At 50.0% G+C, this 45,303-nt stretch carries 54 protein-coding genes; 43 read left to right on the forward strand and 11 right to left on the reverse strand.

Going from position 1 to position 45,303, the window contains the following annotated elements:
* The first annotated feature begins 431 nt into the window (after nt 1-431).
* The 7 genes from OMP95_RS09120 to OMP95_RS12505 all read left to right on the forward strand — a co-directional run bounded on the left by OMP95_RS09120 (nt 432) and on the right by OMP95_RS12505 (nt 7,201).
* Nucleotides 432-1,283, forward strand: a complete 852-nt coding sequence (locus OMP95_RS09120; RefSeq protein ID WP_266328039.1) for a GNAT family N-acetyltransferase — start codon at nt 432-434, stop codon at nt 1,281-1,283.
* Nucleotides 1,284-1,340: 57 nt separating this feature from the next.
* Nucleotides 1,341-2,150 carry an aldo/keto reductase family protein gene (locus OMP95_RS09125; protein WP_266328141.1) on the forward strand — a complete coding sequence of 270 codons (810 nt, stop codon included), beginning with the start codon at nt 1,341-1,343 and terminating at the stop codon, nt 2,148-2,150.
* A gap of 118 nt (nt 2,151-2,268) precedes the next feature.
* On the forward strand, nt 2,269-2,847 hold the full coding sequence (locus OMP95_RS09130; RefSeq protein ID WP_266328041.1) for a DUF5610 domain-containing protein: 579 nt from the start codon (nt 2,269-2,271) through the stop codon (nt 2,845-2,847).
* 182 nt (nt 2,848-3,029) lie between these two features.
* Nucleotides 3,030-4,340 carry an extracellular solute-binding protein gene (locus tag OMP95_RS09135; protein WP_266328043.1) on the forward strand — a complete coding sequence of 437 codons (1,311 nt, stop codon included), beginning with the start codon at nt 3,030-3,032 and terminating at the stop codon, nt 4,338-4,340.
* On the forward strand, nt 4,337-5,233 hold the full coding sequence (locus tag OMP95_RS09140; protein WP_266328045.1) for a carbohydrate ABC transporter permease: 897 nt from the start codon (nt 4,337-4,339) through the stop codon (nt 5,231-5,233). The genes OMP95_RS09135 and OMP95_RS09140 overlap by 4 nt, the downstream gene beginning before the upstream one ends.
* On the forward strand, nt 5,230-6,060 hold the full coding sequence (locus OMP95_RS09145; RefSeq protein ID WP_266328047.1) for a carbohydrate ABC transporter permease: 831 nt from the start codon (nt 5,230-5,232) through the stop codon (nt 6,058-6,060). Before OMP95_RS09140 ends, OMP95_RS09145 begins: the two co-directional genes overlap by 4 nt.
* Before the next feature lie 4 nt (nt 6,061-6,064).
* Nucleotides 6,065-7,201: an ABC transporter ATP-binding protein gene (locus tag OMP95_RS12505; RefSeq protein WP_323135123.1), complete on the forward strand. Its 1,137-nt coding sequence runs from the start codon at nt 6,065-6,067 to the stop codon at nt 7,199-7,201.
* A 315-nt stretch (nt 7,202-7,516) separates the two neighbouring features.
* On the opposite strand, the gene OMP95_RS09160 is transcribed toward OMP95_RS12505, so the two are convergent.
* From OMP95_RS09160 to OMP95_RS09180, 5 genes are all read right to left on the reverse strand, one after another.
* A complete protein-coding gene (locus OMP95_RS09160; protein ID WP_266328049.1) occupies nt 7,517-9,202 on the reverse strand; it encodes an ATP-binding protein in 1,686 nt (561 codons plus the stop codon).
* A gap of 92 nt (nt 9,203-9,294) precedes the next feature.
* Complete coding sequence (arsB, locus tag OMP95_RS09165; RefSeq protein WP_266328051.1) at nt 9,295-10,356, reverse strand: ACR3 family arsenite efflux transporter; 1,062 nt, start codon at nt 10,354-10,356, stop codon at nt 9,295-9,297.
* The gene (locus OMP95_RS09170) at nt 10,353-10,763 is read right to left on the reverse strand and encodes an arsenate reductase ArsC (RefSeq protein WP_266328053.1); all 411 of its coding nucleotides are present in this window, start codon (nt 10,761-10,763) and stop codon (nt 10,353-10,355) included. Before OMP95_RS09170 ends, arsB begins: the two co-directional genes overlap by 4 nt.
* Nucleotides 10,763-11,236, reverse strand: a complete 474-nt coding sequence (locus tag OMP95_RS09175; protein ID WP_266328055.1) for an ArsI/CadI family heavy metal resistance metalloenzyme — start codon at nt 11,234-11,236, stop codon at nt 10,763-10,765. The genes OMP95_RS09170 and OMP95_RS09175 overlap by 1 nt, the downstream gene beginning before the upstream one ends.
* Nucleotides 11,237-11,248: 12 nt before the next feature.
* Entirely contained in the window at nt 11,249-11,617 is a 369-nt protein-coding gene (locus OMP95_RS09180) for an ArsR/SmtB family transcription factor (RefSeq protein ID WP_266328057.1), read from the reverse strand.
* 177 nt (nt 11,618-11,794) lie between these two features.
* On the opposite strand from OMP95_RS09180, the gene OMP95_RS09185 reads away from it, so the two are divergent.
* The 15 genes from OMP95_RS09185 to OMP95_RS09255 all read left to right on the forward strand — a co-directional run bounded on the left by OMP95_RS09185 (nt 11,795) and on the right by OMP95_RS09255 (nt 22,476).
* Nucleotides 11,795-12,217 carry a thioesterase family protein gene (locus OMP95_RS09185; RefSeq protein ID WP_266328059.1) on the forward strand — a complete coding sequence of 141 codons (423 nt, stop codon included), beginning with the start codon at nt 11,795-11,797 and terminating at the stop codon, nt 12,215-12,217.
* A 51-nt stretch (nt 12,218-12,268) separates the two neighbouring features.
* Complete coding sequence (locus OMP95_RS09190; RefSeq protein WP_416234644.1) at nt 12,269-12,472, forward strand: DUF5610 domain-containing protein; 204 nt, start codon at nt 12,269-12,271, stop codon at nt 12,470-12,472.
* Nucleotides 12,473-12,728: 256 nt separating this feature from the next.
* Complete coding sequence (locus tag OMP95_RS09195) at nt 12,729-13,391, forward strand: SDR family oxidoreductase (protein ID WP_266328063.1); 663 nt, start codon at nt 12,729-12,731, stop codon at nt 13,389-13,391.
* A gap of 44 nt (nt 13,392-13,435) precedes the next feature.
* Nucleotides 13,436-14,170: an NYN domain-containing protein gene (locus OMP95_RS09200; RefSeq protein ID WP_266328065.1), complete on the forward strand. Its 735-nt coding sequence runs from the start codon at nt 13,436-13,438 to the stop codon at nt 14,168-14,170.
* Nucleotides 14,171-14,189: 19 nt separating this feature from the next.
* On the forward strand, nt 14,190-15,416 hold the full coding sequence (locus tag OMP95_RS09205; RefSeq protein ID WP_266328067.1) for an RNA polymerase sigma factor: 1,227 nt from the start codon (nt 14,190-14,192) through the stop codon (nt 15,414-15,416).
* 94 nt (nt 15,417-15,510) lie between these two features.
* Nucleotides 15,511-15,933, forward strand: a complete 423-nt coding sequence (locus OMP95_RS09210; RefSeq protein WP_266328070.1) for a YybH family protein — start codon at nt 15,511-15,513, stop codon at nt 15,931-15,933.
* Nucleotides 15,934-15,947: 14 nt separating this feature from the next.
* Entirely contained in the window at nt 15,948-16,763 is an 816-nt protein-coding gene (locus OMP95_RS09215) for a YciI family protein (RefSeq protein ID WP_266328072.1), read from the forward strand.
* A gap of 10 nt (nt 16,764-16,773) precedes the next feature.
* Nucleotides 16,774-17,157: a YciI family protein gene (locus OMP95_RS09220; protein WP_266328074.1), complete on the forward strand. Its 384-nt coding sequence runs from the start codon at nt 16,774-16,776 to the stop codon at nt 17,155-17,157.
* 1 nt (nt 17,158) lies between these two features.
* Nucleotides 17,159-17,629: a VOC family protein gene (locus OMP95_RS09225; protein WP_266328076.1), complete on the forward strand. Its 471-nt coding sequence runs from the start codon at nt 17,159-17,161 to the stop codon at nt 17,627-17,629.
* Nucleotides 17,630-17,715: 86 nt separating this feature from the next.
* Nucleotides 17,716-18,264 (forward strand): Spy/CpxP family protein refolding chaperone, encoded by a 549-nt coding sequence (locus OMP95_RS09230; RefSeq protein WP_266328078.1) that lies wholly within the window; start codon nt 17,716-17,718, stop codon nt 18,262-18,264.
* Nucleotides 18,265-18,343: 79 nt separating this feature from the next.
* The gene (locus OMP95_RS09235) at nt 18,344-19,573 is read left to right on the forward strand and encodes a hemolysin family protein (protein WP_266328080.1); all 1,230 of its coding nucleotides are present in this window, start codon (nt 18,344-18,346) and stop codon (nt 19,571-19,573) included.
* Between the two features lie 61 nt (nt 19,574-19,634).
* Nucleotides 19,635-20,033, forward strand: coding sequence for a type II secretion system protein GspG (locus OMP95_RS09240; RefSeq protein ID WP_266328082.1), 399 nt, complete (start codon nt 19,635-19,637; stop codon nt 20,031-20,033).
* Nucleotides 20,034-20,171: 138 nt separating this feature from the next.
* Nucleotides 20,172-21,632 carry a sensor histidine kinase gene (locus OMP95_RS09245; RefSeq protein ID WP_266328084.1) on the forward strand — a complete coding sequence of 487 codons (1,461 nt, stop codon included), beginning with the start codon at nt 20,172-20,174 and terminating at the stop codon, nt 21,630-21,632.
* 2 nt (nt 21,633-21,634) lie between these two features.
* Nucleotides 21,635-22,105, forward strand: coding sequence for a response regulator (locus tag OMP95_RS09250; RefSeq protein WP_266328086.1), 471 nt, complete (start codon nt 21,635-21,637; stop codon nt 22,103-22,105).
* Nucleotides 22,106-22,122: 17 nt separating this feature from the next.
* Nucleotides 22,123-22,476, forward strand: coding sequence for a VOC family protein (locus OMP95_RS09255; RefSeq protein WP_266328088.1), 354 nt, complete (start codon nt 22,123-22,125; stop codon nt 22,474-22,476).
* Nucleotides 22,477-22,781: 305 nt separating this feature from the next.
* Here OMP95_RS09255 and OMP95_RS09260 read toward each other — a convergent pair whose 3' ends face one another.
* On the reverse strand, nt 22,782-23,528 hold the full coding sequence (locus OMP95_RS09260) for a ferredoxin--NADP reductase (RefSeq protein ID WP_266328090.1): 747 nt from the start codon (nt 23,526-23,528) through the stop codon (nt 22,782-22,784).
* 42 nt (nt 23,529-23,570) lie between these two features.
* Between OMP95_RS09260 and OMP95_RS09265 the strand changes: the two genes are divergently transcribed.
* The 7 genes from OMP95_RS09265 to OMP95_RS09295 all read left to right on the forward strand — a co-directional run bounded on the left by OMP95_RS09265 (nt 23,571) and on the right by OMP95_RS09295 (nt 27,078).
* Nucleotides 23,571-23,723 (forward strand): hypothetical protein, encoded by a 153-nt coding sequence (locus OMP95_RS09265; RefSeq protein WP_266328092.1) that lies wholly within the window; start codon nt 23,571-23,573, stop codon nt 23,721-23,723.
* Nucleotides 23,724-23,744: 21 nt separating this feature from the next.
* On the forward strand, nt 23,745-24,092 hold the full coding sequence (locus OMP95_RS09270) for a GFA family protein (RefSeq protein ID WP_266328094.1): 348 nt from the start codon (nt 23,745-23,747) through the stop codon (nt 24,090-24,092).
* Nucleotides 24,093-24,114: 22 nt separating this feature from the next.
* Entirely contained in the window at nt 24,115-24,567 is a 453-nt protein-coding gene (locus OMP95_RS09275) for a GNAT family N-acetyltransferase (RefSeq protein WP_266328096.1), read from the forward strand.
* A 22-nt stretch (nt 24,568-24,589) separates the two neighbouring features.
* The gene (locus OMP95_RS09280; RefSeq protein ID WP_266328098.1) at nt 24,590-25,135 is read left to right on the forward strand and encodes a dihydrofolate reductase family protein; all 546 of its coding nucleotides are present in this window, start codon (nt 24,590-24,592) and stop codon (nt 25,133-25,135) included.
* A 9-nt stretch (nt 25,136-25,144) separates the two neighbouring features.
* Complete coding sequence (locus OMP95_RS09285; protein ID WP_266328100.1) at nt 25,145-25,450, forward strand: DUF3175 domain-containing protein; 306 nt, start codon at nt 25,145-25,147, stop codon at nt 25,448-25,450.
* A gap of 15 nt (nt 25,451-25,465) precedes the next feature.
* Entirely contained in the window at nt 25,466-25,867 is a 402-nt protein-coding gene (locus OMP95_RS09290) for a hypothetical protein (protein WP_266328102.1), read from the forward strand.
* 194 nt (nt 25,868-26,061) lie between these two features.
* Nucleotides 26,062-27,078 carry a DUF2235 domain-containing protein gene (locus OMP95_RS09295; protein ID WP_266328104.1) on the forward strand — a complete coding sequence of 339 codons (1,017 nt, stop codon included), beginning with the start codon at nt 26,062-26,064 and terminating at the stop codon, nt 27,076-27,078.
* A 264-nt stretch (nt 27,079-27,342) separates the two neighbouring features.
* On the opposite strand, the gene OMP95_RS09300 is transcribed toward OMP95_RS09295, so the two are convergent.
* Complete coding sequence (locus OMP95_RS09300; protein WP_266328107.1) at nt 27,343-29,136, reverse strand: adenosylcobalamin-dependent ribonucleoside-diphosphate reductase; 1,794 nt, start codon at nt 29,134-29,136, stop codon at nt 27,343-27,345.
* Between the two features lie 226 nt (nt 29,137-29,362).
* On the opposite strand from OMP95_RS09300, the gene OMP95_RS09305 reads away from it, so the two are divergent.
* The 3 genes from OMP95_RS09305 (at nt 29,363) to OMP95_RS09315 (ending at nt 31,191) form a co-directional block, all read left to right on the forward strand.
* The gene (locus OMP95_RS09305) at nt 29,363-29,836 is read left to right on the forward strand and encodes an aminoacyl-tRNA deacylase (RefSeq protein WP_266328109.1); all 474 of its coding nucleotides are present in this window, start codon (nt 29,363-29,365) and stop codon (nt 29,834-29,836) included.
* Nucleotides 29,837-29,920: 84 nt separating this feature from the next.
* Complete coding sequence (locus OMP95_RS09310; RefSeq protein ID WP_266328111.1) at nt 29,921-30,499, forward strand: HD domain-containing protein; 579 nt, start codon at nt 29,921-29,923, stop codon at nt 30,497-30,499.
* 200 nt (nt 30,500-30,699) lie between these two features.
* On the forward strand, nt 30,700-31,191 hold the full coding sequence (locus OMP95_RS09315; RefSeq protein WP_266328113.1) for a group I truncated hemoglobin: 492 nt from the start codon (nt 30,700-30,702) through the stop codon (nt 31,189-31,191).
* Between the two features lie 217 nt (nt 31,192-31,408).
* Here OMP95_RS09315 and ribF read toward each other — a convergent pair whose 3' ends face one another.
* Nucleotides 31,409-32,344: a bifunctional riboflavin kinase/FAD synthetase gene (ribF, locus tag OMP95_RS09320; protein ID WP_266328115.1), complete on the reverse strand. Its 936-nt coding sequence runs from the start codon at nt 32,342-32,344 to the stop codon at nt 31,409-31,411.
* A 384-nt stretch (nt 32,345-32,728) separates the two neighbouring features.
* Between ribF and OMP95_RS09325 the strand changes: the two genes are divergently transcribed.
* The 5 genes from OMP95_RS09325 to folE2 are packed head-to-tail and all read left to right on the forward strand — an operon-like array spanning nt 32,729 to nt 36,947.
* Nucleotides 32,729-32,974, forward strand: a complete 246-nt coding sequence (locus OMP95_RS09325) for an exodeoxyribonuclease VII small subunit (RefSeq protein ID WP_266328117.1) — start codon at nt 32,729-32,731, stop codon at nt 32,972-32,974.
* A gap of 26 nt (nt 32,975-33,000) precedes the next feature.
* Nucleotides 33,001-33,867, forward strand: coding sequence for a (2E,6E)-farnesyl diphosphate synthase (gene ispA / locus OMP95_RS09330; RefSeq protein WP_266328145.1), 867 nt, complete (start codon nt 33,001-33,003; stop codon nt 33,865-33,867).
* 13 nt (nt 33,868-33,880) lie between these two features.
* Nucleotides 33,881-35,704 (forward strand): 1-deoxy-D-xylulose-5-phosphate synthase, encoded by a 1,824-nt coding sequence (gene dxs, locus OMP95_RS09335; RefSeq protein ID WP_266328119.1) that lies wholly within the window; start codon nt 33,881-33,883, stop codon nt 35,702-35,704.
* Nucleotides 35,705-35,747: 43 nt separating this feature from the next.
* Nucleotides 35,748-36,128 (forward strand): 6-carboxytetrahydropterin synthase QueD, encoded by a 381-nt coding sequence (gene queD, locus OMP95_RS09340; protein ID WP_266328121.1) that lies wholly within the window; start codon nt 35,748-35,750, stop codon nt 36,126-36,128.
* Nucleotides 36,129-36,134: 6 nt separating this feature from the next.
* On the forward strand, nt 36,135-36,947 hold the full coding sequence (gene folE2, locus OMP95_RS09345) for a GTP cyclohydrolase FolE2 (protein WP_266328123.1): 813 nt from the start codon (nt 36,135-36,137) through the stop codon (nt 36,945-36,947).
* A 99-nt stretch (nt 36,948-37,046) separates the two neighbouring features.
* On the opposite strand, the gene OMP95_RS09350 is transcribed toward folE2, so the two are convergent.
* On the reverse strand, nt 37,047-37,691 hold the full coding sequence (locus tag OMP95_RS09350; protein WP_266328125.1) for a retropepsin-like aspartic protease family protein: 645 nt from the start codon (nt 37,689-37,691) through the stop codon (nt 37,047-37,049).
* A gap of 38 nt (nt 37,692-37,729) precedes the next feature.
* Between OMP95_RS09350 and mobA the strand changes: the two genes are divergently transcribed.
* The 3 genes from mobA to ttcA are packed head-to-tail and all read left to right on the forward strand — an operon-like array spanning nt 37,730 to nt 40,970.
* Nucleotides 37,730-38,845 (forward strand): molybdenum cofactor guanylyltransferase MobA, encoded by a 1,116-nt coding sequence (mobA, locus tag OMP95_RS09355; RefSeq protein ID WP_266328127.1) that lies wholly within the window; start codon nt 37,730-37,732, stop codon nt 38,843-38,845.
* A 2-nt stretch (nt 38,846-38,847) separates the two neighbouring features.
* Nucleotides 38,848-40,107: a bifunctional molybdopterin-guanine dinucleotide biosynthesis adaptor protein MobB/molybdopterin molybdotransferase MoeA gene (locus OMP95_RS09360; RefSeq protein ID WP_266328147.1), complete on the forward strand. Its 1,260-nt coding sequence runs from the start codon at nt 38,848-38,850 to the stop codon at nt 40,105-40,107.
* The gene (gene ttcA / locus OMP95_RS09365; protein ID WP_266328129.1) at nt 40,107-40,970 is read left to right on the forward strand and encodes a tRNA 2-thiocytidine(32) synthetase TtcA; all 864 of its coding nucleotides are present in this window, start codon (nt 40,107-40,109) and stop codon (nt 40,968-40,970) included. The genes OMP95_RS09360 and ttcA overlap by 1 nt, the downstream gene beginning before the upstream one ends.
* A 335-nt stretch (nt 40,971-41,305) precedes the next feature.
* Here the strand turns inward: ttcA and OMP95_RS09370 are convergent, their stop codons facing one another.
* Together OMP95_RS09370 and OMP95_RS09375 are read right to left on the reverse strand one after the other, a co-directional pair.
* Nucleotides 41,306-41,695 carry a VOC family protein gene (locus OMP95_RS09370; protein ID WP_266328131.1) on the reverse strand — a complete coding sequence of 130 codons (390 nt, stop codon included), beginning with the start codon at nt 41,693-41,695 and terminating at the stop codon, nt 41,306-41,308.
* A 202-nt stretch (nt 41,696-41,897) separates the two neighbouring features.
* Complete coding sequence (locus tag OMP95_RS09375; protein ID WP_266328133.1) at nt 41,898-42,782, reverse strand: DMT family transporter; 885 nt, start codon at nt 42,780-42,782, stop codon at nt 41,898-41,900.
* Nucleotides 42,783-42,853: 71 nt separating this feature from the next.
* On the opposite strand from OMP95_RS09375, the gene dapC reads away from it, so the two are divergent.
* From dapC to OMP95_RS09390, 3 genes are all read left to right on the forward strand, one after another.
* Complete coding sequence (gene dapC / locus OMP95_RS09380) at nt 42,854-44,047, forward strand: succinyldiaminopimelate transaminase (RefSeq protein ID WP_266328135.1); 1,194 nt, start codon at nt 42,854-42,856, stop codon at nt 44,045-44,047.
* A gap of 21 nt (nt 44,048-44,068) precedes the next feature.
* On the forward strand, nt 44,069-44,890 hold the full coding sequence (gene dapD / locus OMP95_RS09385) for a 2,3,4,5-tetrahydropyridine-2,6-dicarboxylate N-succinyltransferase (RefSeq protein WP_266328137.1): 822 nt from the start codon (nt 44,069-44,071) through the stop codon (nt 44,888-44,890).
* Nucleotides 44,891-45,050: 160 nt separating this feature from the next.
* On the forward strand, nt 45,051-45,303 hold a 253-nt coding region (locus OMP95_RS09390), incomplete at its 3' end, for a Spx/MgsR family RNA polymerase-binding regulatory protein (protein ID WP_266328139.1).

Below are 45,303 nucleotides of genomic sequence, written 5' to 3' on the forward strand. Positions count from 1 at the left end.
TTCTCTATTTGCTGTTGAGAGCGTTGTTGGCTAACCGTCTTAAGCGGCCTTGACCAAGGGAATGACAACGGCTGAACAAGCCTTCTACCCTTGACGAATCCGCAGATTACGCAGATGGACGCAGATTATTCCAAGAGATAAGCAAATCTATACCATTATCGGCGCGGCAATGACGGTTCATTTCCAATCCTCTAGTCGGAGTAAGCAACTCAAGACTTTCTACTTGGTGTCGGGAAGCTGCAACATAAATACTTGTTCTTAAATCTGCGTCCATCTGCGTAATCTGCGGATTTATGGATTGCCACGGAGACCCGTGAACCCAGGTGAAAATTCTTTGGGATTCAAGGGGCTCCACCAGTCTCTGCCCCATTATTTCCACAAAGGCGTAAGCTTAAGGAGTTTTTCGATTAAGCTGATTTAAAGGTGATTTTATGGCTGCTGATAATTTCACGATAAGAACAATGACACGTGACGACCTCAATATCGCTGTGAATTGGGCAGCAGCAGAGGGATGGAACCCCGGGCTATACGATGCCGATACCTACTATACCGCTGACCCGAGCGGTTTTTTTATTGGTGAAATCGGTAACAAGCCTGTGGCCACCATTTCTGCCGTCAAATATGGGGGCAGGTTTGGTTTTTTGGGCTTTTTCATCGTCAGCCCGGCATATCGTGGCAATGGATATGGACGCCAAATATGGCACACAGCTATCGATTATCTTGGCGGCATGAACATCGGGCTGGATGGCGTGGTCGCCCAACAGGAAAATTACAAAAAATTCGGCTTCAAGCTGGCCCACCGTAATATGCGCTATGAAGGACTCAGCGGCGGCGAGCTTCCGGACAATGTCAATCTTGTAAAGCTGGCTGATTTGCCTTTTGACATTGTGGCGAGCTATGACAGAGCATTCTTCCCTGCCGATCGTTCAACTTTTATCGAACACTGGATTAACCAGCCTGAAAGCCAGGCTTTAGGCATCATGCAAGATGACCAACTTACTGCCTATGGGGTGATTCGTAAATGCCTGCGCGGCTATAAAATCGGTCCGTTGTTTGCTGATACGCCTGAGCTCGCCGAACAGCTTTTTCTGGCATTAAAGGCCAGTGTCACACCAGCAGAGCCGGTTTATCTGGATGTACCGGCAATCAACACGCAAGCTGTCGCTTTGGCTCAGCGTCACCATATGACCATCATGTTCGAAACCGCACGAATGTATACGATGGAACTGCCGGATATCTCATTAAACCGGACATTTGGTGTAACTTCTTTTGAGTTGGGCTAAGCTGCAAAAGTTAATTACAAAGAGAGCTTGAAGGAAACGCTTTAAACCGTGAAAAATATGCCACTTATCATCTATGGCACTGCCTGGAAAAAAGAACGCACAACGGAGCTGGTCTTAACCGCTTTTAATGCCGGGTTTCGTGGCTTCGATACGGCCTGCCAGCCTAAGCATTACGCGGAGCCGCTGGTAGGGGAAGCTTTGAAAACCTTGCATGATCAAGGTGTCGCCCGCGCCGATTATTACCTGCAGACCAAGTTCACGCCCCTGTCCGGCCAGGATCCCAAGCGGGTTCCTTACGATCCCACTGCACCGATTGCCACTCAAGTGGCCCAGTCGTTCGCCTGTTCACAACAAAACCTGCATAGCGATTATGTCGATAGTCTGATATTGCACTCGCCTTTGGATACTTACCCCCGAACACTGATGGCCTGGCACGCCATGGAACAGATTCAACAGCAAGGCGGTGCCCAACAGCTGGGGATCAGCAATTGTTATCAACTGGACACTGTGAAGGCGTTATATGCCGACGCCGAGATCAAGCCGACAATCTTGCAAAACCGCTTTGTGCAGGAGACGAACTATGACGCTGAGCTGCGTGCCTGGTGTCGTGAGCATAGCATCACTTATCAAAGCTTCTGGACGCTTACCGCCAATCCCCATATCCTGCATCACCCCACCATGGCGTCACTGGCCCAGCAGCATAAAGCAACGCCGGAACAGATTCTGTTTTGTTACCTGGGTCAAATAGATATCGTGCCGCTGACAGGTACGACTTCTGTGCAACATATGCAACAGGATCTCGCCAGTTTTGATATCAACTTGTCAGCCACAGAGCTAGATGCATTAGCGGCATTATTCCACCACTAAGAACCTGTCTACGCCATCACTTATAGAATTTCAGGCATCAACAATTGGTTAAATAATGCTCAAGTCAGCCCGGAATCAGCCGATACCTGGATATCACTCACGCAACGAGGCCAAACCAATGTCAGTGTCATTTCAACCTTTTGGTCAAACAGTCAGTTCTCTCGCCAAAGACCCTGCCAACAAGAGTGATGGCCCCTTCGGGCAAACAATCTCGGCGATGGCTCACGAGAAAAAAAGCACGACTAGTGAATTCAACAAATCCATCCTCGATGTTTCGCTGCGTCTTAGCGAAAGCCGCGGCGATGGGGCACTGTCGTTGCTCTACAAAACCGCTCTGGAAGGCATTAATGAACAGTTGCAAAGCGAATTCGGCAGTGATGCGATTCAGGGCGCTTTTTTCCAGGACACAGATGTTTCCCCCGACGCGACCGCCGAGCGTATTGTGCAGGCCGGCACCGGTTTTTTTAATTCTTATTACGCCAGTCATCAGGATCTGACGCTTGAAGAAGCACTGACCTCGTTTGCACAAGTCATCAGTAACGGGATTGATCAGGGGTTTAGCGAAGCCCGCGAGATTCTCAACAACTTGCAAGTACTGAAAGGCACTGTCGCCACCAATATCGACCACACTTACGATCTGGTTCAACAAGGCCTGCAAGCCTTTGTCAAAAACTACAGCACTAACCAGCAAGCCTGATAAGTTTTTATCCATTGCCCAAGAGCAACCGCGGCGCTCCGTTGCGGTTGCATCACTATCCCTATCCATGTAAAACAATCCCTATCAGCTTCTAAGTGGTCGAGCAGAGAGATATCTTGCTCCGCTCTCTCGTTCGGCACCACTCAAAACAAGGGTCGTGAATAAAACGGAGAGGCGAACACATGAGCCCGTTGAAGCGCATCACCTTGACCTTCACTTTGCTGCCAATCCTGCTCGGCGGCGGCTGCAGTGACGAGGATACGACAGGTGCCGTCACCACTATTGAGGTGTGGGCGCATGCGGGCCAGCAAAGCGAGCGCCGAACCCTGGGAGCTCAGGTGGCCCGCTTCAACGCGCAGCAAGCAGGAACGTTTCGGATTGAACTTACCCTCATTCCTGAAGGCAGCTATAACGATCAAGTGCAGGCCGCAGCAGTAGCCGGCGAATTACCGGATCTGCTCGAATTCGACGGACCGTTTCTTTACACCTACGCCTGGCAAGGGCGGCTTCGAACCCTTGACGACCTGTTATCACAGTCACTCCTCGACGATCTGCTCCCATCCATTCTTGAACAGGGGCGCTACCACGACCGCCTTTGGGCAGTAGGCACTTTCGATTCCGGCCTTGGCCTCTATGCCGACCGCCGGACTTTACAGGAAGTTGGCGCCCGTATCCCCAGTCTCGATGCTCCCTGGAGCATCGATGAGTTTGACGCATTGATTGAACAGTTGGCAGCAACAGATCCCGACGCGCAGGTGCTCGACCTCAAGCTCAACTACGCCGGCGAGTGGTACACCTATGCCATGTCGCCGCTGCTGCAGTCCGCCGGCGGAGATCTTATCGACCGAGATGCGCAGCAGGCCGCCGGAATACTTGACGGCCCTGCTTCGATCGCCGCCATGACGACTATTCAGAACTGGATAAAAAAGGGCCGGATCGATCCCAACATCGACGATGCCGCCTTCACCAGCGGCCGGGTGGCATTGGCATTGGGCGGCCACTGGAACTATCCCCGCTACCACGACAAGTTGGGCGATAACCTGTTGCTGCTGCCACTGCCAGACTTCGGTGAAGGCCCCAAAAGCGGGCAAGGATCCTGGTGCTGGGCCATGACTGCCGACAGCCGCCATCCCAACGAGGCAGCCGCGTTTCTCAGCTTCCTGCTCAAAACCGACGAAGTGCTTGCCATGAGCGAGGCTAATAGCGCCGTTCCCGCCAGTTATCGTGCCATCGCCCGCTCTCCCCGTTACCGCGAGGGTGGCGTGCTGCGCCTTTTCGTCGAGCAGTTGCAGCAGGGCTACAGTGTGCCGCGTCCGCAAACTCCCGCCTATCCGGTCATCACCGCCGAGTTCCAGAAAGTGGTGGTTCGTATCCGCGCCGGTGCCTCGGTACAGCAATCGCTAACGACAGCAGCGAAGGAGATCGACCGCGAGATAGCGGATAACCGCGGCTATCCGCTGGTCGGCCGCGCCAAAGAGGAAGTGGAGCGATGAAACAGCGTTTCGGCGATCAAACCGGCGTCGGCCTGTTGTTAGCTGCACCGGCCCTGCTCGGCCTGATGCTGTTTGTACTGTTGCCGTTCCTGCTGGCACTGCTGCTTGCCTTCACCAATTTGCGTCTCGGCTCACCGCTGCCACTGGAATATGTCGGTTTGGAGCAGTTTCGCCGGATATTTACTGATCCAGCCTTTCTCCACGCCCTGGGCAACAACTTGCTGTTCGCAGCGATCGTGGTGCCGCTGCAAACGGCGCTGGCGCTGGGACTGGCTTTGTTGCTCAACCACAGGCTGAAAGGAACCGCTCTGTTCCGCACCTTGTTTTTCATGCCGGTGGTGTTTCCGATGTCACTGGTGGCAGTGGTCTGGGTACTGATCTACGCGCCCGGTCCGGACGGTATGCTCAACGCCTTTCTCAATCAACTCAGCTTCGGCTACTGGCAGCCTCGCGATTTTTTGCGCGACGAGCAGTTGGCATTGCCGGCCATCATGCTGCTCTCCATCTGGCAGGGCGCCGGCTTCCAGATGGTGATCCTGCTCGCCGGACTGCAGGCGATCCCGGGCGAACTTTTTGAAGCGGCAGCACTGGACGGTGCCGGACGCTGGCAGCGCTTTCGTCACATCACGCTGCCGCAACTGCGCAACCCGCTTATCTTCGTCATGCTGTTCACCACAATACTCGCCTTCCGCCTGTTCGATCAGGTGCAGATCATGACCCGCGGCGGCCCCGACAACGTCACCACCACGGTAATGTACGAGACCGTGCAGGCGCTGTTCACCCGCCAGGAGGTAGCCCGCGCCAGTGCCATGACCGTGGTGTTTTTCCTGCTGGTACTGATAGTCACGCTACTGCAGCGCTGGCTGCTACGGCAAGAGCGGGAGGTTAAATGAAATATTGGTTACAGCGCAGCTTCAACTATCTGTTTCTCACCCTCGCAGCACTGCTGTTCCTGGCGCCGGTGGTGATGATGCTGGTCGGCAGCCTCAAGCCGGATCAGCAGGTATTCGTGGAAGCCGGCTCGCTGAGCGCCTTTATCCCCGGCGAGGCTTCGCTGGACAATTATGCCGACGTCTTTGCCCGCAGTGACTTCCTGCGCTTTCTGTTCAATTCCCTGTTCATCACCGGCACCATCGTTATCGCCGGTCTGCTCGTCAACTCACTGGCCGCCTATGCCTTTGCCCGCCTGCAGTGGCGCGGGCGTGATTTGCTGTTCAACCTGGTGCTGGCACTGATGATCCTGCCGCTGGAAGCGATCGCCGTGCCACTATTCTACCAGGTGGCCGTGCTCGGCCTGCGCGATACCTACACGGCCCAGATCCTGCCGTTTATCGCTAATACCTTTGCCATCTATCTGTTCTACTCCTTCTTTATCGGCCTGCCGCGGGAACTGGAGGAAGCGGCGCGACTGGACGGCGCATCGACCTTGCGCATCTTCTTCAGCATCATTGTGCCCAACTCGAAACCGGTGTTCGCCAGTGTGACCATCCTGACCTTCCTGCTCTGGTGGGGTTCCTACCTATGGCCGCTGATGGTCACTATCGGCCCCGAAGTGCGGCCGTTGCCGGTAGCCATTGCCAGTTTCTACACCCTGCCGCCGCTCCAGTGGGGTGACATCCTCGCTTTCGGCGTGATGATGGTATCGCCGGTACTGCTGATCTTCCTGCTGTTCCAGCGCTGGTTCGTCCGCGGCGTGGCGGCATCGGCAATCAAGGGATAACGCTATGGCCGAGGTCATATTTGAAAAAGTAAGCAAATCCTTTGACGGCGGTGAGCAGGTCATTGACTCCCTGGATCTGACGGTTAAGGACGGAGAACTGATGGTGCTGGTGGGCCCTTCCGGTTGCGGCAAGTCAACCGTGCTGCGCATGGTGGCAGGACTGGAATCGGTCAGTACCGGCTTCATCCGCATCGGGGGGCAAGTCGTCAATAACCTGCCACCACAACAGCGTAAGGTTGCGATGGTATTCCAGAATTACGCGCTCTACCCGCATATGACGGTGCAGCAAAACCTTGCCTTTCCATTGAAAATGCAGAAACTTCCGCCTGCCGAAATCGAAAAGCGTGTGCAGGAAACAGCGGCGCGGCTCGATCTCAGCAAACAATTGGAGCGCCGTCCCAAGGCGCTGTCAGGCGGTCAGCAGCAGCGGGTCGCCATGGGCCGCGCCATCATCCGCGATGCCGATTTGTTCCTGATGGACGAACCGCTTTCTAACCTCGACGCCAAGCTGCGAGTGCAGATCCGCAGCGATATCGCCGCCCTGCAGGCCCGCCTCGGCATCACCACCCTTTATGTCACGCACGATCAGACCGAGGCAATGACTCTGGGCCAACGGGTCGCGGTGATGCGAGATGGCAAACTCCAGCAGGTCGCAGCGCCGCATACACTCTACACCTCACCCGCCAACATCTTCGTCGCCGGTTTCATCGGCAGCCCCGGCATGAACATCATGCGCGCGGCACTGGAACAGGAAGGTGATAAACATTATCTGCGGCTGGGCGGGCAGCGCCTGATGCTGAACAAGACGGTTGTCGAGCGCCATTCCGGCCTAACCGTCTACCCACACGCTGAGCTGCTCACCGGCATCCGTCCCGAACACCTCAGCCTCACCGACAAGACCGGACCTGACACGTTCGCCGTCATCACCAACACTACCGAGTCCCTCGGCCACGAAACCATTCTTTACGCAGACAGTGAGGTCGCAACCCTCGTCACTGACACCCGCCCGCCGGGCCCACAAGGGCGTCTGGTCAGCGTGCTTTCCGGGCACCGCCCGCTTGGCCGCGGCGATCCCATCCATCTGCTTCCCGACCTTGATCGGCTGCATCTTTTCGGTCTAGACGGTAACAGCCTGGCCTGAGTCAAAACTATCCCCTACGGTTACATCACTATCCAGGTAAAACAATCCATAGCTTATTAGCAGCAGTCGTGCAGAAGGTAATACCGTGTTCTGCGACACTTTATCTCTCAAGGAAGAAAATTAGGTGGCCAATCAAATCTACAACGCTCAACGGTGAGCAGTCCATGTCACGCTGAAAACGGTTCGTGGCCCGGTCCGGGGCCAGCTTCCATTTGATTGTCACCGATGTGGGTTTTCTCGATATCACCAGTCAGGGTCAGAGGTCGTTGATCTTACGGTGGCGACCGGAAGTAGCAATAATGCCTGAAGGACAGACTAACTCAACCGCTCTGCTCGCATATGATCCAGCCGGTTGTGATACAGCGGTAACAGGATTTCGAAGGTACTGCTGACACCTACCGTACTTTCCACCCTGATTTTACCGTTCATCATTTCAACAATATGCTTGGTGATACTCAGCCCTATGCCCGTTCCTTCGATGTGCGATTTTTCAGCGTTGAGACGTTGGAAAGGCTCGAATACCTCTTCAACGAATTCTGTAGGAATGCCCTTGCCGGTATCTGTGATGCTGAATAATGCGTGAGTGTCATCAAACTTATCGGATTTTATAATAACACTGCCACCCTCCCGGTTGTACTTGATCGCATTGGAAAGCAGGTTAAGCATGACCTGTTTAAAGCGCGTTACATCAACCTTGATCACAATACCTGGCGTGGTTTGCTTGATGACATCGACATTCCATTTTCGGGCCAATGGTTTAATCAGCTCAATAGACTCGTCGATTAGATGATCTGCCTCAACAGCTTCGAGCTTGAGGCTGAACTTGCCGGATTCAATCTTTGATAGATCCAATAATTCACTGATCAAGGTCAGCAGATGTTTGCCGGCCTTGACGATTTCCCTAGCGGAACCCCTGTCTTCAGCACCAAGCTTCGGAGCAGATTCCAGCAGTTGCCCAAAACCGAGAATGGCATTTAACGGTGTACGCAGTTCATGGCTCATATTGGCCAAAAACTGCGATTTAGCCTGATTAGCTGTTTCTGCCTTTTCTTTGGCAATGGTTAATTCGGCTTCAATGAGCCTTCGCCGCTTTATTTCCTGATTCAGCTTCCAGCCCCAAAATCCGAACATACCGGTCAACATTGTCGCGGCACCCAGGATTAGCAATATCAGTCGATAGTCGGTTTTATGTTCATAAGTCACCGCTACCCAATTTCTTGAGATAGCATTTTTTTCTTCATCGGTAATAGACTTCAACCCTTTTTCGATGATGGATCTTAACTGAGGCAAATTGTCGCTTACTGCCATGTGAATTGAGGATCCATAGGGTGTTTCATCTATGACTTTGATATTGCCGAAGCCTAAATTCCGGGCAACGTAATTGATGATAACCAGGTTACCGATATAGGCATCGACCTTGCCTGATATCAACGCTGCCAGCGCTTCATCTGCTATATCGACCCGATATAATTGAATTTCAGGATGATTTTTTTCGAGCAATCGGGACGCGGCGCCTGCTTTAAATACAGCGACTTTCCTGCCCTTCAGGTCTTGCAGGTTTTGGAGATCATTGGTTTCCTTTCGAACAAAGATGACGAAAGGCATTTTCATATAGGGATTTTCCAGGGCAATAAATTTAGACTTTGCCAGCGATTGAGGATTGGCCACTGCAGACAGCATGTCAGCCGTTTCTTTTTGTGGATCTTCGACTGAGTGTACAAATCTGAACTTGATCGAAAGTTTTTTCTCAAGCAGTTTCAGGTAGTCAACCGAAATGCCCCTGAACTTGTGATCTTCATTTAGAAACTCAACCGGTGCCCAGCCGTGACTAACAGCAACAGAAACTTCAGGATTTGCCTGTATCCAGTGACGCTCGTCAGCTGTCAACTCAATAGCTGATAGCTCAGCGCTGTTCTCGGCACAATAGGCGACGCTGACTTCAGCTACAAGCAAAATCAGAACAAAAAGCAAGGAATGTAAGACTTTATGACAACTGGGCATTGAAAATAGACTTTACCCCAAATCATGCATTATGCAACTTTTGTTTTACGTGTGATTTTCCTCTGTTTTTAATACTGCCGACTGCAAGATGACTATCGAAATTCAGCGAAATAGAATTGTGTTCTTTTTGCCAGCATAACCAGTGACAACATCACCGGCACTTCCACCAGCACGCCGACCACAGTCGCCAAAGCGGCACCCGAATGCAGGCCGAACAGGCTGATCGCAACGGCCACCGCCAGCTCGAAAAAGTTGGAGGTGCCAATCAAAGCAGCTGGCGCAGCCACATTAAACGGCACCCGCCATAAGAATGCCCAGCCATAAGCCACCACAAAGATGCCGTAGCTTTGGATCAGCAGCGGAATCGCAATCAAGGCGATCACCAGCGGTTTATCGAGAATCGTCTCTGCCTGAAAACCGAACAGCAGCACCACGGTCGCCAGCAAGCCCATGATCGAATAGGGTTTTATCTTGTCTGTAAACTCGACTATTTGGTGATGCTCGGTATTGTTATTCAGTTTTTTGCGGGTGATATAACCGGCAACCAGCGGAATCACAACATATAACACTACGGACAGGAGCAGGGTTTCCCACGGCACAATAATATTAGTCATGCCCAGCAGTAATGCTGCAATCGGGGCAAAGGCAAATACCATGATGATGTCGTTAATCGACACCTGTACCAAGGTGTAGTTGGCATCGCCTTTGACCAGTTGGCTCCAGACAAACACCATCGCCGTACATGGCGCCACACCGAGCAGAATCATACCTGCGATATATTCCTTGGCTGTTTGCGGCTCAACCAGACCGGCAAACAGATATTCAAAAAACAATATGCCTATCGCCGCCATCGTGAACGGTTTAATCAGCCAGTTCACCACCAGCGTCAGACATAAACCTTTTGGTTTTTTGCCGACATCCTTCAAGGATGCAAAATCGACATTGACCATCATCGGGTAAATCATCAGCCAGATAAACACCGCCACCACCAGGTTAACGCTGGCATATTCAATCCCGGCAATCATTTCAAACAAGCCGGGAAATACCCAGCCCAGACTGACACCGGTCACGATACACAGGCCGACCCAGACAGTCAGATAACGCTCGAAAAAACCTATAGGTGCTGGTGTTTCAACTGCTTCAGCTATGCTCATGCCAACTCCTGTTCAATGCGTGATTTCAGCATTTGAAAGGCTTGGTCAAATGCCTGATCAATCTCTGCCGCGCTGCCCTGGACTTTACTCGGATCGGGCGTACTCCAATGCAGTTTGCGGTATTGCCCTGGAAAAACCGGGCATGCTTCGTTGGCCGCCTGATCACATACCGTAATCACATAATCAAACGGCTGACCCGCAAACTCATCCCACGATTTACTGCGTGGCTTACCGGCATCAATACCATGACGCTGTAACGTTTCAATCGACTTGGGGTGCACAAAACCTGCCGGAAAACTACCGGCACTGACAGCTTGGTATTCCCCCTGTTTCAGATGATTGATCAAGGCCTCCGCCATCACCGAGCGACAAGAATTGCCCGAGCACAATATCAGTACTTTTTTCATTAACCACAACATCCCGTGTTGGTATCAGACGGTTCACAACACGCCGTATTATCAACCACTAACGGCACACAACAGGCACTGTCCTGTGACGCTTCTTTAGCAGAAAACATCTGGGCTTCGCCCATGGTTTGGTAAGCTTCCCAGGCAATGCCGGCCGGATCCAGAACCCAGGATTTATCCGATTCGGCATAACAGCAAACCGTTTCACCCTCATCAATTACCTTAATATCAGCCGCATTGATACGTTCTCGAATTTCATCCAGTTCAACATCGCTATCAACCTGAAAACCGAGGTGGTCAACACCTTTTTTGCCAGCGCGGGTTGAAATCGCGAAGTTGATACGCGGATCATCCAGCATCCACTTGGCATAATCTGGCATGGTCTTGGCCGGTTCGGCACCAAACAAAGCCGTGTAAAACTTGACGCTCTGGGCGATATCCTCAACGCCAACATGTATATGCATTCTTTTCATTTTCAGCCCCTCTTATTTCTGAGTTTTATCACTGCAACAACCGGTCAGCTCGATTATCGAACAGCCACTAACGGCATCTTCACGAATAGTCGCCATGTCCTGACTGCAACAGTCCTTCACCATAAAACCAATCAGCTCGCGCATTTCGTCAAAATTGGCGGCATAAATGACAGACCGCCCCACTTTGCGCGAAGTCACTATGCCCGCATTAAATAAATGATTGAGATGAAATGACATCGTGTTATGCGGCGTACTCAACTGCTCGCTGATGGCACCGGCAGGCAGTCCTTCCGGCCCCGCCGCCACCAGCAATCTGAATGCCCTCAGCCGCGTTTCCTGTGACAGGGCATCAAAAATAATAATCGCTTGTTGTATTTCCATACGTCTAGAATAATGGACATATTATTTATGTCAACAATTATCGACATATTAAATATTCAACCTATCGGGATCTGAATTTGGTTTGTCCGTTTATTCGAAGACAGATTGGTAAAACACTTGAAATTTAGCTGATTTAATTTAACGATAGCCTCTTCCACACCGTCAGCGAGGCAAGGGATGAACCTGGCACTGCAACCCGGTTTGAAATATCAGCACCGGTTCACCGTACCGGTTTCTAAAACGGTGGCAGCCTTGTATCCCGAAGCTGAAGAATTTATCGCAATGCCCGCCGTATTTGCCACCGGCTTTCTGGTCGGTTTTCTCGAGTGGACCTGTATTAAAGCTATCAACCCCTATATCGATTGGCCACGGGAACAAACTCTCGGCACCCATATCGATATCAGTCATGAAGCTGCTACGCCTGTCGGGCTGGAAGTCACAGCCACGGTAGAGCTGATTGAAATGGATGGACGCAGGTTGGTTTTTGCAGTTGAAGCCCACGATGGCATAGATCTGATTGCCAAAGGTGTGCATGAACGCTTTATCATCGAACGCAGCCGGTTTGACCAGAAAATCATGCAAAAACAACTGGCTAAATAAGGCTAAAATCCGCACATAATCAACCAATACAAGGTTGTCCCGCCAACAAAAGTGAAGCGCCGTTCGGACAGCAGATCTCAACGCAGGCTTTTTAATACTTATTACGCCTGCCATGAAGACATGAGTGTTGAAGAAGCACTGCAATCCTTTGTGGCAGTGATTGGCAGCGGTATTAATCATGGGTTTGCTGAAGCCCGCGATATCCCCAATGATTTACAGGTTTTGGAAGGCGTTATCGCCAGCAATATTGATTAAACCTACGACCTTGTTCAGCAAGGTTTACAAACCTTTTTGGAAAACTACAGCGCGCTTCAGGCATCCTGAAGCCGGCATTCCGGGCCTGCTGTCCTCTTGATTTATGGGTATAAGCTTTCCACCAGCCATTTATAAAGTGCTGCCTGCATGACGAAAGCCCGTACTTTATTTTTATCCTTATTTACATTTAGGTTGACGCCCGCAGCAACAAGCTATGCAATATAATTAATGACAACTGCAAACAAGGAGCAACGCCATGGACAAGACCTTAGTCATCGGCGCTCACGGTCAGATCGGCAAACTGCTGATTAAACTGATGACGCAGCAGCACCTGCCTGTTAAAGCGATGGTCCGTCGCCCCGAACAAAAAGCCGAAATGGAAAAGCTCGGTGCTGAAGCCGTTATCGGCGATCTGGAACAAGACCTGCCTGACGAAGCCTTTGCAGACTGCGATAAAGTGGTGTTTACCGCAGGTTCCGGTGGCAAAACCGGTGCCGATAAAACCATTCTGGTTGATCTGTGGGGTGCCTGCAAAGCCGTCGACAAAGCCAAACAACACCATATCAAACAGTTTGTGATGGTCAGCTCGCGTGATGCCGGTGATCCGGAACAGGGCACACCTGCGATCAAGCACTACAACATCTGCAAACATTTTGCCGACAAACACCTGCTGGAGAGCGGCCTGCACTACACCATCCTGCGCCCAGGCCGCCTTACTGATGAACCGGCCACCGGCCTTATCACCACTAAGCGACCGACCAATAAAGACGAACAAATCATTTCCAGATCGGATGTAGCAGCCTGTATTGTGCAATGTCTGGATCACTCAGAAGCGATTAATCAACTTGATGAAATCTATCAGGGCGATATACCTATTAAAGAAGCTTTTATCAGAGCTATCAAAGGCAGGCTGGGTTAAGAAAGCAAAACCCTGCACTAACAACACAAGGACATAACCAAGCTATGGATAATACCGATAAATTAGCGGTGCTCATTGATGCCGATAATGCCCAGCCCAGCATTGTGGATGATCTGCTGGCAGAAATCGCCAATTACGGCGTCGCCAGCGTTAAGCGGATCTATGGCGACTGGACTTTACCCGGCCTTAAAGGTTGGAAGGAGGTGCTGCTGGAACATTCTATCCAGCCGATTCAGCAATTCGCCTACACCAAGGGCAAAAACGCCACCGACAGTGCCATGATTATCGATGCCATGGACTTGCTCTACACCGGTAATTTCAATGGCTTCTGCATTGTTTCCAGTGATAGCGATTTTACCAAACTGGCATCGCGCATCAGGGAATCAGGGCTGACTGTATATGGCTTTGGCGAACAAAAAACGCCTTCCCCTTTCGTCTCAGCCTGCGACAAGTTCATCTATACCGAAGTGCTTCGCGCTAAAACGGATGAAAGCCAGGCCATAGAAAGAAAATCCAGCACGGAATTGCGGCAGGATACCAAACTGGTCAGCCTGTTACGCAACGCTATCGATGCTTCCTCAGATGAAAGCGGCTGGTCACAACTCGGCCCGGTCGGCAGCACTATTGCCAAACAAGCGCCCGAGTTTGACCCACGCAATTACGGCTACAAAAAATTGGGCGAATTAGTATTGGCGACAAAACTGTTTGAAGTGGAAGAAAGGCAAATAGGTGACTCGAACACAAAAGTTCTCTACGTAAGAGATAAACGCAGGAAATAAACATACGCCTTGGTCATTCATGAATGAATATCTGGATACGCTCTACCAAACCGACTCCCGCCAGATTCTGGCAACGTTGATTCGGCTATTAGGGGATTTTGAGCTGGCAGAAGAAGCCATGCACGAGGCTTTTGCAGTGGCATTAACTAAATGGCCGGAACAAGGCATACCCGATAATCCTCGGGCCTGGCTGATTTCCACCGGGCGTTTTAAAGCCATCGATCAGCTCAGAAAACAAGCACGTTTTGATCATTCTCTGGACACGGTAGCCGATGAACTGGCCGCTGAAGAACCCGAAGTTAATGATGAGAATATTGAAGATGACCGGCTGCGTCTGATCTTTACCTGCTGTCACCCGGCGTTGTCGGTGGAGGCGCAACTGGCGTTGACCTTGCGTGAAGTCTGCGGCATGACCACAGAAGAAGTCGCCCATGCCTTTCTGATCAAACCGGCCACGGTGGCGCAGCGCATTGTACGGGCCAAGAACAAGATCCGTGATGCCGGTATTCCCTATGAAGTGCCCGAGCCATCCCAATTTGCAGAACGTTTGCAAGCTGTGTTGCAGGTGATTTACCTGGTGTTCAACGAGGGTTATTCCGCTTCCAGCGGCGAAGCACTGACCCGCCATGATTTATCAGCCGAAGCGATTCGCCTGGCCCGGCTGTTAATGCAGTTATTGCCGGAAGCTGAAGTGCAGGGTTTGCTGGCTTTATTATTGTTACAGGATTCACGCCGCACTGCCCGCACCGATCAAAACGGCGATTTGATTGTATTGGAAGATCAGGACCGCAGCCTGTGGAACCGGGAGCAGATTCGCGAAGGCTGCGATTTGGTGCTGCAGGCCCTTTCCAGCCATCAGTTCGGACCGTTTACCTTGCAGGCGGCCATTGCCGCCGTACATGCAGAAGCACCTTCATCTGAAAAAACCGACTGGCCGCAGATCGCCGGTTTATATAGCGCCTTGATGCAACACACACCTTCCCCCATTGTCGCATTGAACCACGCCGTAGCGCTTGCTATGTATCAGGGACCGGAAGTCGGCTTGCAACTGATTGATGAACTTTTATCACGAGGCGAATTACAAAATTATCATCTGATTTATGCTGCCCGTGCCGATTTATGTCGCCGCCTGAATCGCCTTGATGAGGCCCGCGACGCTTACAAACTGGCACTCAAGCTGACGCAACAGGGAGCCGAGCAGCGTTATCTGCAACATCGTATTGAAGAATTAGCCGATAAATCATAATGTTATAAAAAATTAATTTTTTTCGTCCCTCCTGTCGATTTTGCTGTTCCCCGTTCGACTATTTAAAGCCAACCACTTAGATAAGGAGAACATTATGGACGCAAAAACAAGCATTCAAACTCAACTCGAAGCCTGGGCCCAGGCTGTTATCTCCCAGGACGTCGAACAAATCATGAGCCACTATGCCGACCAGGTCCGCGCCTTTGATGCCGTCGGTCCGCTAGAATTCTCCGATCGTGACAGCTACAAGGCGCACTGGCAGAAATGCTTGTCCGGTTGCAGCCTGACCGCTTTCGAAGTCTCGGCTGTGGAAACTGAAGTCAATGACAATCTTGCAGTCTGCAGTTTTCTCAACCGCTGCGGTGGCAAGGATGAAAACGGCGAAGAAAAAGCCTGCTGGATGCGCGTCACGCAAGTGTATAAAAACCAGGATGGGCGCTGGCTGATCATTCATGAACACTTCTCACTGCCGTTCGATATGAACACCTGCGAAATTCAGTTCGATCTGCAACCGTAATAGAGGAGCCGATGATGAAATTTATGATTATGCGGAAAGCGGACAGCAACACTGAAGCCGGTGTGATGCCGACTAACGAGCAATTGTCCGATATGGCTGACTACAATACCGCCATGGCCGAGGCCGGGGTATTTGTGACCGGTGAAGGCCTTAAACCCAGCAAAAAAGGTTTCCGTATCAAATTTACCGATGGCAAGCCTGTTATCAGCGACGGCCCGTTTACCGAAACCAAGGAATTATTGGCCGGTTACACCATTATCGAAACCGGCTCCAAACAAGAAGCTTTGGACTGGGTCAAACGCTGGCCGGAAACCGATGTCGAATTGGAAATGCGCGAGGTATTCGAACTCAGTGACTTTGACGAAGGCGAAGGCCTGCAAAAGCACGTTGATTTGAATGAGACGCTGAAAAAACGCCCGGTTTCGATGTGTAACTACCTATTGTTCAACGGCAACTGCCGCGAAGCCTTCGAGTTTTACGCCGACCTGCTGGGCGGCGAAATTATGATGCTGCTGACCGGCGGCGAGTCGCCGATGAAGGACGACATGCCCGCCGAGATGCATGACAAAGTGATGCATGTCTGCCTTAAAGTCGGTAACTGGATGCTGATGGGATCGGACTGTCCGCCGGACATGTTTGAACAGCCACAGGGTTTTCATGTGCAGATCGGCATGAATAACATCGAACAGGCCGAACAAACCTTTGACCGGCTGGCTGAAGGCGGCACGATACAGATGCCTTTCGAAAAAACATTCTGGGCTGAAAGATTCGGCATAGTGGTCGATCGTTTCGGCACGCCGTGGATGATTAACTGCGCCCAGTGTATTTAGGGGAGAAACGATGAAATATCTGGCTCTGGTGTTTTACCAGGAAAAAATCATGAACGGCATGTCGCAGCAGCAATGGGACAACTTGAACCAGGAATGCATGGCCTGCGGCGACAAGCTACGCGATAACGGCCATATGTTGGGCGGTAATGCCTTACAGTCGGTCGACACCGCGACCACCGTGCGGGTCCGCGACGGCAAACTGACGGTCACTGACGGCCCGTTTGCCGAAACCAAGGAACAGCTGGCCGGTTATTATCTGCTGGAAGCCCGCGATATCAACGAAGCGATACAACTGGCGGGCAATATTCCGCCCGCCCGTTATGGCAGCATCGAAATACGCCCGGTCAGGGAACTGCAGGAAATCGGCAATATCGCCGGTGGACGAGGTGGCTGAGATGCAAAAAATTACCCCGTGTTTATGGTTCGATAATCATGCCGAACAGGCTGTCGACTTTTACCTGTCGGTATTTAACGATAGCCGCATTATCAGTCAGATGTATTACGGCGAGGTCGGTCCCGGCCCGGACGGCTCGGTATTGTCAATTGATTTTCAGCTGGAAGGTCAGGACTTTATCGCCCTAAACGGCGGTCCTTATTTCGAGTTCAATCCGGCCATTTCGCTGTTTGTAAACTGCGAGACACAGGATGAAATTGACCGGCTTTGGGCTGCACTGCTGACCGGCGGTGGCAAAACCCAACAATGCGGCTGGGTACAGGATCAGTTTGGCGTATCCTGGCAGATTGTACCTACCGTTCTCGGTGAGATGCTGCGAGACAGCGATAAAGCGCGATCGCAACGGGTCATGGCCGTATTGTTGCAGATGAACAAACTAGATATTGCAGCTTTAAAACAAGCATATGGTTAGGATCTGTTGACGTTTCATCTTCAGGTAATTGATAAATTAGTCTCAAGCTACAATGCTTATGATTACGGTTGTGACTGGGAAAAAGAATGTTTGGAAAATCAATAATACCGATCCTGGCTTTATGCTTATTTGTGACAGGCTGTACCAGCTTGGCCAACAAAGGCTCCCCCTATCAGGAACAGCAAAACAGGGAAATCAAGGCCCTGTCAGATCTGGAAGTGGCAGGCTATTTAACCGGCAAGGGCATGGGTTACGCTAAAGCTGCCGAGCTCAATAATTACCCCGGCCCGCGCCATGTGCTGGATCTGGCAAATGAACTTAATCTAAGCCAGGAGCAAACCCGACAGAGCCGGGCCTTGTTGGATGATACGCAAACGCATGCGGGCCAACTCGGAGAACAGCTGGTAGCCAAAGAACGGGAACTCAATCAGCTGTTTGCCGACAGCATGATAGATGACGATAACCTGGCCCGCCTGCTGACCGAGATCAGCATTTTGCAGACCAAAATCCGTTATGTACACCTGCGTGCTCACCTGCAACAGAAAGCGGTACTCAATCAGCAGCAGTTGCAACGCTATCAACAATTGCGCGGTTATGACAGGCAACAGCCAAACCAACCTCATCATATGCATTGAATAAATGGGAAAACCTAGCCGCTGTAATGGGGTCGAATGAATAACAGCCTTATTTGTCACTTCTCCCTATATGAGCCTGATGCCTAAGCATTTCCAGCTTCCCATCCTTGCTGTTACCGGTTTAGTGTTGTTCAAACCGGCATTTGCCGAGAATGTTGTCGACACTTCATCAGTGCTGACAACCGCCAGCCATAGCGATGTAATACTGCTTATCATATTTGTATCACTGGCCTTGGTGGTGTCATTTCTGTGTTCGATAGCAGAGGCGGTGTTGCTGAGCATAACGCCTTCGTATATCGAGGATCTGAAATCGAAACACCCCAAACTTGCAACCCTGCTAAAAAGACTGAAACAGGATAATGTGGATCAATCTCTGGCCGCGATTTTAACCTTGAACACCATTGCCCATACCGTCGGTGCGCTTGGTGCCGGCGCCAAAGCCACAGTGGTTTTCGGCAGTGCCTGGTTCGGTGTCTTTTCCGCTGTGATGACGTTGATGATCCTGTTTTTGTCGGAAATCATTCCCAAAACTATCGGCGCCGTTTATTGGTCGCGGCTGGTCAGGCCGACCGCGTATTTTGTTTATATGCTGACCATACTGCTGTTCCCGATTGTCTGGCTGTCGGAGAAACTCACCCGACTGTTTGCTCAGGACCAGAAACTGCACTTTTTCAGCCGTGACGAGCTGGTTGCAATGGCCAGAGTCGGCGAACAAAGCGGCCATATCCACAATAGGGAAACACGGGCTATCCGTAATCTGCTGCGCTTCGAGTCGTTGAAAATCGTCGATATCATGACCCCGCGCACTGTTATTACCGCCCTGCCCGAAGACATGGCCATCAAGGACGCGTTGCGTGAAGTGACTCAGTCGCCGTTTTCGCGTCTGCCGGTTTATCAAACCGATATCGATGATATCTGTGGTTTTGTACTTAAGGATGATATCTTGCTGGGCAAGGCTCAGGGGCCTGGTGAACAGAAGCTCAAATCACTGAAACGTGATATCCATACCGTGCCCGCGTCGGCATCACTATCCTCTTTACTGGAGCGCCTGCTCAAAGACCACCAGCATATCGCTGTTGTGGTCGATGAATATGGCGGTACCATCGGTTTAGTCACACTTGAAGATTTAGTGGAAACGTTAACCGGCATGGAAATCATGGACGAAACCGACAGCGTCGAAGATATGCGCGCTTTAGCTCGCAAACAATGGATAGAACGTGCCCAAAAGCTGGGGTTGGACACGAACACCATAGAACGAAAACAGAGCCGAGGGGCAATATCATCAGAAACCGATCCTCAACAACATTAGGGGCTGTTGAATAATTCTCTATCATTATTAAGAAAGTAACTCAAACAGTCAGAATAGGCTCATGAAAACAAAATTAATGATTATTTTGGTCTGCCTGCTCATGCTGCTCCCCATAGCGGCAAACTGGCATATCCAAAACAAAAAAACAGAAGCCGGATATCAACAACTGAAACAACAGGTGCTCGATGACTTGCTGATACTTAACCGAATCTTGATCGGATTTAAACTCGATACCGGCCGCTACCCGACTGACGAGGAAGGGGTGCTGGTATTAATTGCTGATAATGGCTACCCCAAGCCAGCCGGAGTTTCTGCGAACGGGTATCTGAAAGGTATAGCTAAAGATCCCTGGGGCAATCCCTATCACTATACAACCACCCCCAGGCCGCATTTCTTTTCCTATGGCGCCGATGGCAAACAAGGCGGCACAGGCCCGAACAGCGATATTTATCCAGAATAATATTTCTGCTGTATAGGCAGCACACCCAATCTCCTTGCGCAGGCTTCGCCACACCTTACATCTATAATTCATTATCAAAACAGGCTATTATTCAGTGGACCTGAAAGAAAGTGGACTTTCGATAAGGGATGAACGGATATGCTCAGGAGTACGGCACAGCTCACAGCAATTATCGACTCGGTTCCCACCGCCATTGTGATGGTTGATAACCAGGGACACATTGAGTTCATCAATGCGCAAACTGAACGTCTGTTCGGATATCAAGCCAACGAATTGTTGGGCGAGACGATTGAAATCCTGGTGCCTCACCGCTTCCGTGGCAATCATCCAGCCTTGCGCAACCAGTTCACGAATAATCCGGTAGCCCGCCCAATGGGCGCAGGCCGTGATCTTTATGGCCTGCGCAAAGACGGCAGCGAATTCCCCATTGAAATCGGCCTCAACCCGATCAGCACCGAGGAAGGTCTATTTATTGTCAGCGCGATTGTTGATATTTCCGAACGCAAACGTCTGGAAGCACGTTTCCGGGCCACCATCGAGTCAGCACCGACCGCTATGGTCATGATCGATCAAACCGGCACTATTGTATTGATCAATCATGAACTGGAAAGGCTGTTTGGTTACAGCCGCGATGAATTGTTGACACAGAAAATAGAGATATTGATACCACAACGCTACCGCGCCGCACATCCAGGTCTACGCACCCAATATTTTGTCGCACCGGCAGCACGCCGCATGGGCGCCGGACGTGATTTATCGGGGGTGCGTAAAGATGGCAGCGAATTTCCGGTTGAAATCGGCCTCAGCCCCGTCAATACTGACGAAGGCCTATTTGTCATAGGCACCATTGTCGACATCAGTGAACGAACCCGGCAGGCTAACGAGACCCTGCAACGCCTGAATGAAAACCTGGAACGTAGCAACATCGAGTTACAGCGTTTTGCCTATATTGCCTCCCACGATCTGCAAACCCCGATGCGCAGCATAGTTGGCTTTATACAACTGCTGCAGTCAACTTATGCCGACAAGCTGGATGACAAAGCCAATGACTGGATCGACCGGGTTGTCAATGCTACCAAACATCTGCAAACTCTGGTTCAGGATCTGCTCACCTATTCCCGCGTAGACTCCCAGGCCAGCCCTTTCGGGCTTATCAGTATGACTGAGGTTTTTGATCGGGCTGTCGCCCTGGTCGATACATCGATAACAGAATCAGAGGCCGAAATCAGTCATGATGATTTACCAGACGTCATGGGAGACGATTCCCAGCTGGTTCAACTCCTACAAAACCTGATCTGTAATGCCATTGTTTATCGCGGTAAAAAAATGCCTCGCATTCATATCTCGGCAGAATACAACAGCAATGAATGGATTTTTGCGGTACAAGACAACGGAATAGGTATTCATCCCAAACATCAACAACGGATTTTCGAAATTTTCCAACGTCTGCATGAGCCGCAGGAATACCCCGGCACCGGCATCGGCCTCACAATTTGTCGCCGTATCGTGCATCGCCATGGCGGTAGAATGTGGGTCGAATCAGAACCTGAAAAAGGCAGTACTTTTTATTTCACTATCGCCAATATCAGGGAGGCGTAAAAATGACTACAACACAAATATCAAATGGCCGACTTGCAGAAGTGCTGCTGGTCGAAGATAACCCCAATGATGTCGAACTCACCCGAATCGGTTTCCGACGAGCGAAATTTTCTGTCAACCTGCACCATGTCGCCAATGGCGAAGAATGCATGAAATTTTTATTTAAGGAAGACGAGTATGCGGATAAGCCAAGCCCGGATCTGATCCTGCTCGACTTGAATATGCCGAGGATGAACGGGCACGAAGTACTGGAAGAAATCAACCGGCATGAAGAGCTAAAACATCTGCCTGTTGTCATCCTGACTTCATCACAAGCAGAAAAAGATATTTTGGCATCATACAAACTGCGTTGTAATGCCTATATGGTCAAACCGGTCGACTTCGAACAATTCACCAAAGTGATAGATAGCCTGAGCGACTACTGGTTTACCCTGGTTGTGCTGCCTTCGCACACTCCTCCGCAAATGACCTGACAACAGGGGAAACGGCTATGCCAATCGATCAGAAAATTGATTATATCGAACTTCCCGGCAGCGACTTTGATGCACTGGAGCAATTTTACTCAAACACATTTGGCTGGTCATTTACTGATTACGGCCCTGAATACCGCGCCTTCAGTGATGATAAGCTTGATGGTGGTTTTTTCAAATCAACGCTGAAATCCCGCAGCGAAAATGGTGCTGCACTGATCATCTTATTTGCTATCGATCTTGAAGCAACACGTGAACAGGTCTTGAAAAACGGGGGCACTATTGCCAAAGACATCTTTGCCTTCCCCGGCGGACGACGTTTTCACTTTTTCGACCCGCACGGTAATGAACTGGCTGTCTGGTCCGATCATTGATAATGAGCCGCCACACGCACTCCGCTTATGTGATAAATCTGAACTTTGAACATGGCTATTACCCATTTATCCGCAGATTCTCTCAAGTTAAGAAAAGTAGCATTGCATTATTGGAAGGGGCAGCAAACCCCACGCCACCCGTTTGTATAGAATAAGTCTGGACTGTTTTAACAAGTTATTTGAACCGTTTTTTTTACTGCTTTCATGTCTCAACCCGACCTGCCCGAATTTCCATTATAATCGGCGTCCATCTGCGTAATTTGCGGATAAAAATGTTATTACGTGCAGCTAGAGTTAATAACGTTTTACCAATATTTCTCAATACTGATTTGGCCGGGATCACGCCGGCTATGTTTTTTCATACCCCGCTCAGCAATCAAGGTATCCATCGTCTCCTGCACCATATCCGGATTACCGCATAACATGACCTGACTATCTTCAGCATTGAAACGGAGTCCGGTTCTCTCTTCCAGCCGGCCATCAAGAATCGCCTGAGGAATCCTGCCGGACAAGGCGAAGTTACACTGCTCACGGCTGACAAAAGGCACATAAATGAACTGATCACCATGCTCGGCCAATACTTGCCGAATCGTATCCTGATAAGTCAATTCACTCTCTTCCCTTACCGCATGTACCAGCACCACTTTTTCGAACAACTGCCACGGCTGCTCGGTTTTGATAATGGATAAAAACGGTCCGATACCGGTACCAGTAGACAGCAGATGCAAATGTCTGGCCGGCGGCAAATGATCCAAGATTAACAGGCCAGCTGCCCGGGGCGCGACGAGTACTTCATCGCCCGGTTTCATATGGGCAAGCGGCATTGACAGTTTTCCGTCTAGTACTTCGATAAAATAAAAATCTAATGGCTGTTCGCCGGGGGCATTGACCAACGAAAAGGGTCTACTGACTAGTTCACCATCTATTTCGATAGCCAGACGGGTAAACTGCCCTGCCTTGAATGCAGGAAAATCTGCCTGAACCCGTAACGAATGCAGACTATCATTCCATTGCTTGTTCTCAACTACCTGCCCCTTAATCCACTTAGTCATTCAGCCTCCTTATTTCATAGCGTATTTACCGTTGTTACGCACATGTTACTATCAGAATGGCCTCTATTGTTGTTTCAAGATGATATTGTCGGTTTCAACGTCCATGGCTATGATGCAGCTATTGCAGAGGACTACGGCCATTCGCAGCGAGCGGTGCCTTGTCCTGAGCTGACAGACCAACTGAACGAGCACTAATACGACTCTGAGAGAATTGATATGAAATATAAAGGAAGCTGCCACTGCGGCAATATTCAGTTTGAAGTCGAGGGTGATCTGGACAGCGCGTTCGCCTGCAATTGCTCTATTTGTTCGCGTAAGGGCACGTTATTATGGTTTGTACCGCATACACAATTTCATTTGCTCACACCGGAACAAAACATCAGCACCTATACCTTTAACAAAAAGGTAATTCAGCACCGATTCTGTCCAACCTGCGGCATCCATCCGTTTGAAGAAGGTTCGGATAAAGACGGTAAGCAGACGGCTGCCATTAATATTCGTTGCCTCGACGATATCGATTTGAACAGTATTACCGTCAAACACTTCAACGGCCACGCCTTATAACGCGCAGAAAGACACCCAAACAATGAACAATATCAGCATATATCCCGCTCAAGCAGAAGATATCTCAGCAATCAGTCATTTGTTGACGATATTGTTCGAACAAGAAGCCGATTTCAAACCGGATATACACCGCCAGCAACAGGCGGTTGCGATGATTATCGACAATCCCGAATCGGGCCACTTTCTGGTGATGAAACAACACGGTACAGTTATCGGCACCGTAAACCTGCTTTACCTGACTTCCACCGCGATGGGCGGCAAAGCCGCGATACTGGAAGATATGGTGATCCATCCTGACTGGCGGGCGATGGGGCTGGGCAAGCAACTCTTACAACGGGCAGTTGAACATGCCCGTCAGCAAGGCTGTCTGCGCCTGACTTTGCTGACCGACAGCGATAACAAAAAGGCCCAAACGCTGTATCAAAACTGTGGCTTTCACCTGTCAAAGATGGTACCAATGAGATTAGAGTTTTAAATAAATTCAGTGGATTGAAAACATGAAAACCAGTATCTATATTGCGACCAGTGTAGATGGTTTTATCGCCAGGGAAAATGGCGAACTTGACTGGCTGCCTACTCTGGAAGAAGCAATAAACAATGAAGATTACGGTTACCATGATTTCATCACTTCCGTAGATGCCCTGGTCATGGGGCGTAATACCTATGAGTCAGTCCGTGCTTTTGGTGCCTGGCCTTATGAGAAGAAACCGGTGTTTGTACTCACCAATCAGCCCATTGACATTCCGGACGAGCTGACCGGCATGATCGAGTCGCTGACAGCTTCACCGGAAGAAGTGATCCGGCAACTGAGCCAGCGCGGCTTTCACCATCTTTATATTGATGGTGGTAAAACTATTCAGAACTTTCTTATCGCTGGTTTAATCAATCAATTGATTATTACCCGGGTGCCCATCCTGATAGGCAGCGGTATCCCGCTGTTCGGCACATTGCCGGGCGATATCAAACTCCGCAATATCAAAACCAGGCATTTCAGCAACGGCTTGGTTCAGACTAACTACGAAGTGCTGCGTCCGGCACCGTGATACCGCATTATGGCAGAGAACAACAAGCATAAATGGTCACAAAAAGTAACCGGGACCAGCGATGCTTTGGATCTGGAACCGGGCGTATTTACCTGGGAGGATCCCAAACAAATTGCACTGTCGTTACAACGCTCGGCCGAGCAAAGCAAACGCCGCAAGGCTGATCCGTTTCGTTCGGCCATGTCGATGCTGACCTTTTATATCAACCGGGCGGGAAGTCAGCTGCCGGAAACACAGAAACAGCGACTGGAACAGGCCAAGGATGAACTGCGCGAACTCTATGGCAGACCGAGACGAAAACAGAAAGCGGAGTAATAGCAGCCAATGGTGATGGAAAACATTAACGCCCGCCTGTTGTGGGAAATCTTCAAACATGTACGCAGCTGGCTGGCGAATCTGAATCGTGCCAGTGAACAGCGGCAGCAGGATTCGGTCAAAGCATTACGGGAGGTGATTATCGCCGCCAGAGAAACAGCCGTCTATATGCGTCAGATTCAAGATACAGAAAACCGACATCATGCTACCGAAAGTCATCTGGCCAGCCTCTGGACCCGGCTGGGTTTTGAACTCGAAGATCTGGGGCTGAACAAATTAGCCAAACGCTGCCAGATCACCGGCAAACACTGGGCCGACCCGACCCATTATGATGAAACGTTTCTGCACAAAGCCGATATCAGTCTGGAGACCATGGAAAAGCTGGCCAATCAAATCCTGCACCATATCAAAAACTGACAGCCTCGAATGAAAGAAGCACATTGGCTGGTTTTAGCCCCTCCTTCGGCACCACTCTGAGCAGATGCTGCTCCCCCTGACATGTTCAGTCATACAGCTAGAGCTCCGAACAGGTCTCGCTGATATCGTGCATTTCCAGGTTGTTTCGGTATATATTTGACTCAGTAATAACGGATCATGGCGAGGGAGCGGACATGAAAAGGATTATTATATTTGCCGATGGCACATGGAACTCACCGGAACAAGGTGGCGCCACTAACGTTCTGCAAATGGCCCGTGCAGTCAAACCGGAAGCAAACGATAAGGAACAAGTTGTGTTCTATGACTGGGGCGTCGGCACTGACCGCAAAAAAATGATGGGCGGCATTTCCGGTGCCGGCATCGATAAAAACATTATGGACTGTTACCGCTTTATCGTTCACAACTACCATCCAAACGATCAGCTGTTTTTCTTCGGTTTCAGCCGCAGCGCTTACACTGTGCGTTCACTGGCAGGGTTTATCCGCAACTGCGGCCTGCTCAAACGCGAACATGCCAGCCAGATTCCGGCCGCCTACCAACTCTACCGCAAACGCAGCAAATCCAGCAGTCCCGATGAAGTGATGGCGGTTACCTTCCGGCAAAAATATGCCGTTGCCGATACTACCCCGATCGAATTTGTCGGTGTCTGGGATACGGTCGGTGCCCTCGGTATTCCGGTGCCCTTCTGGGGCAACCTGGGCAAACAGGAATTTCTATTTCACGACCTGGAACCCAGCAAGATTATTCAGCATGCGCGTCATGCTGTTTCCATCGATGAAAATCGTCAGGATTTTGAACCGAGCTTATGGGATCCCAAAGCCAATATCGATCTGAAACAGGTCTGGTTTGCCGGCGTGCATTGCGATATCGGCGGTGGTTATGAGGAATCCGGCCTGAGTCACTGCGCCGCGCAATGGATGTTAAATGAAGCTGCAGAATGCAGCCTTGAGTTCGAACCCCATTTCATCAACAGTCTCTCCCCTGATCCCGGCGACAAACAACATAACGAACGCAAAGGCATCTACCTGGCGCGCCGGGAATATGTCCGTGAAGTCAAAGGTCTTGTGCACCAATCTGTCAAGCAGCGCTGGGACAATAATGCACAAAACTATCGCAAGAAAAGCAAAGCGTTAACCCGGTTTTTGGACTTGGTGAACCACGACTGGGCGCAAGTGGAGCTGGTGAACTGAAGTAAACACTCTTGCTCAATCAATGAATAGCAATCCTCAGCTGAAACCCGTCCCACTTTCAACCTTCTTATTCCAGCCCGAATTTTTAATCTGGAAGCCAGATTCTTGATCCGGGTTCAAACAGGCTTATGCGTTACCTATTTAAGCGCCCCGGACTGTGTAATATGAAATCAAGCCTTACTTTTATGCTTCCGCGGATTCAACTCGTAAGTACAACTCACAGAGCCGAGCCGATTGCAGAATAATTAGGATCATCGCCCCCCTTTACCCTGGGGAAACGGGGGCGCTCTCGCACGGCGCACAGCCTTGCAGAATCGCACCGCTCACCGGATTAGGCCGGAATACAGTACAGCCTTTCAGCCCCACGCGGTAAGCGTCCATATAAAGCGATTCAAACATCGCAAAATCACAGTCCTGCGGTACATTAACTGTTTTTGAGATCGCATTGTCGACAAAAGGCTGCAACGCCGCTTGCATATCAAGATGCTGTCTGGGGGAAAGTCGGGAAGCATCGGTATAAAACGGAGGCAGACCTTCTTCGCCCTTTTGTTGCCACCGCTGCACAGCATAATCCTGCAACTGAACGTCACGTTCCCCTGTTTCGGTCATCACCCGCCGGCTATAACTTTGGGCAAAAACCGGCTCGACACCACTGGAAACATTACCGGCCAGCAAGCTAATCGTGCCGGTTGGCGCAATCGCCAGCAGATGACTGTTACGAAGACCATAACGTTTTATCCCCTGCACAATATCCTTGGGTAATGAAGTTATAAAAGGGGATTGCAGATACGCATCGGCGTCAAACAAGGGAAATACCCCTTTTTCCTTTGCCAATTCAATAGAACTGCGATAGGCACGATGACAAATTGTTGCCATGATTCGGGCAGCCATCTCACGTCCTGTGTTTTCACCATAAGACAATCCCAGCATGATCAACGTATCGGCCAACCCGGTCATCCCCATTCCGATACGACGTGTTGCACTGGCCTGATCTTGCTGTTGCGGTAACGGATATAGTGAACACTCGATTACATTGTCCAGCAGGCGCACTGCTATCTGCACATGCTCCTCAATCGCATGCATATCAATACGGGCTGCTGAAGTGAACGGCTCGCGAACAAATCGGGTCAGGTTAATTGAACCCAGATTACAGCAACCATAAGGCTGTAACGGAATTTCACCACAAGGATTGGTCGCGGTGATTTGCTCACAATAATAGAGATTGTTCCACTGATTAATGCGATCGATAAACAATACGCCCGGCTCAGCATAATCATAGGCTGCGCTTATGATCTGATGCCATAAGTCACGTGCTTTCAGACGCCTGAATACCCGACACCTTACCGCTCCATCATAGCCCGGCCAATGGCTCATTACCGATTCACCGTCGGCCGCTGCCGGATCCGGAAACAATAACGACCAATCTTCATCGTTTTCTACAGCTTGTATCAACTTATCACTGACCAATACTGAAAGATTGAAGCGGCGCAAGACATTTTGCTGCTGTTTGGCAGTGATGAACGTTTCGATATCAGGATGATCACAACGCAATGTCGCCATCATCGCGCCGCGCCGAAACCCGCTGGATAACACTGTTGCACACATGCTGTCCCAAATATGCATAAATGAAACAGGCCCTGAAGCCGTGCTGCCAACCCGGCGAGCCGGCATGCCACGGGGACGCAAAGTCGAAAAATCATAGCCGACGCCGCCGCCCATCTGCATCGTCACCGCGCCTTCTTTCAACGCCTCGAAGATCCCGTTCATCGAATCCTCAATCTGCCCCATCACAAAGCAATTGAACAAAGTCACATTGCGACCGGTACCGGCACCAGCCAGAATCCGACCACCGGGCAGAAACTTGCATTCTGACAACAAATATCGAAAACGCTGCGCCCATGATGATTGGGCTACAGGTTCAACGGCCGACAGTGCTTCGGCAACACGATCCCAGGTTTCCTGAATGCAGTTATCATCCTTACCGGTACCCCGCAAGCGGTATTTGCTGGCCCATACCAGATTGGCAATATCGTTCAATGCATACTCATCGCTCATCATAGATGGCCCTCTTTATCCAGCATTGACCGATGCTACCTTTCACAAAAAGAGTGAAATAACATCATTTCTTATAATTCTTATGACTAGTGTAGTACTGTTTCGGTGGTACAATAATTTTGTACAGGAATCGTTTTAAAACGGTATACCTTGTAATCAGCTAGATCAATAGCGAAAGAAGAATAAGCCTTTATTTTTATTAGGAAATAAGGCTTAGGAGGGTAAAGACATGATTATGTCGGACATTGTCAAAACCTATCTGGATGATAAAGGCATTGAATTTCAACTGAGTTCTCACCCCAGAACGAGTTCCAGCCGCCAAACCGCCGCCGCAGCACATGTGAATGAAAATCAGCTCGCCAAAGCCGTATTACTGAAACATGGTTGGGAATACCTGATGGTCGTGATTCCGGCCGACAGCCGGGTCAAACTTGATAGTATCGCCGCCGAAATGGGCGAACAATACGAAGTAGCGCCCACTCACAAAGTCGAGTCTCTGCTCGAAGATTGTAAACCGGGCGCTATCCCACCTATCGGTCACGCTTATGGCGTTGAAACGCTGGTCGATGAATCGCTGGACCAGTTGTCTGATGTTTATTTCGAAGCCGGCGACCATGAGCATCTGGTACATGTAGACGGGCAAGCTTTTCACAAGATGCTGGGTGACTGTCGTCACGGACGGTTCAGCACCCCCGCCAGATAGTCCAGGTTAAACTGGCCTGACGCTGAGGTATTCCCCTACCTCAGCGCCGGGAGGTATTTGCCGTGTAATTTCAAGGAGCCGGTATTGGAAGAAATTCAGCAAGTGTTGGACTTTATTGTCGAAATCGAAAAACTCAAAAATGTACACCGTAAAACCAGGCCGGTCGGGCTGGAAAGATACGAAAACTCCGCCGAACACAGCTGGCATGTCTGCCTGTCGGCATTAATGCTCAAAGACTACGCCAACGACGATATCGATATCGATCGCGTCATTCGTATGCTGCTGATCCACGATCTGGGTGAAATCGATGCCGGCGACACTATTATCTACGCCAGTGAAACACGGGAACAAAAAGACCGGGAAGCTGCGGGCGTAAACCGGTTATTGGATCTGCTACCGGCAGGTAAAAGCGAACAATATATGGCGCTTTGGTATGAGTTCGAAGCCGGAGAAACTGCTGACGCCAAATACGCCCGTGCTATCGACCGAGTGCCTCCCCTCTTACATAACCTGTTTGGTAACGGGCACAGCTGGTCTGAACATAATGTCCCGAAAGAAAAGGTACTGTCGTTGAACAGCCGTATTGAACTTGGCAGCAAGGCTCTCTGGAACCTCTTGAAAGACAAGCTTGAAAATGCGGTATCACAGGGAATCCTGAAATAATTCCGTCACTTGCGTGAAATTTCCGGCTTACGGGTTTAATATTTGATATGGGAAGTTACCTTTCCTGCTGCTGATATATCACTCACCTGAAAGCGTGAGTTCGCGCCCGCTGTTGCAGACCTGCTGTATCAAGGCCGCATAACAACGGAATACCGGGGTGCGGCACACTCCGCTCCCCAATAATACTGGGAGATCCAATTATGAATGTACACAATATAAGAACCAAAGCATTCGTTATCATCACCGCCCTGCTACTGGCCGGACTCCAACCTTTATCCGCTCAAGAGGAACAGACGCAAACGCAAGAATCCCTTTATGATCGACTGGGCGGTCTTGCCCCGATCTCAGTTGTCGTCAGCGACTTTCTGGACGCACTGGTACCTGATCCTATCCTTAACGAGAATCCGGCAATCGATGCCGCCAGGAAAAGTGTGCCGACACCTTATCTCAAATATCATGTGACGGCCCTTGTATGTCAGGCCTCCGGTGGCCCTTGCCAGTACCACGGACGTGATATGAAAGAGTCACACGCACACTTGAATATTTCAGAAACGGAATGGGAGCGAATGGTCACCATCTTCAAAGAGCTGCTGGCCAAACACCAGGTCCCTGAACAAGAAACGACCGAGTTGCTGGCGATTATCGATTCAACAAAAGCTGACATTGTTATCGCTAAAATGGATATGGAATAAGGTTATTAGCTGACATCAGCAGTGGTAGATAATGCCAACTGCTGATGTCAGTATTAACAACTGCAGCAAATTCGTTCTTCCTGTGCGGCCCTGTCTCTACAGGAATTGATCTGCTTTCCTTAACTAAACCAGTCACTATTGAAAGTAAATAACAGGATCTCCGCCTGCGCGGAAAATGCTGGCTTACACTACGTTTCGGCTGCCGGTTATTGATGCGTTAAAGCGACTCGCTGAAATACGCCCGGGCCTGCTGACAGTCCTGTTCGATCTGGGCCGTTAATGCTTGCAGCCCATCGAATTTTTGTTCATCCCGGATCTTATGCAGGAAATGCACCTGCACGTGTTCACCATAAATATCACGGTTAAAATCAAACAAGTGCACTTCCAGCAGGGCCTTGTCCCCCCCGATGGTGGGCCTGATGCCGATATTAGCCACGCCATTGACCGGCTCTTCATCGAGACCGAACAATTGCACTGCATAAACGCCGTTGAGCGGGATTTTACAGCGATGCAGGTGAATATTCGCAGTGGGGAAACCCATCTTGCGTCCACGCTTATCGCCATGTGCCACCCGGCCGCTCATCCGGTAAGGCCTTCCCAACAATTTTTCCGCCAGCGATAAATCGCCGTCCCTGAGCGCATCTCGGATACGTGTGCTACTGACCCGCATATGGTCGATGGCAAAAGTGTGCATATTCACCACCTGGAAACCATGTTCCCGCCCGGCCTTTTGCAACGAAGAGAAATCACCATTACGATGGCGGCCGAAACGGAAATCATCACCTACGACCAGGTAGCGTACCTTGAGTCCCTCCACCACCAGTTTCTGAATAAAGTCTTCCGCGGACATACGGGCGAGTTTTTCATCGAAACGCAACACGCACAATGCGTGGATCGAATAACAACGTAGTGCTTCGACCTTTTCACGGAATCTGGTCAGCCGTGCCGGCGCTTTGTCCGGAACAAAATATTCATACGGTTGCGGTTCAAAAGTAATCACCACAGCGGGCAAACCGAGCATATCGCCCTTCATGGCAAGCTGCCCGAGCACCGCCTGGTGCCCCAGGTGAACACCATCAAAATTACCAATGGTGGCAACACAACCTTCAAATGATTTGGGCAGGTTATGAAAACTGCGGATGATTTTCAGCATAGGTATCAATAACTAGAGTCAAGTCCAACGCAACAGATTAACGGCAATTAAGAAAACATTCCAGCAGGCAATGCGCGGATGATTACCTTAAATACCGACACAACCTGGAAATGTGCGATATCAGCAAGACAGGAAGCTTGCCCTTTTCCCGGCATAACATCACAGGAATAATTCTTCTCTTGCAAGATATGACAAAGAAGAGGGTAGCTTATCGCCTCGCCCTTGCGGGAGCCTGAAACTGCGCTACAGCCATTGCCAAGGAAAGAACCCCACTCGCTGCAGGCTGCACCTTGTTCTGGCTGTTTTCATAGGCTCTGATACGCACATTTCCAGGTTGTGTCGGTATACAATGTGCCGTTGAGTAGATTTTGTTTAGAGGCCCACATGGTGGCAAAACGAAAAAAACTGGATTATGAAGCAGCCGTAAAAGAACTGGAAGCGCTGGTTGAACGTCTGGAACAGGGTGATATCAGTCTTGAAGAATCACTGAAACTTTATGAACGCGGGGTGTTACTGACACGCGACTGCCAGGAATCTTTGCAAGCAGCGGAACAAAAGGTACAAATGCTGTTACAACAATCCGGCCAAACCAATATGGTCGATTTTGATCCTGAATCCGACGAATCGTGAATCCAAAATTTCCCCTGAACGACTGGATGCAAGCACATCAGTCTCAGATCGAATTTGTGCTTGCTAAACGTCTGGCAGCGAATAATCAGCACAGTTCAGATCGCTTAATCGAAGCCATGCGCTATGCCACTTTAAGCAACGGTAAAAGATTACGTGCCTTGCTGGTGTATGCGACGGGCGAAACCTTGGGCGCCGATAAAGCCGCACTGAACGCTGCCGCTTCTGCTGTAGAGATGATTCATGCTTACTCCCTGGTCCATGATGATATGCCGATCATGGATGACGATGATTTGCGCCGTGGCCGTCCGACCTGTCATAAAGCTTTTGATGAAGCCACAGCCTTGCTGGTCGGTGACGCATTGCAGACGCTGGCATTTGAGACCCTGTGTGATGATGCTTTGACTCCGCAACAACAAAGTAAGATGGTTAAACGGCTAGCCCAGGCTTCCGGCGCCTATGGCATGGCTGGCGGTCAAGCCATTGATCTGGAGTCCGTAGGTAAAAAACTGGATATCAATGCCTTGCAAGCGATGCATAAACTCAAAACTGGCGCATTGATTCGTGCCAGTGTCGCCTTGGGTGCATTAGCCGCTCCCAATTGTAAAGAAGAAACATTAGCGCGTCTGGATCGCTATGCGGACTGTATCGGACTGGCTTTCCAGGTTCAGGATGATGTGCTGGATGTGATTGCCGACACTGAAACATTAGGCAAAACTCAAGGTGCCGATATCGCGTTAAACAAACCGACCTACCCTGCTTTGCTCGGGCTGGAAAAAGCCCAGCAGAAAGCGGTGGCGCTGATTGAAAAAGCGCTTGGCCAGCTTGCAGAGTTACCCTGTAATACTGAAGTACTGGCAGCTTTGGCCCAGTTCGTTGTGAAACGTTCACACTGAGAACTCAAGATTGATGGAAACCCTACTCGCCCAAATTAACAGCCCGGATGACCTGCGAATGCTGGATAAAAAACAGTTGCCGCAACTCGCCGAAGAGCTCAGATCGCTGATCGTAGACAGTGTTCAGCAAACAGGCGGCCATATTTCCTCCAATCTCGGCGTGATAGAACTGACGTTGGCTTTGCATTATGTATTCAACACCCCCGAAGACCGGCTGGTCTGGGATGTCGGCCATCAGAGTTATGTGCATAAAATTCTGACCGGACGCCGGGACCGGATGAACAGCATGCGTCAACCCGGTGGCTTGTCCGGCTTTCCCAAGCGTAGCGAAAGTGAATATGACACCTTCGGAGTGGGCCATTCCAGCACCTCCATCAGCGCCGCTTTAGGTATGGCCATCGCGGCCCAGGCTAATAATGATCCACGTCATGCCGTCGCTGTGATCGGCGATGGGGCTTTGACCGCAGGCCAGGCTTATGAAGCATTGGCACATGCCGGTGATTTAAATGCCAACCTGCTGGTGGTGCTCAACGACAATGAAATGTCTATTTCCAGGAATGTGGGCGGCATGGCCAATTATCTGGCAAAACTGCTCTCCGGCAAGTTTTACGCTTCAGCACGTGAAGGCAGTAAACGCGTGCTGGAAAAAATCCCGCCTGCCTGGGAAATCGCCCGCCGCGCTGAAGAACATATGAAAGGCATGGTTGTTCCCGGCACCTTATTCGAAGAAATGGGCTTCAACTATATCGGCCCGATTGATGGCCATGATCTGGATACCTTGATTGCCACCCTGACCAATCTGCGCGCGCGTAAAGGCCCGCAGTTTCTGCATATTGTCACCAAAAAAGGCAAAGGGTATGAACCGGCTGAACAACAGCCCTGCAAGTACCACGGTGTCAGCCCGGCTAACAGCAAGTCATCCGGTCCCAGTTATACCCAGGTCTTTGGCCGCTGGCTTTGCGATATGGCAAAACAAGACCCGGATTTGATCGGCATTACTCCCGCCATGTGTGAAGGTTCGGGGCTGAACCGTTTTGCTGAAGACTACCCGGAACGCTATTTCGATGTCGGTATTGCCGAACAGCATTCGGTCACCCTGGCGGCCGGTCTGGCCTGTGAAGGCAAAAAGCCGGTAGTGGCGATTTATTCAACTTTTCTGCAACGTGCTTATGATCAGTTAATTCATGATGTTGCGCTGCAAAATCTGCCGGTGTTATTTGCCATTGATCGCGCCGGCCTGGTCGGTGCTGACGGCCCGACCCATGCAGGCAGCTTCGATCTGAGCTATCTGCGCTGTATTCCCAATATGGTGGTAATGGCACCCGCCGACGAAAATGAATGCAGGCAAATGCTGACCACCGGTTTTCACCACAACGGCCCCTGTGCCGTACGTTATCCACGCGGCAGCGGTACCGGCAAAGCTATTGAGCCGAAACTGACAACCATCGAAATAGGTAAAGCCGAGGTAAAACATCAGGGCGAAAAAGTCGCGATTCTGGCCTTCGGCAGTATGGTACCAGCGGCTATTGAAGCGGCAGCACAAATCAATGCTACCGTGGTCAATATGCGTTTCGTCAAACCGCTGGATACTGAGATCATCAAAATGCTGGCAGACAGCCATGAACTCGTTGTCACCATTGAAGAAAACGCGTTGATGGGCGGTGCCGGCAGCGCAGTGAATGAATATCTGCGTGCTATCAACCATCCGGTGCCAATCAGACTGATGGGCCTGCCTGACAGTTTTATCGATCATGGCGTTCACCAACAGATGCTGAGCGATTGCGGACTCGATGCACCAGGCATTATCCGTACCATTAATCAGTACTTTACGGCATAATACCTGTCCTCGAGAACGATTCCTGAGTATAATAGTCAACATTATGAGTGCAACTTACACCCTGAAAATCCTGGCAGATTTTGCGTCGGCCCACACCCTGAGAGACTACCCGGGAGATTGCCGGCGGATGCATGGCCACAACTGGAAACTTGAAGTTGAAGTCACGGCAACCGCGTTGAACCAACATGGCATGGGCATGGATTTCAAAACCATTAAAACAGCCACCCGGGAACTGGCTAAAACGTTGGATCACCGTTATCTGAATGATATCCCACCATTCGATACCATTAACCCGACAGCTGAGAACATTGCTCAATATTTCTACCAGATGCTGAGTGATACGCTCAACAACGATACAGCCAAGATTTCAGGTGTTACCCTGTGGGAAACAGATCGCGCCTGCGTAAGATATAGCGAGGATTAATTCAATATGACCACTAGCCAAGTGAAACCTGAACGTCACAATGAAATTGAAGACGTACAAAATATCGCCGATCAGCGCAAAATTGCGATTGATAAAGTCGGCATCAAAGACATTAAACATCCGGTCAAGGTCAGCGACCGTACTACCGGTGAACAGCACACTATTGCTAATTTCAATATGTATGTGAACCTGCCGCACCAGTTCAAAGGCACACATATGTCACGCTTTGTTGAAATTCTGAATCAGCACGAACGTGAAATCACTGTTAAGTCTTTCCGTGAAATGATGGGCGAAATGACCGAGCGTCTGGATGCTGAATCCGGCTATATCGAGATGAGTTTCCCCTATTTTGTCAATAAGGCAGCGCCTATCACTGGCGTGAGAAGCCTGATGGATTACCAGGTCAGCTTTATCGGCGAAATCATCGGCGAGAAAACGGCTATGTCAGTTAAAGTCATCATACCGGTGACCAGCCTGTGCCCATGTTCAAAAAATATCTCTGACTATGGCGCTCACAACCAACGCTCTCATGTCACACTGACGGTACGAGTGCACAGCTTTGTCTGGATTGAAGATCTGATTGATCTGGTGGAAAAACAAGCTTCTTGCGAAATTTTCGGCTTGCTGAAACGCCCGGACGAGAAATATGTCACTGAGCATGCCTACGATAATCCGAAATTTGTTGAAGACATGGTGCGTGATATCGCCGCCAAACTGAATGAAGACAAACGTATTGATGCTTATATCGTCGAGTCGGAAAACTTCGAATCAATTCATAACCACTCGGCTTATGCGCTGATTTCAAAAGGCTTTGACTGAACAACAAGTTACCGCATTTAACAAAAAATGCCCGCTAGCATTGCTTGCGGGCTTTTTTATTTGTGGGTTATATACTCAATCAACCTCAAAATGGCGGTGTCAGAATTTCTGTCTTAAATCCAGTCGTTCACCATTGTGCTGCATATCCAGCTGTCCCAGAAAGGTCATACCCAACAGCGCCGTTGTCGGCTCGGGACCGTCAATAACCATTGCGCCGACGTTGTAGAGCTTGATTTCTTGCAACTGTACATAGTCCAGCTGGACCTTATAAGCCATTTCTATCCCTGAGGCCGTTTTAACCGCTATGGCCTGACCGCGCAGATAATCCAGTCCCAGTCTTTTAGCTGTCGCTGCATTCAATGCCACGGCAGAGGCCCCGGTATCAACCAGGAAATCAACCGCGTAACCGTTGATCGTACCAGTCGTGAGATACATACCGTTGGTGGGCCAGAGGCTGACCTCGGGCTGGGCAGGTGCCGCAGTATAGTTGCTGCCGATATGATTCCCCAGCAGATAGGTTTGTTGTTTGCCATTGACTTCCAGTACGGCACTCTGACTGTTAGCAGAAATCAGCTTGACCCCTTCAGGTGTTGTTTTGCCTACTTTAAGCAGGTGCTGTTTTTTGTTGATCTCAACCACCGCCTGGTCAGCAAATAAGCCAACAACTACAATATCGAGTTCTTCAGCCCATGTCGACGCGGCATTTAACAGTATAATAAGCGCAGTAAGCCAATATTTAGACATGATTTTTCCATTTAATCCAGGTTCTGATACGCAACAAAATGAATATACAACCCTATCCTTCCGTGACCGGTGTCATACTCGCCGGAGGCCAGGCTCGTCGCATGGGGGGTGAGGATAAAGGCCTGCTCCATTATCAACATAAACCTATGGTCAGCTATGCAATTGAGGCCATGCGTCCACAAGTTGATACCCTCATTATTAACGCTAATCGTAATATTGACCAGTACCAGATGTTTGGTTATCCCGTGGTCAGTGATTCCATTGAAGGTTTTCACGGCCCGCTGGCGGGTATGCTGACGGCGATGGAAAATACTGACAGTGATTACATTCTGACTGCGCCTTGTGACAGCCCCAGCATTACGCCTAACTTGCGACAACGTATGATGGAAACCTTGCTTCTCTCTCACAGTGAAGTTGCGGTGGCGAGTGACGGCGACAGAATGCAACCTGTTTTCTGCCTGATTCCCTGTCGCCTCAAACAGGATTTAAAACACTTCCTGCAACAGGGCGAACGCAAAATTGATCGCTGGCTGGCACAATATAAACTGGCGGAAGTCGATTTTTCGGATCAGTTGCACACCTTTATCAATTGTAATCATCCTGAAGATCTGCAGCAGATCAATCCAATTAAAGCGCCTTTGCCGATGATAGGTTTTTCCGCGTTCAGCGGCACCGGCAAAACAACGCTGCTGACTCAGTTACTACCCAAATTGACTCAGCGCGGCATTCGGGTCGCTGTGATTAAACATGCCCATCACAACTTCGATATCGACAAGCCGGGCAAAGACAGCTACGAAATTCGCGAAGCCGGTGCCCAACAAATGCTGATTGCCTCGGCCAAAATGATGGCTTTGATAGAAAAAAACAGCGGTGACGATAAAGATCCAAATCTTGCTGAATTACTGCCGAGACTGGATCACAGCCAGCTGGATTTGATTCTGGTGGAAGGATTCAAACACGAGGTATTTCCCAAGATCGAATTGCATCGTCCGAGCCTTGGCAAACCGTTGTTATTCAAGGATGATCCGTACATCATAGCTATTGCCAGCGATAGCCAGCTCGCGGAAACAGCCACTATCGATCGGCTGGATCTGAATGATATTGATGCAATAGCGGACTATATTGAACTTTTTATGAATACAGGGACTGCTTGATGATGGCCGAATTTATTCCACAACCCAGCTGTGCTGATCCACAGGAACAAAATAACCTCAGTGTTGAACAAGCCAGAGCCCAGATCAGTCAATTAATCACGCCGATGAATGCCTGGCAGAAATGTGCTCTGCGTGAGGCTTTGGGGCAGATATTACACGCGCCTGTGATTTCACCCCTGCAGGTACCACCTCACAACAACTCAGCAATGGACGGTTATGCTGTTCGCAGTGCAGATATGCAGCCCGACGCTTTCAGTCTCAAACAAGTCGGTATTGCTTATGCCGGCCAACCGTATCAGGGCGATATTAACGCAGGGGAATGTGTGCGGATTATGACCGGCGCAATGATGCCGCCTGAATGCGACACCGTCATTATGCAGGAACATGTTGAAGTCAAGGATAACCTCATCACCGTACATGGCAAACAAAAGGCCGGCCAAAATGTGCGTATGGCCGGTGAAGATATCCAGGCCGGCGATGCCGTGTTACCGGCTGGTCACAGAATCACCCCGGCCGATATGGGGCTGATTGCCTCTTTGGGCATTGGCGAAGTGATTGTCAAACGTCGTCTGCGTGTGGCGTTTTTTTCCACCGGTGATGAGCTGCGCTCCATTGGTGAACAGCTCGAACCCGGCCAAATCTACGACAGTAACCGTTACACGCTCTACGGCATGCTGAAACGGCTTGATGTGGAAGTGATGGATATGGGGGTGGTCGCGGACGAAAAAGCCGCACTTAAACAGGCTTTACAGCAGGCTGCGGCTGAGGCCGATGTGGTGATCACTTCCGGGGGCGTATCGGTAGGTGATGCCGATTATGTTAAGGAAATGCTGGCTGAATTGGGCCAGGTCAATTTCTGGAAAATTGCGATGAAACCGGGCCGGCCTCTGGCATTTGGTAAAATAGGAACTGCGTCGTTTTTTGGTCTGCCCGGCAACCCGGTTTCAGTGATGGTCACCTTTTACCAGTTTGTACAACCCGCCTTGAAACAAATGACAGGGGAAAAGACGCATCCGGTACCGTTAATGCAGGTTAAAACTGAGAGTACAATCCGCAAGCGTCCGGGCCGCTTTGAATTTCAACGTGGCATATTATTCGAAGATGAAAATGGTGAACTCAGGGTTCGTACCACCGGGCAGCAGGGCTCCGGTATTCTTCGCTCTATGAGTGTGGCGAACTGTTTTATCCTGCTGGATGAAACATCTGACGGTATCGAACCGGGCATGACTGTCACCGTACAACCTTTTGCTGGTTTCGTTTAATGAGTGATTTATTAGTAAAACAACAGCGTGAGTTTAATAAACTGCGTAAACGCCTGCGTCGTCAGGTAGGTCAGGCTATCGCTGACTACAATATGATTCAGGATGGCGACAAAGTCATGGTCTGTCTGTCAGGCGGCAAAGACAGTTACACCCTGCTCGATATTCTACTGAACCTGCGAGATCATGCACCGGTTGATTTCGAATTGATCGCAGTCAACCTTGATCAGAAACAACCGGGCTTTCCGGAAGAGGTATTGCCCGAATATTTGTCTTCGATTGGCGTGCCTTACCATATCATTGAAAAAGACACCTACAGCATCGTCAAAGAAGTGGTACCGGAAGGTAAGACTACGTGTGGTATCTGTTCCCGCCTGCGCCGCGGATCTTTATACGGTTATGCCCGTCAAAACGGCATTACCAAGATTGCGCTGGGCCATCATCGTGACGATATTATCGAAACCCTGTTTCTGAACATGTTTTACGGCAGCAAAATAAAAGCGATGCCGCCCAAGCTGCTAAGCGATGACAAAACCAATATCGTCATCCGCCCGCTCAGTTACGCTAAAGAAGCCGATATTGCCCGCTACGCCGAGGCTATGCAATTCCCCATCATCCCATGCAATCTGTGTGGTTCACAGGAAAACCTGCAACGTCAAATCATCAAAGACATGCTGCAAAACTGGGAAAAACAACATCCGGGCCGGCTGGAAAATATCTTCCGCAGTATCCAGAACCTGTCACCATCCCAACTGGCAGATACCGATCTGTTTAACTTCCATGAGCTGGAATTACAACGACAAGCGTCAACCGGTGATGAGGATCCGGTGTTTGATGATATGCAATTTCCGGCACTGGCCCGATAACAGTTTCCGTCACAAAGTTATCACCAGTTAAGCTGGATATTACAAGTTAATGATAACAACCGGCGCTAAGTTGTTGAATTCGATAAAAACAAATATAAGTAACTGTTTTTTATATACTTAATTTTGTGGTCGATTTTTAACCATCACTGAGCGGCTTGTTACAGAATAATGACTTAGCGATTTTCACAACACTTAACCACAGAGTTATCCACAGAAAATGTGGGTAACTCTGTAAGTCATTGAAAGCCTGTTAACCCCCCGTTTTTGTGCGCCTTGAATCTAATTGAAAGGTCGTGTAGCCGGTAAAACTCGGTACAGATAACTACTATCAGTCATTATTTTGTCGGCGGCGTGAAATCTTCGGAGAACTCCAAAGCATTACCATCAGGATCCCGACAGAAAAATGCGGCGCGGCCTGACTTACTGCGCGAAAATGTTATACCTGCCGCTTCCAGTCTTTCGGCCAGCTTTTCCAAATCATCCACCACCAGTGCCACATGACGATCACGACCACCATGCTGTGGGCGCTCCGTGGCTGCATCCGGATTGGGCAGCTTCATCAAATGCAACTGCTGGCCATGACTGCCAATATCCAGCCAGGCACCGTCAAAGCCAAAATCAGGACGATTGGGGTTAAGCGGGATTTGCAGAACATCGCAATAAAATGCCAGTGATCGTTGCACATCTTCCACCAGAAAACTGGCATGGGCAATTGATTTAATCATGCTTGAGACCTAAAAGATTGTTGAAGAAAAAGCTGTTTGTTAGACAGCAAAATAAACATCAGCGTCATGGCACTAACACCGTTGATAACAGTACTTAGACTTATAAATTATAAGTTTAAGTACCTGGAGTCTGTAGGACTCCTAGTTTAACGCGAAGCAGCTTGATACCGAAACAACCTGGATTTAGCCCAAAGCTCAGGCGTTAACTGTATTTACCACTTCGGGCGATGCCATATGCGGCAATAAAGATCAGGATTCCCCCCACCCACTCAACAGATGACATACGTTCACTGGTCAACCACCAGGCGGATAACGCCGCGACCAGCAGCTCGAATAACATCAGGATAGCCGCCCGGAAAACCGGCATTCTGGCCAGCCCGTACAGAACAGATACGGTCATGGCACTGATACACAAACCACCGATTATCACCACTGTTCCCCACAAGTTCAGGCTCACATCCGGCACGGCCGACTGCTGTGTCAACAACACGGCTACTGCCACCACTACCACTCCCCAGTACACCACCGTGGTTTTCACTTCCATCGCTACCAGGGCCAGTTTACGGCTGAGCACGTTGTTTATGGAAAATGCCACGCTGGCAAAAAGCGCCAGCCAGTCTGCCGGACCGTGTGGCCATGGCCAGCCTATTTGCGGGTGCCACAACATCATGAAAGTGCCAAACATGGCAATCATGATCATCAGCATAGAAAAGCGGGAAATTCTTTCCCCCAACCACCAGCGGCCTAATAATACGGACCACAAAGGCGAGAGATAAAATAACAGCATGACCCGTAATACTTCGCCTTCAATCAACGCGACCAGAAAAGCAATATTAGTGGCCCCTGCTGCCAGCGCCAGAAACCATAAATCTACCGGCCAGCGGGTAGTCAGTTGATGACGAATACTCCAAAGTTGGGCGGTAGCCACTATCGCCGCGGTAACATACATCACCAGCGTACTCCACACCACCGGTAATCCGGCCTGTTCCAGCAATCGCATCGGATACCAGATCAGCCCCCACATGGCTGAAGCAAAAAGGATCGCGCTAATGGCTAAATAGTATTCTTTGGTATTAACTGAGGTCATGGCGACACCTTATAACACGAGTAGCACCCAACCCGTTATAATAGTCTGATTTTCATTAAACCCTGGTAGTTATGAATCCGGAACTGGCCAAATTACATCCTTACCCCTTCGAAAAACTGGCACAGTTGAAACAAGGGTGTGTACCGCCTGAAGATAAATCGCATATCGCGTTGTCAATTGGTGAGCCCAAACATCCGACGCCCGGTTTTATTACTGAGGAGGTCATCACCCATCTGCATGGCCTGTCCATTTATCCGACCACCGCAGGCACTAATAAGCTGCGCCATGCCATTGCCACCTGGCTGGATCAGCGTTTTCAGCTAGAGGGTCATATCAATGCGATGACTCAGGTGTTGCCGGTAAATGGCACCCGTGAAGCTTTGTTTGCGTTTGCTCAAACTATTGTCGACGCTAGCCGAAGACCGCTGGTTCTGATGCCTAATCCGTTTTATCAGATCTATGAAGGTGCAGCGATTCTGGCCGGGGCCGAACCGTATTACCTCAACTGTAATGCGGAAAATAATTTTATCCCGGACTTTAATGCTGTCAGCAGCGAAGTCTGGCAACGCTGTCAGTTGTTGTATATATGCAGCCCGGGCAATCCCACTGGCGCGGTCATCGATCAAAACACGCTGGTCCAGCTTATCGAACTGGCTCATTTGCATGACTTTGTAATCGCCGCAGATGAGTGTTATTCAGAAATTTATAATGAAGAAGGTGCAGCCCCGGTCGGCTTGTTGCAAGCAGCTTATCAGGCAGGTTACACGGATTTAAGCCGGTGTGTGGTATTCCACAGCCTGTCCAAGCGCTCTAATGCACCGGGTTTGCGCAGCGGTTTTGTCGCCGGGGATGCCGGTATTTTGAAACAATTCCTGCGTTATCGCACCTATCACGGTTGTTCGATGCCACCGGCTACCCAAGCGGCTTCCATCGTTGCCTGGCAGGATGAAGCACATGTTAAACACAACCGCGAGCTCTATCAGGAAAAATTCAAGGCAGTGCTGGAAATCCTGTCACCGGTTATGAATGTAAATATGCCGCAGGCAGGGTTTTATCTGTGGGCAGAAACGCCGATCGCCGACACCGTATTTGCCCGTCTGCTGTTTGAACAGCAGAATGTGACCGTTTTACCCGGCAGCTATCTGGCGCGAGATACTCAACAAGGTAACCCGGGATCCAATCGTGTGCGCATGGCATTGGTGGCGCCGCTGGAAGAATGTATTGAAGCTGCGAAGCGAATTCGCAGTCTTATCAAAAGTTTATAAATCAATGGAGACAGTAATATCATGAGCGATATTCAACAGATTATTGAAGAAGCCTTTGAGCGCCGTGCTGAAATCAACCCGTCCAATGCCGATGCCGACGTCAGAAATGCCGTCAACGAAGCGCTGGCCATGCTGGACAACGGCTCTGCCCGCGTCGCTGAAAAACAAAATGGTGACTGGATCGTCAATCAGTGGCTGAAAAAAGCCGTATTGCTGTCTTTTCGTCTCAATGACAACAAAATCATGGCTGGCAGCGAAACTAATTACTTCGATAAAGTTGATCCCAAATTCGCCAGTTTTAACGAAGATGATTTCAATAAAGCCGGTGTACGGGTGGTACCGCCCGCAGCTGTGCGTCGTGGTTCCTACATTGCGCCAGGCGTTGTATTGATGCCTTCCTACGTCAATATCGGTGCTTATGTCGATTCCGGTACCATGGTCGATACTTGGGCGACAGTGGGCAGCTGCGCCCAAATCGGCAAAAACGTGCACTTGTCCGGCGGTGTTGGTATCGGTGGTGTTCTTGAGCCACTGCAAGCAGGTCCAACTATCATTGAAGATAACTGCTTTATCGGCGCCCGCTCCGAGGTTGTTGAAGGCGTGATCGTTGAAGAAGGTTCAGTCATTTCAATGGGTGTCTACATCGGCCAAAGTACCAAGATCTTCAACCGTATGACCGGCGAAATTTCTTACGGTCGTATTCCTGCCGGTTCGGTTGTTGTGTCCGGCAACCTGCCATCCAAAGACGGTACTTACAGCCTGTATTGCGCAGTGATCGTCAAGCAGGTGGACGAGAAAACCCGCGGCAAAGTTGGCATAAATGAATTACTGCGTGATATTTAATACGGTCACGTTAGGTTTGATATAGCCGAGCCTATTACGCTGGTTCCCACGCTCTTGCGTGGGAACCTTTATACTGGCTAAAGCCGCTCCTACAAAAGTTCCACAACATCCGGCACCCGCAATCCTGTGTGGGCGCCATCAGGGACAGAAGCGTATTGATATGATTTTATTTGGCATCAAAAATTGCGATACCGTGAAAAAGGCCCGCCGCTGGCTGGATGAAAATAATGTGGCTTATCAATTCCATGACTTTCGTAAAGAGGGGCTGGATCAAGCTACTATCGAAGGCTGGCTCACATCGGTCAGTTGGGAGACCTTGCTGAACAAACGCGGCACTACCTGGCGTCAACTGGAAGACAGCCGTAAAGAGCATCTCGACCAGCAAACCGCCATAGCGCTGATGCTGAAAAACC

This window comes from Methylophaga sp. OBS4 (assembly GCF_026319305.1).
In the GTDB taxonomy this organism is placed as follows: domain Bacteria; phylum Pseudomonadota; class Gammaproteobacteria; order Nitrosococcales; family Methylophagaceae; genus Methylophaga.

Coding starts and splice junctions, on each gene's coding strand:
- OMP95_RS09120 (WP_266328039.1), top strand. CDS start 432: ATGGCTGCTGATAATTTCACGATAAGAACAATGACACGTGACGACCTC.
- OMP95_RS09125 (WP_266328141.1), top strand. CDS start 1,341: ATGCCACTTATCATCTATGGCACTGCCTGGAAAAAAGAACGCACAACG.
- OMP95_RS09130 (WP_266328041.1), top strand. CDS start 2,269: ATGTCAGTGTCATTTCAACCTTTTGGTCAAACAGTCAGTTCTCTCGCC.
- OMP95_RS09135 (WP_266328043.1), top strand. CDS start 3,030: ATGAGCCCGTTGAAGCGCATCACCTTGACCTTCACTTTGCTGCCAATC.
- OMP95_RS09140 (WP_266328045.1), top strand. CDS start 4,337: ATGAAACAGCGTTTCGGCGATCAAACCGGCGTCGGCCTGTTGTTAGCT.
- OMP95_RS09145 (WP_266328047.1), top strand. CDS start 5,230: ATGAAATATTGGTTACAGCGCAGCTTCAACTATCTGTTTCTCACCCTC.
- OMP95_RS12505 (WP_323135123.1), top strand. CDS start 6,065: ATGGCCGAGGTCATATTTGAAAAAGTAAGCAAATCCTTTGACGGCGGT.
- OMP95_RS09160 (WP_266328049.1), bottom strand. CDS start 9,202: ATGCCCAGTTGTCATAAAGTCTTACATTCCTTGCTTTTTGTTCTGATT.
- arsB (WP_266328051.1), bottom strand. CDS start 10,356: ATGAGCATAGCTGAAGCAGTTGAAACACCAGCACCTATAGGTTTTTTC.
- OMP95_RS09170 (WP_266328053.1), bottom strand. CDS start 10,763: ATGAAAAAAGTACTGATATTGTGCTCGGGCAATTCTTGTCGCTCGGTG.
- OMP95_RS09175 (WP_266328055.1), bottom strand. CDS start 11,236: ATGAAAAGAATGCATATACATGTTGGCGTTGAGGATATCGCCCAGAGC.
- OMP95_RS09180 (WP_266328057.1), bottom strand. CDS start 11,617: ATGGAAATACAACAAGCGATTATTATTTTTGATGCCCTGTCACAGGAA.
- OMP95_RS09185 (WP_266328059.1), top strand. CDS start 11,795: ATGAACCTGGCACTGCAACCCGGTTTGAAATATCAGCACCGGTTCACC.
- OMP95_RS09195 (WP_266328063.1), top strand. CDS start 12,729: ATGGACAAGACCTTAGTCATCGGCGCTCACGGTCAGATCGGCAAACTG.
- OMP95_RS09200 (WP_266328065.1), top strand. CDS start 13,436: ATGGATAATACCGATAAATTAGCGGTGCTCATTGATGCCGATAATGCC.
- OMP95_RS09205 (WP_266328067.1), top strand. CDS start 14,190: ATGAATGAATATCTGGATACGCTCTACCAAACCGACTCCCGCCAGATT.
- OMP95_RS09210 (WP_266328070.1), top strand. CDS start 15,511: ATGGACGCAAAAACAAGCATTCAAACTCAACTCGAAGCCTGGGCCCAG.
- OMP95_RS09215 (WP_266328072.1), top strand. CDS start 15,948: ATGAAATTTATGATTATGCGGAAAGCGGACAGCAACACTGAAGCCGGT.
- OMP95_RS09220 (WP_266328074.1), top strand. CDS start 16,774: ATGAAATATCTGGCTCTGGTGTTTTACCAGGAAAAAATCATGAACGGC.
- OMP95_RS09225 (WP_266328076.1), top strand. CDS start 17,159: ATGCAAAAAATTACCCCGTGTTTATGGTTCGATAATCATGCCGAACAG.
- OMP95_RS09230 (WP_266328078.1), top strand. CDS start 17,716: ATGTTTGGAAAATCAATAATACCGATCCTGGCTTTATGCTTATTTGTG.
- OMP95_RS09235 (WP_266328080.1), top strand. CDS start 18,344: ATGCCTAAGCATTTCCAGCTTCCCATCCTTGCTGTTACCGGTTTAGTG.
- OMP95_RS09240 (WP_266328082.1), top strand. CDS start 19,635: ATGAAAACAAAATTAATGATTATTTTGGTCTGCCTGCTCATGCTGCTC.
- OMP95_RS09245 (WP_266328084.1), top strand. CDS start 20,172: ATGCTCAGGAGTACGGCACAGCTCACAGCAATTATCGACTCGGTTCCC.
- OMP95_RS09250 (WP_266328086.1), top strand. CDS start 21,635: ATGACTACAACACAAATATCAAATGGCCGACTTGCAGAAGTGCTGCTG.
- OMP95_RS09255 (WP_266328088.1), top strand. CDS start 22,123: ATGCCAATCGATCAGAAAATTGATTATATCGAACTTCCCGGCAGCGAC.
- OMP95_RS09260 (WP_266328090.1), bottom strand. CDS start 23,528: ATGACTAAGTGGATTAAGGGGCAGGTAGTTGAGAACAAGCAATGGAAT.
- OMP95_RS09265 (WP_266328092.1), top strand. CDS start 23,571: ATGTTACTATCAGAATGGCCTCTATTGTTGTTTCAAGATGATATTGTC.
- OMP95_RS09270 (WP_266328094.1), top strand. CDS start 23,745: ATGAAATATAAAGGAAGCTGCCACTGCGGCAATATTCAGTTTGAAGTC.
- OMP95_RS09275 (WP_266328096.1), top strand. CDS start 24,115: ATGAACAATATCAGCATATATCCCGCTCAAGCAGAAGATATCTCAGCA.
- OMP95_RS09280 (WP_266328098.1), top strand. CDS start 24,590: ATGAAAACCAGTATCTATATTGCGACCAGTGTAGATGGTTTTATCGCC.
- OMP95_RS09285 (WP_266328100.1), top strand. CDS start 25,145: ATGGCAGAGAACAACAAGCATAAATGGTCACAAAAAGTAACCGGGACC.
- OMP95_RS09290 (WP_266328102.1), top strand. CDS start 25,466: ATGGAAAACATTAACGCCCGCCTGTTGTGGGAAATCTTCAAACATGTA.
- OMP95_RS09295 (WP_266328104.1), top strand. CDS start 26,062: ATGAAAAGGATTATTATATTTGCCGATGGCACATGGAACTCACCGGAA.
- OMP95_RS09300 (WP_266328107.1), bottom strand. CDS start 29,136: ATGATGAGCGATGAGTATGCATTGAACGATATTGCCAATCTGGTATGG.
- OMP95_RS09305 (WP_266328109.1), top strand. CDS start 29,363: ATGATTATGTCGGACATTGTCAAAACCTATCTGGATGATAAAGGCATT.
- OMP95_RS09315 (WP_266328113.1), top strand. CDS start 30,700: ATGAATGTACACAATATAAGAACCAAAGCATTCGTTATCATCACCGCC.
- ribF (WP_266328115.1), bottom strand. CDS start 32,344: ATGCTGAAAATCATCCGCAGTTTTCATAACCTGCCCAAATCATTTGAA.
- OMP95_RS09325 (WP_266328117.1), top strand. CDS start 32,729: ATGGTGGCAAAACGAAAAAAACTGGATTATGAAGCAGCCGTAAAAGAA.
- ispA (WP_266328145.1), top strand. CDS start 33,001: ATGCAAGCACATCAGTCTCAGATCGAATTTGTGCTTGCTAAACGTCTG.
- dxs (WP_266328119.1), top strand. CDS start 33,881: ATGGAAACCCTACTCGCCCAAATTAACAGCCCGGATGACCTGCGAATG.
- queD (WP_266328121.1), top strand. CDS start 35,748: ATGAGTGCAACTTACACCCTGAAAATCCTGGCAGATTTTGCGTCGGCC.
- folE2 (WP_266328123.1), top strand. CDS start 36,135: ATGACCACTAGCCAAGTGAAACCTGAACGTCACAATGAAATTGAAGAC.
- OMP95_RS09350 (WP_266328125.1), bottom strand. CDS start 37,691: ATGTCTAAATATTGGCTTACTGCGCTTATTATACTGTTAAATGCCGCG.
- mobA (WP_266328127.1), top strand. CDS start 37,730: ATGAATATACAACCCTATCCTTCCGTGACCGGTGTCATACTCGCCGGA.
- OMP95_RS09360 (WP_266328147.1), top strand. CDS start 38,848: ATGGCCGAATTTATTCCACAACCCAGCTGTGCTGATCCACAGGAACAA.
- ttcA (WP_266328129.1), top strand. CDS start 40,107: ATGAGTGATTTATTAGTAAAACAACAGCGTGAGTTTAATAAACTGCGT.
- OMP95_RS09370 (WP_266328131.1), bottom strand. CDS start 41,695: ATGATTAAATCAATTGCCCATGCCAGTTTTCTGGTGGAAGATGTGCAA.
- OMP95_RS09375 (WP_266328133.1), bottom strand. CDS start 42,782: ATGACCTCAGTTAATACCAAAGAATACTATTTAGCCATTAGCGCGATC.
- dapC (WP_266328135.1), top strand. CDS start 42,854: ATGAATCCGGAACTGGCCAAATTACATCCTTACCCCTTCGAAAAACTG.
- dapD (WP_266328137.1), top strand. CDS start 44,069: ATGAGCGATATTCAACAGATTATTGAAGAAGCCTTTGAGCGCCGTGCT.